The following is a 52,976-nucleotide window of genomic DNA, read 5'->3' on the forward strand; positions in this document are numbered from 1 at the left end:
GAAGAAGACAGGGATTGATCAATCGAACTATGATTTTTCATGGACTCGCCCTCGCTGTCGTTGGCTGTTTAGACTGCCACCGTGGCGCATTGACGCCTCGGCTTGGGCGAGTCCATCCAATTACAGGGGACTGTGTGTCTTCAGGAGATGCTGCGTGGCAGCCAGAAAAACATCGTCACGCAGAAGAGTGTCAGGCCGATGCAGAACCACATGAATCGGCGCAGCCGACGTTGCGCCGCGTGTGCAGCCAACGCCGGCAGGAGCATGCCGCATTGGCGGCACTCGGTTTCGTGTGGGGGATTGGCGTGTTGGCAATACAAACAGACGGGCATGGCACTCACTCGAACTGTTCCAGACGCAGACGATCGAGAATGGCGATCTGGCGGCCGTCCTGGGTGATGATTTTCTCGTCGATCAGGCGACGGATAATCCGCGAAAAGGTTTCCGGCTGGATCGACAGATGCCCGGCAATCAATTGCTTGGCCATCGGCAGTTCGAACTGGCTGTCAACGGTCTGCTGGCGCACCAGTTGCGTCAGCAGATAGCGCACGACCCGGTGGGTGGCGTTTTTCAGGGACAGGGTTTCAATTTCGTTGACCCGTTGGTGCAGGCGAACGCAGAGTTTGCCGAGCAGCGCAAAGGTCAGGCGGCTATTGCTCTGCAGCAGGCGCATGTAGGTGTTGTTGGATAACCGATAGAGCTGAGTCGGGCAGATCGCTTCGGCCGAGGCCACATAGTTCGGGGTGTCCATCAGCATCATCGCCTCGGCGAAAGTTTGCCGATCGCTGATCACCTCAAACACTTTCTCCTGACCATCCGGCGTCAGTCGGTAGATTTTCACCGCCCCGGCAATCACGAAATAAAACGAGTCTGCCGGCTCGCCCTGGCGGAACAACGGTTCGCCTTTGTCGATGCTCAACAAGTGGCTGGTACTCATCAATTCATCCAGCTGTTCTTCGTTCAACGGCTCGAACAAGTGATGACTGCGCAGAATCTGGTGATGGACGCGATGAAGCACCATAAGAATTCATCCTGAGGATTGAGGAGGGGATGGCGATCAAGTCAAACGAGGCCCAGTGAGACGCCGCTGGCCAACGCCAGAACCGAGGTCAACACCACAAACCAGGCCAGTGGCTGGATGACTTTTTTCATGACGACTCCTGGGGATCGAGAGGGATCAAGGTTTCCTTAATTCCTGAACCATTGAGCAAGACGCGGGCCATGCCTGGAGGCCTTTGTTTATTGGGGTTGTCAGATAAGAGGGTAAAAACGACCACGAGGTTTAGGGTTCAAATAACCCTTTAATAGTCATTTGTACCCTGAATGGATTTCATCGGCGGCACGCGGGGCTTGGCTCCGGCACAGATCAGCATCGGGGCACGCCCCTTGCACACTTGATCTGCGACAAAGGCAATTGATCGCCAATACCCGATCATTGCCCCCGGACTTACCTCGACGCGTGCGTTTTGCGTCAGGTCAGCAGCAAGGTAAAGGAGTGGTTTTATGCAAGTGCTTGACCGCCGTAAAGCGATGGCCATCGCACCGCTGTTACGTTTGGCCTTTCGGCCATTTTTCCTCGGCGGCTGCCTGCTGGCGGTGCTGGTCATTCCGCTCTGGCTGGCCGCCTTCAGTGGTGCGCTTTCCGGCTGGCAGCCGGCGGGTGGCTGGCTGGGCTGGCATCGACACGAATTGTTGTTCGGGTTCGGCTTGGCGATCATCGCGGGTTTTCTGCTGACGGCGGTGCAGACCTGGACCGGTCGTCCCGGCATCAGCGGGCGACCCCTGGCCGCGCTGGCATTGCTGTGGTTGTTGGCGCGCGTGGCCTGGCTGGTCAATGCTCCGTGGCCGGTGCTTGCGGTACTGGAATTGGCGTTCCCGCTGGCGGTGGCCGCGCTCATGGGTTTCACCCTGTGGAAGGTGCGGCAGACACGTAACTACCCGATTGCGGTGGTGCTGCTGTTGTTAGCGGCGGCCGACGGGTTGTCCCTGTACGGCCTGGTCGAAGGTCATGAAGGCTGGCAGCGTCAAGGCGTGCTGACCGGCCTCTGGCTGGTGGCGGCGATGATGGGCTTGATCGGCGGGCGGGTCATTCCGTTCTTCATCCAGCGCGGCCTCGGCAAGGTCGAGGGCGTTACCCCTTGGCCCTGGCTCGATTGGCTGCTGCTGATTGGCTCACCGCTGGTGGCGTTGTTATATGCCGCCGGACCTGCGCTTGACCCCAATTTCGGGGTGGGCCTGTTGTTCGCCGTGCTGGCCGCCGGGCATCTGGTGCGTCTGGTTCGCTGGCATGATCGCGCCCTCTGGCGCGTGCCGCTGCTGTGGTCGTTGTACCTGGCTTATGCCTGGTTAGCGGTGGCCTGTCTCGCAATGGCGCTGTGGCATTTCGGCGTGCCGATTAACCCGAGTCTGGCGGTGCATTGCCTGACGATCGGCGCCATGGGCGGCCTGGTGTTGGCGATGATCGCGCGGGTCAGCCTGGGGCATACCGGCCGCTCGCTGGAACCGCCGTCGGGCATGACTTTGGCGTTCATTTTGCTCAACCTGGCGTGCTTGAGCCGGGTCGTGTTGATCCTGTTCTTTCCCCTGCCTGCGTTGTGGCTGGCCGGTCTGTGTTGGGCGCTGGCGTTTGCGCTGTACGCCTGGCGCTATGGGCCGATGCTGCTGCGAGCCCGGGTGGACGGCCATCCAGGCTAAGCAAGTGAATTGATGGAGGCTGCCGGTGTTATATCCCTTTTTACTGGTCACCCACTTGCTGGCGGCGATTGCCTTCATCGGCACGCTGTTTTTCGAGGTGGTGATCTGGCACCGCGCCCGCCAGCAGTTGGCGGATGCCGCGCAATCGACCGCAGATCAAGCGATTGCAGTGCGTTCGCGCAAGGTGCTGCATGGCGTGGTGTTGCTGTTGTATGGCGCCGGCATCAGCCTGGCGTGGCAGCACCGTGGCGTATTGAGTCAGCCGCTGGCCAGCAGTTTTGGCACGTTACTGAGCCTGAAGATCGTCCTGGCCCTGAGCATCATCGGCCATTACTTCCTGCTGGCGTACTGGCTGAAAAGCGCACGACTGACTGCGCCCCGTGCCAGCTGGATTCGCCGCAGCATCCTCGTGCACATGGTGTTGATCGTGATCCTGGCCAAGGCGATGTTCTATTGGCACGGTTGATCGCCAGCCGTCCCTGACAGACAAAACCCGCGTCAACCGGTGGGCTGGCGCGGGTAGGGTGTGAGCGGCAATCGATCAATGACGACGGTTCAAGGCGTTAACAAACAACACGTTGTTTTCCAGATGGATGTGTTGCATCAGGTCGTCACGAAACTCCAGCAGCCCACGATAAAGGGCACGCCAGGTGTTACAGGCATCGGGCGGCGGGGTGATGTTGTTGGTCAGTGCGAGCAGCTTTTCGAGGGCTTCGCCATGTTGATCATGTTCAAAGCGCAGCACCTGGATCGGCGGGGCGGCCTGAGTGCCGATGCCCTGTTGCAGCATCGGGAAGAGCACTTGTTCTTCCTTGAGCATGTGGCCTTCGAGTTCTTGTTGCATGTCGGTCAGCAGATCCGCCAGGCCGTTGGGGCAGCTGCTGCGCGCACCATGGACCTGCTCGACGCGACGGGCCAGGCGGATCAGTTCCGGCAGTTGCTCGCGGTGGCGGGCGTGGTAGCGCGCCAGAAGGTGGGCGATCAGCAGCTCTGACGGTTCGTTGCGCCAGTCGTGTTGGGTTTCGCCGGTGTCTTGCAGCCGGTGCAGCGCATCGGCGATCAGGATCGGATCGAGGTCTTTGCCCGCAGCCGCTTCGCGCAGGCTTTTATGCCCGCCACAACAGAAGTCCAGTTTGAAGGTGTGGAAAATCCGCGTGGCGCCGGGAATGTCGCAGGCCAGTTGGCCGAGGCTTTGTTCCAGTAGGGTCAGGCTCATCAGGGGTTCCTTGTTTGGATTTCAACGGTTCCCCAGGCTCATTGCACCTGGCATGCCATATTTAACGTATTGAAAAATATGGCTTAATTATTAGTTGTGGTGATAGGCACCCGGACGCTTTAGGGTGAATCCAACCATAGAGGGTAATAACTACCATGCTGCGTGAAAGCCTGGCGGCCGACCTGATTGTCGAGTTGCCCAATGCTGTGCGGTTGCAACGACTGGTCCAGACCCTGCGCGAGTACTTCAACAGTGGCGCCGTGGGATTGCTGCGTCTGGATGACGACAGCCTCAGGCCGGTCGCGACGGTGGGGCTGGTGCATGAAGCGTTGGGGCGCCGGTTTGTCATCGCCCAGCATCCGCGGCTGGCGGCGATCATGGCGTCGCGCGAACCCACCTGGTTCGAGCCCGACAGTCGCCTGCCGGATCCCTATGACGGCTTGCTTGACGAACACGCCGGCGAACCGATGCCAGTGCACGACTGCATGGGCGTAAGCCTGTATGTGGAGGGGCGGATCTGGGGCGCTATCACCCTTGATGCGCTGCACGCCGGGACCTTCGACAGCCGTGCGCGGGAAGAACTCAAGCGCTGCACCTTGCAGATCGAAGCCGCCGTGCGAGTCACCCGGCTTGAGCAGGAAAACCGCAGCCTGCGCTTGTCCCGCAGCGATATTCAAGACGTGCGGCGGCCGGCGGATGAAGGCGAAATCCTCGGACAGAGTGAGGTGCTGCATCAGTTGCTCAATGAACTGGACGTACTGGCCGATTCCGAGCTGCCGGTGTTGCTGCTGGGCGAGACCGGCGTCGGCAAAGAGCTGTTCGCAAGGCGCTTGCATCGTCTGTCGCGCCGCAGTCATAAGCCTCTGGTGCAGGTCAACTGTGCTGCGTTGCCGGAGTCTCTGGCAGAGAGTGAATTGTTCGGCCATGTCAAAGGCGCGTTTTCCGGCGCCACCAGTGACCGGGCCGGACGATTCGACGCGGCCAACGGTGGCACGCTGTTTCTCGACGAAGTCGGTGAATTGCCATTGGCCGTGCAAGCGAAGTTGCTGCGCACCCTGCAGAACGGCGAGATTCAGCGCCTCGGCGCCGACAAACCGCTGCATGTCGATGTGCGCATCATCGCCGCGACCAACCGGCACTTGCCGGACAGCATCCGCGACGGCCTGTTTCGGGCCGATCTGTATCACCGGCTCTCGGTGTACCCGGTACCGATTCCGCCGCTGCGCGAGCGGGGTAACGATGTGTTGATGCTGGCCGGGCATTTTCTAGAGCTCAATCGGGCGCGGCTCGGTCTGCGCGGCTTGCGTCTGTCGCCGGCGGCCGAGCGGGCGCTGCTGACTTACAGTTGGCCGGGCAACGTGCGCGAGCTGGAACATGTGATCAGCCGAGCCGCGTTGAAGCAGCTCAGCCGCGGCACCAGTCGCACGCTGATCATGACCCTGGAACCCGAGATTCTGGACCTCGACAGTGCCATGGGCGGGCAGGGCGCGGTCGCGGAAAGTCCCCTGGACGTTACGGCTGATGAGCCGTTCCAGCCTTTGAGTGAAGCGGTCGACGATTACCAGCGCAAGAAAATTCTCCAGGCCTTGAGCCTGTCCGGGGAAAACTGGGCCAGCGCCGCGCGGATTCTGGAAGTCGATCCCAGCAACCTGCACAAACTGGCTCGACGTCTGCGCCTCAAATAAGGTTGATGGTGGTCAAGGTGGTCTTGCGCAGTACATCGCACACTGGGCAGAACATTTTTGGAGATCACCGTCATGCCCCTTTCCCTGGCACAGATGCGCCGCAACTACACCCTTTTTGGCCTGCAAGACGAGTCGGCGCTGGACGACCCGATGGCGATGTTCCGGCAATGGCTGCAACTGGCCCGCGACACCGAGCGCGCGCCTGTCGAAGCCAACAGCATGGTGCTGGCGACGGTCGACAGTGAAGGTCGCCCGCACTGCCGGGTCCTGCTGCTCAAGGGTTTGAGCGATGAAGGCTTCACTTTTTTCGGCAACTACCAGAGTGACAAAGGCCAGCAACTGGCCGTTAACCCGCATGCCGCCATGACTTTTTTCTGGCCGGGGCTGGAGCGTCAGGTGCGCATCGAAGGCCAGGTCTCCAGGCTCGACCCAACACTGTCGGATACCTACTACGATTCCCGCTCACAGGACAGTCGCCTGGGCGCTTGGGCTTCACCGCAAAGCCGGCCGTTGGCCAATCGGGCCGAGCTTGAATCGCTGTTGATACAAACCACCCAACGTTTTGCCGGCAAGACCGTGCCGCGGCCTGAGCATTGGGGCGGCTACTGCTTGCACCCTGAGCGTCTGGAATTCTGGCAAGGCCGTGCCGACCGCTTGCATGACCGTCTCGATTACCGTATGCGCGATGGTGTATGGCAGCGAAACCGCTTGGCGCCTTGAGATCCACTGCGCAGGTCATGTAGCGACGCAGGTCAATGTGGGAGCCCACAGGTATCGTGTGGCCTACACGTTCTTCATATGTCCCTGTGGAGGTACCTCCTTGGAGGAATAGGCTCACTCGGGATTCCGGTTCAGGCTTTGTCCCATACCCTCATTTACGGGAAGGCTTGGATATGGCCCATCTGGCGCAACGCACGTTTGAACCCCTGAACATTGCCGTGCTGACCATCAGCGATACGCGCACCTTTGACACCGACACGTCGGGGCAGACCCTGACGGATTTACTACAAACGGCCGGGCATGTGTTGATCGATCGTGGTCTGGTCAAGGACGACATTTATCAGATCCGCGCCAAGGTCTCTCACTGGATCGCAGACCCTCAGGTTCAAGTGATACTGATGACCGGCGGCACCGGTTTCACCGCGCGCGACAACACACCGCAAGCGGTCTTGCCATTGCTGGACAAACACGTGGAAGGCTTCGGTGAACTGTTCCGTCAGGTGTCCCTGGCGGAGATCGGCATGTCCAGTCTGCAGTCACGGGCGTTGGCCGGGATGAGCAATGGCGTGCTGGTGTGCTGCGTTCCGGGTTCGCCCGGCGCGTGTCGAACCGCGTGGAACCAGATCCTACTCGAACAATTGGACAGCCGCACCGGCCCGTGCAATTTCGCCCCGCATTTGAAGCCGCAAGGGCAACGGGTCATCGACGCCTGCGAGACACGCTCATGACTGGCCGGGTGTGTGACCTCGGCCACCTGATGCCGGTGGACGAGGCCATCAGCCGCTTACTGAATCAGGCACCGCCGCCGCCCCTGGCGCAAAAGATCGGTCTGGATCAAGCCTTGGGGCGGGTGCTGGCGGCGGACATTCATTCTCCTGTCAATCTGCCGGCCTGGGACAACAGTGCCATGGACGGTTATGCCCTCAGGGCCGCAGACCTGCCACCGGACGGAGGCTGTTTGTCGATTGGCGGGCGAATTGCGGCGGGTGATCCGGCGTGCTCGCCCTTGCTCGCGCAGCAGGCGGTTCAGATCTTTACCGGCGCGCCATTGCCGCCGGGTGCCGACACGGTGGTGCCGCAGGAGCGCTGCCGGATCGATGGCGAGCGAGTCTGGTTTCCGCCCGTAAGCGCTGGCGATCACGTGCGCAAGGAAGGCGAGGAGGTTCGCCGGGGAGACCTGTTGCTCCAGGCCGGCAAACGCCTGCGTGCGCAAGAAGTGGGGTTGCTGGCCGGCGCTGGCATCGCACGGGTCGAGGTCTATCGACCGTTGCAGGTGTGCTTGCTCAGCAGCGGTAATGAGCTGCGTGAGCCGGGCGATCCATTGGCGCCGGGGCAGATTTACAACAGCAATCGCTACTGCCTCGCCGCGTTGTTGAGTGGCTGGGGCGTCGAGGTGCATGACTACGGTGTCATGGCCGATGAGTTGGCGGCCAGCCGGCATGCCTTGAACCTGGCCTCTTCGGAGTGCGACCTGTTGTTGAGCTCCGGTGGCGTCTCGGTGGGTGAGGAAGATCACCTCAAACAGGCCATCGAGGAACTCGGCAGCCTGGATTTCTGGCGGCTGGCCATTCAGCCGGGTAAACCGCTGGCCTTCGGAGAAGTGGCCGGCAAACCCTGGATCGGCATGCCGGGCAATCCTTCGGCAGCGCTGATTACCGCGTTGGTGGTGGTGCGTCCGTTCCTGCTCAGGGCCCAGGGCGTGAAAGACGTGTTGCCGGTGCCATTGGCCGTGCCCGCCGGGTTCGACTGGTTGCAACGCAACAAGCGTCGGCAGTACCTGCGGGCACGGTTGACGCCCGGTGCTGACGGCCAGTTGAGCGTGGAGCTGCACCCTCAGCAAAGCTCGGCGATGTTGACTGCCGCGTGTTGGGCCGATGGGCTGGCGGTGATCGAGTGCGAGCAGCAAGTGCTCAAGCACGACAACGTGATGTTCCTGTCCTTCGCTGACCTGATGCATTGATGGCAATTGATTGCCGTCAAGGTCGTGCCTGCCGGTCTCGCTAGACTGGCAGCGCGTTTTTCCATGAGGATTACCCATGCAACTGGTCTGCCCGGCAGGGAACCTGCCTGCGCTGAAAGCGGCGGTGCGCGAAGGCGCCGATGCCGTCTATGTCGGTTTTCGCGATGACACCAATGCCCGGCATTTCGCGGGGCTGAACATGGACGACAAACAGTTCGACGCGGCGGTCGCCCACATCCGCCAGCATCAACGCAAACTCTACGTCGCGGTCAACACCTACCCGCAACCCAAGGGCTGGGAACGCTGGCAGCGGGCGGTCGATCGTGCCGCCGATTACGGCGTGGATGCGTTGATCGCCGCCGACCCCGGGGTGCTCAACTACGCCAGCCAGCGCCATCCGCAATTGGCGTTGCATCTGTCGGTCCAGGGTTCGGCAACCCACGCTGCGGCCCTGGAGTTTTATGCGCAGCGCTACGGGATTCGTCGCGCTGTGTTGCCGCGGGTGTTGTCGTTGGCGCAAGTGCGTCAGGTCGCCGCGAGCAGCCCGGTGCCCATCGAAGTCTTTGGCTTCGGCAGCTTGTGCATCATGGCCGAAGGGCGTTGCCATCTGTCGTCCTACATCACCGGCGAGTCGCCGAACCTGTGCGGCGTCTGTTCGCCAGCCAAAGCAGTGCGCTGGAGCGACGACGCCGACGGCTTGAGCGCACGGCTCAGTGAAGTGCTGATCGACCGCTACACCCCTGATGAACCCGCCGGTTACCCGACCCTGTGCAAAGGCCGTTTCCTGGTCGGCGGCAAGCGTTTTCATGCATTGGAGGAACCCACCAGCCTCGACACCCTGGACTTGCTGCCGGAATTGACGGCCATTGGCGTCGAGGCGGTCAAAATCGAGGGCCGGCAACGCAGCCCGGCCTATGTCGAACAAGTCACCCGCGTCTGGCGCGCGGCACTGGATGCCCATCGTGGCTCGCCGGGCAGTTTTCGGGTCAAGGAGGAATGGCGCCGGGTGCTGGCCGGTTTGTCCGAAGGCAGCCAGACCACCCTGGGTGCTTACCATCGATCATGGCAATGAGGGAGGCGACATGAAGCTCAGCCTGGGACCGGTCCTGTTTTATTGGGACAAAGAGCAACTCAGCAACTTTTACGCCGAGATGTCGGCCTTGCCCCTGGATGTGATTTATCTGGGGGAAACCGTGTGCTCGAAACGCCGGGCCTTTTCACTGGATCAATGGCTGGGTCTGGGGCGCGAGTTGCAGGAGTGCAGCCAGGCACAGTTGGTGATCTCCAGCCTGACGCTGATCGAAGCGGCGTCCGAGCTCTCCAGTCTGCGGCGGCTCTGCGACAACGGCCAATTGCTGGTGGAGGCCAACGACATGGGCGCGGTGCAGCTTTTGGCCGAGCGCAAGTTGCCGTTCGTGGGTGGCCCGGCGCTGAATGTGTACAACGGTCATACGCTCGCGCAACTGCTGGATTGCGGGATGACCCGTTGGGTGCCGCCGGTGGAATGCTCGGCGGCGCTGATTGGCGATGTGCTCGATCAAGTGCGCGAACTGGGCCGTGAGGTGCCGGAAGTCGAGATCTTTGCCTATGGGCATTTGCCCTTGGCTTATTCCGCACGCTGCTTCACCGCTCGGGCGGAAAACCTGCCCAAGGACGACTGTCGGTTTTGCTGCCTCAACTACCCCGACGGCCTGCCGCTGACCAGTCAGGAAGGGCAGGCGCTGTTCACCATTAACGGTATTCAAACGATGTCGGCCGAAGTAACCAATCTGCTGGCGGATTACACCGGCCTGGTGGCCTGCGGTGCCGATGTGTTGCGTCTGAGCCCTCGCGCTCAAGGCATGGCCGAGGTCATTGACGCCTATCAACGGGTTCGTCTGGGCGAGACACCTCCGTTGTTCGTCGACGGTTGCAACGGTTACTGGCATGGCCAGGCCGGGATGTTGCGCGTCGAGGAGGTCGGCCTGTGTTGAATCGTAAAAAGTGGTTGTTGAAAGGAGCCGACCGGTTACTGCCGCTGGTACGCCGGGTGCCCTTTGCAGTACAGCGCCTGGCGTTGCAGCAGGCGCTCAATCGCTGCCTCGCCGAGCCGTTGCGCGATGGCGAGTTTGAAGTGCTGCGAGGGCGTTGGTTGTGCCTGCGGATCCGGGACCTGGGTTTGTCCTGGTTCCTGACGCTGACCCGTGAAGGGTTGCGAATTGCTGAACGCGCCAACGCGCACGTGACCATCAGCGGTAACTGGCGCGAGTTTTTATTGCTGGCCAGCCGTCAGGAAGATCCGGATACGCTGTTCTTTCGCCGGCGTCTGGTGATCGAGGGTGATACGGAGTTGGGGCTGGCGTTGAAGAACCTGATCGACAGTCTTGATCCTGATGTGTTGCCGGTGTGGCTGTGGCGCAATCTGGAGCGGGCAGGGAAGGGATTGGCGGCCGGTTAGCCGAGCTGTATTTTTGGTCGGGGTACATATCCGTTGCTGCGGTAACGGCCACTTAGGGTTCCGCCCTTACGGCGGGTCACTTGGAAAAGCGCCAAGTAACCAAACGCTTTTGCCCCTGACGTGCGGTGCCTCGCCTAGGCTCGGCATGCCCTCGCTCCGGTCCTGCTCCGTGGGCCCGCCGCCATCGGCCATCCATGGCCGGGGGCGGCTACCGCGGCATCCTTGCCGCGGTGCCCACTGCGCAGAACCTGCGCTCGGCCTTCCGACGGGGCAGATCAAGATCAAGATCAAAATCAAAAGCGAGGCGGCCCACCGGTCGGCCCTAAATCATCGGCGGCGTACACCAAACCCGCACCTGGCAAAAATCCAAATGTGGGAGCGGGCTCGCTCGCGAAGACGGACTGGCATCCACCATTGATGTCGATTGACACGGCCCCTTCGCGAGCAAGCCCGCTCCCACAGGGGGAATGCGTGCGCTTAAAGAGACAGGCCGGCCGGTAGGCCGCCTCGCTTTTGCAGTACACGCCCCCTCGAGAGGCCGAGTGGAGGTTCTGCGTAGTGGGCAACCCGGCATGGATGCCGGGTTAGCCGCCCGCGGCCATGGATGGCCGATGGCGGCGGGCCCACGGAGTAGGACCGGAGCGAGGGAATGACGAGCCTAGGCGAGCCACCGAACGAAAGGGGCAAAAGCGCTTTGGTTACTTTGGCGCTTTTCCAAAGTGACTCGCTGTAAAAGCGAAACCAATAGAAGCCGTTACCGCAGGAATGGATATGTACCCCGACCAAAATTATAGGTCAGCGGTTTTGTTGTTCTTCAGGCCATCGCTTCCGGCCGGCTTTCATGCTGCCGAGCATCACTGGCAATCAACTGCCTGATCTCTCCAAACAACTCATCCCCCTGCGCCTGCGTGCAGTCCTCGCCATTGCGTTTGCGCAACCCGTAATGGCTAAGAATCAAATGCACATCCGCGCGCAGCCCATGCTGCTTCAAGCAGTTTTCAACACACTGCAACGGACAACCATCCAACGCAAAAATCCGCCGTCCCGAGCGTGCCTTGTTGACCAGCGCCGCCACATGCCCGCCAACCCCGACGATGCAGGACATTTCCGCCAGGCCGCTTCGATCAAGCCGCACGGCCAGGGTGTTGGCCAGTTGGGCGACGTTGGAGCAGCCTGAGCAAGAGTAAATCAGAGGCAAGGTTGAACGGGGCATGAGCGCTCTCCATGGATGGACTTCTTCAGTGTGCAAGGCCGGTGGCATCGCGCATTGACTGCGGTCAATTCCGTCTATTGGAAGGCCGCGAGATCCTCTTCGGCGAGGATGCTGATATTGCGGCGTTCCATGGCGATCAGGCCGCTGTCCACCAGTCGGTGCAAGATCCGCGAAAAGGTTTCCGGCTGGATGCCCAGCTTCGAGGCGACCAGGCGTTTGGACACCTGCAAGACAATCAAGCCGCTGACCGGGTTGCGCTCCTGGAACAGAAAGTTGATCACCCGACGGCTCGCACTGGCCATGGTCAAGGTGTCGATGTCGCGCAGACGCAAGTGCAGGTGCACGCTCATGCTCGCCAGGATCGCCAGGCAGACTTTCGGCTGGTCTTCCAGGGCGTTGCGGTAATGGTTGCCCTCGATACTCACCAACACGCTGTCCTTCAGCGCCGTGGCGCTCACCGGGTAGAGACGGGCCTGGCTGAATAGCAGGGCTTCGGCAAAGGTCTGGCCGGGCTGAATGATCTCCACCAGGTTTTCCTGACCTTCGCCGGTAAGCCGGTACAACTTGATCTGCCCGCTGACCAGCAGGAAAAAGCGCTTGGCCGGATCCCCTTGGTGCATGAGTGTGCTGTGACAACTCAGGCGCTTGAGCATCGCCAGGCCGCAGACTTCCTCGAAGATTTTCTCCGGCAGTTGGCTGAACAGATGGTGACGACGCAACGTTAAAACGATGGAAGGGTGGGTCAGCATGGCGTACCTCCGCTGACGCTCATAGTAGAGAGCGCCGGACGGATGACCTATGCCTCTGCCGGCCTACCTCCAAAGAGGCATGCGCCTCAGCCCGCATTGCGCAAGTGCTCCATGGCCCACACCGCCGCCTCGACCCGCGAGCGCAAACCGAGTTTGTGCAGCAGGTTTTTCACGTGAACCTTGACCGTGCCTTCGGTGATGCCCAGCTTGTGCCCGATGACCTTGTTGCTGAAGCCGCTGGCGATGGTTTTCAGCACCTGGCGTTCACGCTCGGTCAGTTCCACCACGGTCTGGCGCTGCGGTGAGCGCAGGGCCTGGGCCATGACTTGCGTCAGCCCCGGGCTGATCACCAATTCGCCGTTCAAGGCATTGCGGATGTACTGAATCAACAGTTCGGGCTCCATGTCCTTGAGCAGGTAGCCGTCGGCATCCAGACGCAATGCGTCGCGAATATCGTCTTCGGCGTCCGACACGGTGAATAGCAGCACCTTGCCGGTGTAATGCATCGCCCGTAATTGACGCAGGGTTTCAATGCCATTCATCAGCGGCATGTTGTTGTCGAGCAACACCAGATCCGGTTGCAGCGGCTCGATCAGACAGAGTGCTTCTTCACCGTTGCTGGCTTCACCGACGATCAGGAAATCATCTTCGAGTTCGAGCATCTGGCGGATGCCGTGACGCATCATCGGGTGGTCGTCGACCAGCAGGATGGAGTGTTGCAGGGACGGGTTCATGTGACGCTACCTTCTGTTTGCTGCCCGAGAAACTCCGGTCGGAATTCCAGTTGGACGCGGGTGCCTTGTGGCTCCCTGGACACTATTTTGAGTTGACCGCGCAAGCTGCGGGCCCGCTCATCCATGATTTTCAGGCCATGGTGTTCGCGTTGGTCGACGTTGCCGCTGAAGCCACGCCCGTCGTCTTCGACGATGAGCCTGACGGTTTCACCGTCCTGACGCAGTTGCAGCCAAGAGTTTCGCGCGTGGGCGTGGCGCAGGCAGTTGGAGAGCGCCTCGCGGGTGATCTGCAAGATGTGGATTTGCTCGCTGGCCGATAACTGAAAGGCCAGCGCGTCGACGTGCAGGTGCACCTGGAATTCCCCGCGCCGGGAAAACTCCTCGGCGGTGTCCTTGAGTTCCTGCACCAGCCCCGCATCGTGAATCTGCAAGCGAAAGGTGGTCAGCAACTCGCGTAACTGACGGTAGGCATTGTTCAGCCCTTCGCGCAGTTCGGCGGTGACGTTTTCCAGGGTCTCGACCGGTTCGCCACGGCGCATCAGGGTTTGCAGACGGCTGACTTGCAGTTTCATGTAGGACAGGGCCTGGGCCAGTGAGTCGTGCAGCTCGCGGGCGATGATCGTGCGTTCGTCGAGCAGCAGCAGGCGATGATCCTGTTCCCGTTGACGCTTGAGCGAGAGCGAGGTGCCAATCAGATTGGCCAAGGCCTGGATCAGTTGGGTTTCCCAGGCTTGGGTCGGGTGCCCGTCGACAAAATGCGCCTTCAGTTCCCCCAGTTCACTGCCCTGATTGCTGATGCTGAACGTTTGCGGGCTGGCTTTATGGTGCTTCTGGCACGTTGCGCAGTCGCTGCTGGCACAGACTTCCCGGATGTTCGCGCCATGCAGGGCGAGCAACTGTTGGGCCGGTGCCTGCATTTGTCCTTGCAGGCACAGCGACAGACGCAAGCCAGGCAAACGTTGCTGGAAGCGCCGGATCAACTCGTCCAGGCCTTCGGCATTGGCCAAGCGTGTGGCCAGGCTTCGACTGCTTTGGTACAGCAACTCGAGGGCGGCATTGGCTTGTTGCAGGTTCAGGGTTTTTTGCTGGACTTGACTCTCGAGGGTGCGATGCGAGTCTTCGATCGTCTCGGCCATGGCGTTGAAACTCATGGCCAACTGGCCCAGCTCGTCCTGGGACTGATGGTTGACCCGCACCTTGAAATCGCCGCGACGAAAGCGCTGGGTCGCGTCCACCAACTCTTTCAAGGGCATGACGACCCCGTACTGCAATTCGTAGAGCCCAATCAGCAGGACGAACAGGGTGGTGAACAAGGCCAGGCCCTGGATCACCTGTTGCCAGCCTTGCTTTTGTTCGCTTTGGCGCTGCAACAGGTTGACGAACTGGTTCAGTTGTTCAACGAAAGGCAAGGCCTGGACCTGAAAGTAGGCTGCATCGCCGCGCTCCAGTGCCGGGCGCAAATCCTCGTTCCAGTGTTGCTGGATTTGCCCGTAGCTGATTTGCAGGGCGGCGCTCGGGCCATCTTCCAGCACCGCCTTGAGTGACTGGCTGTTGAGGCGGGTTTGCAGGCTGTCGGTGATGGCGTTGATTTCTTCGCTGGTTGCCCCCGCGGCCAGTTTCCAGCTCAGGTGGTAAGTCTCCATGCGCACCGAGCCTGCGGTGTTGATGGCGGCCGCATCGCCTTGGCTGAACCAGGCGATCAGTCCGGCGCTCAACGAACTGGCGAGGGCGAGTACGGCGATCAGGATCACCGCCAGCCCGGCGCGAGCGGGCAGGGAGCTGCGTAACCAGCGGATCATCGGCGCAGGTCTCGGAGAAAGTCAGGAAAACAGAGCATGTGCAGCTCCAGGGTGGGGTTTTGCCGCCGATCCCGGGCGCGCTACCTCTAAAGAGTTGTCGACTGATCCTTGTCAGCAAAAACCTTGGCAGGAAACCTTAAGACGCTGATAAACCGCCGGTTTTAGGGTTTTCCTGTACTACCTCCTTAGAGGTAGACCGCACAAGCATAGGCCTATGCCCCCTGGGGCTTCGTTGACATGGATCAAGTTTTTGCGGGGATCGCCTCTCTAGTCTGCCGCCATGGCTAATTGATTGGAGAGCATTTGTGAACCCACCGCGTGTACGACAAGGCTTGGTGCTGGGCATGAGCACACTGGCCTTCACTGTCTGCTTCATGGTCTGGATGATGTTTGCCGTGCTCGGGGTGCCGATCAAGGACCTTCTCCAGCTCAACGAAACCCAGTTCGGCCTGCTGGCCGCGACCCCGGTTCTGACCGGCTCGCTGGTGCGGTTGCCGCTGGGCCTGCTGACCGACCGTTTTGGCGGGCGCATCGTGTTCTTCCTGCTGATGCTGGCCTGCGTGACGCCGCTGTACCTGATCAGTCACGCCACTGCCTACTGGCAGTTCCTGGTGCTGGGCTTGTTTGTCGGCCTGGCCGGCGGCTCGTTCTCGGTCGGGATTGCCTACGTCGCCAAATGGTTCGACAAGGAAAATCAGGGCTTCGCGATGGGCATCTTCGGTGCCGGTAACGCCGGGGCTGCGTTGACCAAGTTTCTCGCCCCGGCACTGATCGCTGCCGGCAGTTGGCAGCTGGTGCCAAAAGTCTTCAGCGCGATCCTGTTTATTACTGCGCTGTTGTTCTGGTTCCTCAGTGCCGAAAACAAGGGCCACCGCAGTGCCACCGGCGCCAGTTTGCGTGAGCAATTGAGCTCGCTGAAGGACCCGGCGGTGTGGCGCTACTGCCAGTACTACTCGATCGTCTTCGGTGGTTATGTCGCCCTCGCGCTGTGGATGACCAAGTACTACGTGCAGGAATACGGTTTCAGCCTGCAAAGCGCGGCGCTGCTGGCAGCCTGTTTTTCCCTGCCCGGTGGCGTGCTGCGTGCGGTCGGCGGCTGGATGTCGGATCGCTGGGGTGCGCAAAGCGTGACCTGGTGGGTGTTGTGGGTCAGCTGGATCTGCCTGTTCCTGCTCTCATATCCCCAGACCCAACTGCAAGTGCAAACGATCAACGGCCCGGTGGATTTCCACATCGGCCTCAATCCCGCGCTGTTCACCGCGCTGCTGTTCGTCATGGGCATCGCCTTCGCGTTCGGCAAGGCTTCGGTCTTCAAATACATCGCCAATGACTACCCGAAAAACATGGGCGCGGTGTCCGGCATCGTCGGCCTCGCCGGTGGCTTGGGCGGCTTCGTGTTGCCGATCCTGTTTGGCGCCCTGGTGGACCTCACCGGCGTGCGCTCTTCCTGCTTCATGTTGATGTACGGCGTGGTCTGGGTCTCCCTCACCTGGATGTACTTCAGCGAAATACGCAAAAGCCCGGTGCTGGGTAAAGCGCCGCTGCTGACCCCGTCCCCGATTTCCAGCATTGCCCTAGGAGAAGAACATGTCCGTTCTGCAAAAGCCTGACAAAGGCCCGGTCATTCATGACTGGCGCCCCGAGGACCCAGCATTCTGGGGACGTAGCGGCAAACAGACCGCCACGCGCAACTTGTGGATTTCCATTCCTGCGCTGCTGCTGGCCTTTGCGGTGTGGATGGTCTGGAGCACGGTGATCGTGCGTTTGAACGCCATCGGTTTCACCTTCACCACCGACCAGCTGTTCTGGCTGGCGGCGTTGCCGGGGCTGTCCGGGGCGACCTTGCGCGTTTTCTATTCCTTTATGGTGCCGATCTTCGGTGGCCGTCGCTGGACCGCCCTGAGCACCGCGTCGCTGTTGTTGCCCTCGATCTGGATGGGCTTCGCCGTGCAGGACCCGAGCACCTCCTACAGCGTGTTCGTATTGATTGCCTTGCTCTGCGGTTTCGGTGGCGGCAACTTTGCCTCGAGCATGTCCAACATCAGCTTCTTCTATCCCAAGTCACAGCAGGGCACAGCTCTTGGCCTCAACGCCGGGCTGGGTAACCTGGGTGTCTCGGTGATGCAGTTCTGTGTGCCGCTGGTGATTACCTTCGGTGTATTCGGTTTCATGGGCGGCTCGCCGCAAGCATTACCGGATGGCGGTCAGTTGTGGTTGCAGAACGCCGGCTTCATCTGGGTGCCGTTTATTGTCCTGGTGACGGTGCTGGCCTGGTTCGGCATGAATGACCTGTCCAGTGCCCGCGCTTCTTTCAGCGAGCAGGCCGTCATTTTCAAACGCAAACACAACTGGCTGATGTGCTGGTTGTACCTGGCGACCTTCGGTTCGTTCATCGGTTTCTCCGCCGCGTTTCCGTTGCTGATCAAAACCTCGTTCCCTGATGTCATCGCTTTGAAATTCGCGTTTCTCGGGCCGTTGGTTGGCGCTTTGGTCCGTCCTTTGGGCGGCTGGCTGGCGGACAAGCTCGGCGGCGCGAAGGTGACCTTGTGGAACTTCGTGGCGATGATCGTGATGGTCTTTGGCGTCATGCACTTCCTGCCGCAGAACGGTGAGCCTGGCAACTTCTACGGCTACCTCGGCATGTTCATGCTGCTGTTCATTACCACCGGCATCGGCAACGGCTCCACCTTCCGCATGATCCCGGTGATCTTCCGCACCCAGCATGAAAAAGCCTCGGCCGGCAAACCACCTGCCGTGCGCGAACAAGCGCTGAAGAATGCCGGCAAAGAGTCAGCCGCCGTCCTGGGCTTCAGTTCGGCCATGGGCGCCTTCGGTGCGTTCTTCATTCCCAAATCCTTCGGCACTTCGATGGCCCAGACCGGCGGCCCGGAGATGGCCTTCTACATGTTCGTCGGCTTTTACCTGAGCTGCATCGTGGTGACCTGGTGGTGGTACGCGCGAAAAGGCGCCGCGACACCCTGCTGAATCGAGCCGAATCCAACCATTGCGTGGGCGGGGCACAGACTCCGCGACAAAGCCTGAGAGGACTACACCGTGAGTCATTTACTGGATCAATTGCGGTTTTTCAATCGCAAGCAAAACGAGTTTTCCGACGGTCATGGCGAGACCCGCAAAGAGTCTCGCGACTGGGAGAACGTCTACCGTTCACGCTGGCAGTACGACAAGATCGTGCGTTCCACCCACGGGGTGAACTGCACCGGCTCGTGCTCGTGGAAAATCTACGTCAAGAACGGCCTGATCACTTGGGAAACCCAGCAGACCGACTACCCGCGTACCCGTAACGATCTGCCGAACCATGAGCCCCGTGGCTGTCCGCGTGGTGCCAGTTACAGCTGGTACATCTACAGCGCCAACCGGCTCAAGTACCCGAAAATCCGCAAGCCGTTGCTCAAGCTCTGGCGCGATGCGCGGCAAACCATGGCGCCGGTGGAAGCCTGGGCCAGCATTGTCGAGGACAAGGTCAAGGCCGACTCCTATAAAAGCAAACGCGGCATGGGTGGCTTCATTCGCTCCAACTGGGAGGAAGTCAACGAGATCATCGCTGCGGCCAACGTCTATACGATCAAGCAATACGGCCCTGACCGGATCGTCGGTTTCTCGCCGATTCCGGCCATGTCGATGGTCAGCTACGCCGCAGGTTCGCGTTACCTGTCGCTGATCGGCGGTGCCTGCCTGAGCTTCTACGACTGGTACTGCGACTTGCCACCGGCCTCGCCGATGGTCTGGGGCGAGCAGACCGACGTGCCGGAATCGGCCGACTGGTACAACTCCAACTACATCATTGCCTGGGGCTCCAACGTCCCGCAGACCCGTACTCCCGACGCGCACTTCTTTACCGAAGTCCGTTACAAGGGCACCAAGACGGTCGCGATCACTCCGGACTACTCGGAAGTCGCCAAGCTCACTGACCTGTGGCTGAACCCTAAACAAGGCACCGATGCGGCGCTGGCCCAGGCGTTCAATCATGTGATCTTCAAAGAATTCCACCTGGACAAACCGAGCGCCTATTTCACCGATTACGCCAAGCGCTTCACCGATTTGCCGGTGCTGGTGCTGCTCAAGCAAATGGTCGACAAGGCACCGGGCGCAGGTTACCAGCCGGACCGCTTCCTGCGCGCCAGTGACCTGACCGACAACCTCGGCCAGGAAAACAACCCGGAATGGAAAACCATCGCCCTGGATGTCAGCGGCGAACTGGTGTCCCCTCAGGGTTCCATCGGTTATCGCTGGGGCGAGAAGGGCAAGTGGAACATCCTTCCCCGTGAAGGCGGCGAAGGCCGTGAGATCGATCTGAAGCTGAGCCTGATCGGCGATGACGTTGCCGAAGTGGCGTTCCCGTATTTTGCCGGCGAGTCCCACGAGCACTTCCAGCACGTGGCCGGCGATGCTGTGCAATACCGCCGCGTGCCGGTGCATAACGTGGTGCTGGCGGACGGCAGCGTGGCCAAAGTCGCCACCGTGTTCGACCTGTCGGCCGCCAACCTGGCCATCGATCGTGGCCTTGGCGGCGAAAATGTGGCCAAGGATTACGACGACGCCTCGGTGCCCGGCACCCCGGCGTGGCAGGAGCAGATCACCGGCGTCAGCCGCGAGAAAGCTATCCAGATTGCCCGTGAGTTCGCCGACAACGCCGACAAGACCAAGGGTCGCTCGATGATCATCGTCGGCGCGGCGATGAACCACTGGTACCACATGGACATGAACTACCGCGGGCTGATCAACATGCTCATGCTCTGCGGGTGTGTCGGTCAGACCGGTGGCGGTTGGGCGCATTACGTCGGTCAGGAAAAACTCCGTCCGCAATGCGGCTGGCTGCCCTTGGCGTTCGGCCTGGACTGGAACCGTCCGCCTCGCCAAATGAACGGCACCAGCTTCTTCTACGCCCACAGTTCGCAGTGGCGCCACGAGAAGATGAGCATGCACGACGTGCTCTCGCCGCTGGCGGATAAATCAAAATTCCCCGAGCATGCCCTGGACTACAACATCCGCGCCGAACGCGCCGGCTGGTTGCCCAGCGCACCGCAACTCAACACTAACCCTTTGCACATTTGCCGCGACGCGGCTGCGGCCGGCATGGACCCGAAAGATTACGTGGTCAAGTCGCTGCAGGACGGTTCGCTGCGCTTCTCCTGCGAACAGCCGGACAGCCCGGTGAACTTCCCGCGCAACATGTTCATTTGGCGTTCCAACCTGCTGGGCTCCTCGGGCAAGGGCCACGAGTACATGCTCAAGTACCTGCTCGGCACCAAAAATGGTGTGATGAACGAAGACATCGGCCAGGTCGGCGACTGCAAACCCGAAGAAGCCGAATGGGTGGACGAGGGCGCCATCGGCAAGCTTGATCTGGTCACCACGCTGGACTTCCGCATGTCCTCGACCTGCGTCTATTCCGACATCGTCTTGCCGACCGCAACCTGGTACGAAAAAGACGACATGAACACCTCGGACATGCACCCGTTCATTCACCCGTTGTCGGCTGCTATCGACCCGGCGTGGGAATCGCGTTCCGACTGGGAAATCTACAAAGGCATCGCCAAGGCGTTTTCCAGCATGTCCGAAGGGCACCTGGGCGTTGAGAAGGACCTGGTGACCATCCCGCTAATGCACGACAGCGTCGGCGAACTGGCCCAACCCTTTGGCGGCACCGACTGGAAAAGCGCCGGCGTGGCGCCGGTGCCGGGCAAGAACGCACCGAACCTGCACGTGGTCGAGCGTGACTACCCGAACATCTACAAACAGTTCTCCTCGCTGGGGCCATTGCTGGAGAAACACGGCAACGGCGGCAAAGGCATCAACTGGAACACCGAAGACGAAGTGAAATTCCTCGGTGAACTCAATCACAAAGAAGGCGATGCCGGTATCAGTCACGGCCGTCCGAAAATCGACACGGCCATCGACGCCGCTGAAGTGATTCTGTCCCTGGCACCGGAAACCAACGGCCAGGTTGCCGTGAAGGCCTGGGCTGCATTGTCGGAATTCACCGGCATCGATCACAGCCACCTGGCGCTGTCCAAGGCCCACGAGGCCATCCGGTTCCGCGACATTCAGGCACAGCCGCGCAAGATCATTTCCAGCCCGACCTGGTCGGGGCTCGAAGACGATCACGTCAGCTACAACGCCGGCTACACCAACGTTCACGAAGGGATTCCATGGCGCACCATCACCGGTCGCCAGCAGTTTTACCAGGATCACCCGTGGATGCAGGCGTTCGGTGAGCAACTGATGAGTTACCGGCCGCCGGTCAACACCCGCACCATCGAAGGGGTGAAAGGCAAGCGCAGCAACGGCGAGATCGAAATCGTCCTGAACTGGATCACCCCGCACCAGAAATGGGGCATCCACAGCACCTACAGCGACAACCTGCTGATGCTGACCCTCAGCCGTGGCGGGCCGATTGTCTGGCTCTCGGAGAACGATGCGAAACGCGCCGGTATCGAGGACAACGACTGGATCGAGTGCTTCAACATCAACGGTGCACTGACCGCCCGTGCGGTGGTCAGCCAACGGGTCAAGGACGGCATGGTGATGATGTACCACGCTCAGGAACGGATCGTTAACGTGCCCGGTTCTGAAACCACCAAGACCCGTGGCGGCCACCACAACTCGGTCACCCGCGTCGTGCTTAAACCGACCCACATGATCGGCGGCTATGCGCAGCAGGCCTACGGTTTCAACTATTACGGCACCGTCGGTTGCAACCGCGACGAATTCGTCGTGGTGCGCAAAATGTCCAAAGTCGACTGGCTCGATGGTTCATCCGGCGATGACCTGCCGCGTCCCCTGCCGACCGATATCGAGGAGAACTGAGATGAAGATTCGCTCACAAATCGGCATGGTTCTGAACCTGGACAAGTGCATCGGTTGCCACACCTGTTCGATCACCTGCAAAAACGTCTGGACCAGCCGCGAAGGCATGGAATACGCCTGGTTCAACAACGTCGAATCGAAACCCGGGATCGGCTATCCGAAAGAATGGGAAAACCAGGACAAGTGGAAGGGCGGCTGGATCCGCAATGCCAACGGCACGATCAACCCGCGCATCGGCGGTAAATTCCGCGTGTTGGCGAACATTTTCGCCAACCCGGATCTGCCGAGCCTCGACGACTACTACGAACCGTTCGACTTCGATTACCAGCACCTGCACACCGCGCCGCTGGGCGAGCACCAGCCAACCGCGCGTCCGCGTTCGCTGATCTCCGGCAAGCGAATGGAGAAAATCGAGTGGGGCCCGAACTGGGAGGAAATCCTCGGCACCGAATTCGCCAAACGTCGCAAGGACAAGAACTTCGACAAGATCCAGGCGGACATTTACGGCGAGTACGAAAACACCTTCATGATGTATTTGCCGCGCCTGTGCGAGCACTGCCTCAACCCGACGTGCGCAGCCGCTTGCCCGAGCGGGGCAATCTACAAGCGTGAAGAAGACGGCATCGTCCTGATCGACCAGGAGAAATGCCGTGGCTGGCGGATGTGCATCAGCGGCTGCCCTTACAAGAAGATCTATTTCAACTGGAAGAGCGGCAAGTCCGAGAAATGCATCTTCTGCTACCCGCGTATCGAAGCCGGGATGCCGACCGTTTGCGCGGAAACCTGTGTTGGACGCATCCGCTACCTCGGCGTGCTGCTGTATGACGCCGACCGCATCAGCGAAGTGGCGAGCACCGCCAATGAGCAGGATCTGTACGAAAAACAACTGGAGATCTTCCTCGATCCGAACGACCCGGCGGTGATCCGTCAGGCCCTGGAAGACGGTGTGCCGCAGTCGGTGATCGATTCAGCCCAACGTTCGCCGGTCTACAAAATGGCCGTGGACTGGAAACTCGCACTGCCGCTGCACCCGGAATACCGCACCTTGCCGATGGTTTGGTACGTACCGCCACTGTCGCCGATCCAGAACGCCGCCACTGCCGGCACCGTCGGTATGAACGGAGTCATCCCGGATGTCGACAGCCTGCGTATTCCACTGAAGTACCTGGCCAACCTGCTGACGGCGGGCGATGAAAAACCGGTCAAGCGTGCGCTTAAACGCTTGCTGGCCATGCGCGCCTACAAACGTTCCGAGCAAGTCGACGGCGTTCAGGATCTGCAAGTGCTGGCGGATGTCGGCCTGAGCGTGGCCCAGGTCGAGGAGATGTATCGCTACCTGGCGATTGCCAATTATGAAGACCGCTTTGTTGTACCGAGTGCGCACCGTGAAGACGCCATGAGCGATGCCTTCGCCGAGCGTTCCGGGTGTGGTTTCAGTTTCGGCAGCGGCTGTAGCGGCAGCTCCGACACCAACATGTTCGGTGCCAAGAAAGCCAACCGCCGCGACATTCTGAAAACCGTCCAGTTGTGGGAGGAATGAGCATGCAAATTCTCAAAGTGATTTCGCTGCTGCTCGATTACCCGACCGAAACACTGATGGGCGGTCGCGACGAACTGGAGCAAGCGATCATCCAGTCACGGGAAATCAGCCCGACGCAGCGCGGTGCATTGTTCGAATTGCTCGAGCTGATCTGCGCCAATGACCTGATGGACGGGCAGGAGCACTACGGTGCGCTGTTCGGTCGGGGGCGCTCGCTGTCGCTGCTGTTGTTCGAGCATGTGCACGGTGAATCCCGCGACCGTGGCCAGGCCATGGTCGACATGATGGCGCAATACGAAGAAGCCGGTTTTGCCATCGGCGTCAAAGAGCTGCCCGATTACATTCCGCTGTATCTGGAGTTCCTGTCCACCCGCGAAGACATCGAGGCCCGCGAGGGCCTGGCGGATGTTTCGCACTTGCTGGCCTTGCTCGCGGCACGTCTGGAAGAGCGCGAAAGCGCCTATGCCAGTTGCTTCCGGGCGCTGCTGCAAATTGCCGGGGCCGAGCCGCATCAGGCGGTCGCCGACCTGCGGGCACAGGTCGCGGCGGAACCTCGCGACGACTCCCTCGAAGCCCTCGACAAGATCTGGGAAGAGGAGGCCGTGGACTTCCTCCAGGCCGAACAGCAGGACCGTTGCAGTGGACTGCCGAGCGCACCAGGCAAGGCCCGTGAGGAAAGCGCGGTGCCGTTGCACTGGGTGGATTTTCAGCATGAAGGGCTGGCCGCTGTGCCAGCCAAGGAGGTAGGCAATGTCTAAATGGAATCTGTTGGTGTTCGGGGTCTATCCCTACGTCGCCCTGGCGATTTGCCTGATTGGCAGTTGGGCGCGCTTCGATCTGTCGCAGTACACCTGGAAGGCGGGCTCCAGCCAGATGCTCAATCAGCGCGGCATGCGCGTGGCGAGCAATTTCTTCCACATCGGTGTGTTGTTCGTGCTGGCCGGACATTTCGTCGGCCTGCTGACCCCAGCGTCGATTTACCACCACGTGATCAGCACTGAGAACAAGCAGTTGCTGGCAATGGTCTCGGGCGGGTTCTTCGGCCTGCTGTGCCTGATCGGCCTGCTGATGCTGGTCAAACGGCGCCTCACCGATCCACGAGTACGCGCCACCTCAAGCCCTTCGGACATCCTGATTCTGCTGGTGCTGCTCGCGCAATTGCTGCTCGGTCTGCTGACCATCGTCGCGTCTACCGGGCACATGGATGGCTCGGTGATGGTGATGCTCGCCGATTGGGCGCAGAACACCGTGCTGTTGCGTCCGGTGGAAGCAGCGGCGTCCATCGAGCCGGTCGGGCTGACCTACAAGTTGCATGTGTTTCTCGGTTTGACCCTGTTTGTGCTGTTCCCCTTCACCCGTCTCGTACACATGATCAGCGCACCGATCTGGTACCTGGGGCGTCGTTATCAAATCGTTCGTCAGAAGTACTGAGGAGACAATCATGTCAGGTGGATGTGGATGTGGTGGTGGTAACGGGGGCAGCGGTGGCTGCGGTTCTTCAAAAAAAGCGGAGGTTGTTCTCGACATCGCGCCGGTCGCCGAGGCGCAGTTTGAAGAGCTGCCAGTTGAGCCCGCGGCTGTCGAAGACGCCCCGGCCCAGTTGATCGCCAGCAGTGAACAGGAGTGGCCGATCATCAGCGTCAACGAGGTGTCGATCACCCCGGAGGCGATGGCTCAGGAGCTGCAATATCACCCGGCCGAAAGCCGCGAAGAGGCGGTCTATCTGGCCGCCAGGGCGCTGGTGATCCGCGAGTTGTTGCAGCAGCGCATCACCGAACTCGGTGTGTCGCTGGAGATCGGCGCCGGTGAAAACGAAGAAGAAGCGGCCACGCGCTTGCTGCTCGAACGTGAGGTGAAAGTGCCGCAGTGCGACGAGGAGTCCAGCCTTCGCTACTACGAAAACAATCGCGGACGCTTCCACAGCGCGCCGTTGCTGGCGGTGCGGCACATCCTGCTCGAATGTGCACCAGACGATGTCGAGGCCCGCGAGCTTGCGCAGGGTCAAGCCGAAGTCCTGCTGCAGCAACTGGATGAGTTTCCCGGCAGTTTCGCTGAGCTGGCCGTGAAATATTCGGCCTGCCCGTCGAAAGCTCAGGGTGGTTCTCTGGGACAGATCAGCAAGGGCCAGACTGTGCCCGAACTGGAGCGTCAGCTGTTCACCCTGGCACCGGGCCTGGCCAGCAAACCGCTGGAAAGTCGTTACGGCTGGCATGTGGTCAGTGTCGATCAGCGAATCGAAGGCATGCCGTTGCCCTATGAAGTGGTGTCGACGGCGATCCGCACGCAGTTGCAGCAAGGCGTCTGGCAGAAAGCGCTGGTGCAATACCTGCAAACCCTGATCGGTGCGGCCGACATTCGTGGCATCCACTTGCAGGGCGCCGACTCACCGCTGGTGCAGTGAGCCTTGGGCAGACCGGGAGAAGTAATGAACGCTGTGATGCAGGATGGTTTTGGGCGGCAGATCGATTATCTGCGGATGTCGGTGACGGACCGCTGTGATTTTCGCTGTGTGTATTGTATGGCGAAAAACATGACGTTCCTGCCGCGGCAGCAGGTGCTCACGCTGGAGGAATTGCAGCGCTTGGCAACGCTGTTCGTTGGCCTGGGTGTGCGCAAAATCCGGCTGACCGGCGGAGAGCCGCTGATCCGCCCCGGCATTGTCGGGCTGTGCCGCAACATCGCCGCTTTGCCCGGTTTGCGCGAACTGGTGATGACCAGTAACGGCTCGCAACTGGGCCGTCTGGCCCGGCCGTTGGTCGACGCCGGGATCAAACGGATGAACATCAGCCTCGATAGCCTGGACGGGCAGAAGTTTCGGGCGATCACCCGTAACGGCGACCTCGATCAGGTGCTCAACGGCATTGAAGCGGCGCGGGACGCAGGGTTCGAGCGGGTCAAACTCAACTGCGTGGTGATGAAGGGACGCAACTTCGATGAAGTCCCGGCGTTGGTGCAGTACGCCATCGACCAGCGCATCGATATCAGTTTTATCGAAGAAATGCCCTTGGGCGACGTCGGTCGTTCCCGGGGCGAGTCGTTTTGTTCCAGCGACGAAGTGCGCACGCTGATCGCCAGCCAGCATCGGTTGCTCGACAGCACCGAAAGCAGCGGCGGACCGGCGCGCTATGTGCGTCTGGAACGCCATCCCGAGACCCGGATCGGTTTCATTTCGCCCAATAGCCATAACTTTTGTGGCAGCTGTAATCGGGTGCGGATGACTGTTGAAGGGAAGTTGTTGCTGTGTCTGGGGCAGGACGATGCCCTGGATTTGCGTGGATTGCTGCGGCGTTATCCGTTGAATGATCAACCGGTGATCAATGCGGTGCAGAAGGCCTTGCGCGGTAAGCCGTTACGCCACGATTTCAGCCCCGACGGGGAGGTACAGATTGTACGGTTCATGAACATGAGTGGTGGTTGAACTGTCCTTCACGGTTCATAAGAACACACATGATCAAATGTGGGAGCGGGCTTGCTCGCGAAAGCGGTCTATCAGTCAACAATGATGTTGAATGTGATGGCCTCTTCGCGAGCAAGCCCGCTCCCACATTAGATCCTCACTTGCCACAGGATCTCTGCCGCCTTAGGGCGGTTTTTTTTCACCGACAAATCTTGATATCGATCAATTGCAGATCAGCACTTTGTCCGTAGCCTTCACTGCATGTTGTGGTTTTAAGTTTTATTAAGTCTATATGTAGTGTTTGGAGGACGAATGCAGAGCACACTGATCGCAGTAGGATGTAACCGCTTGCACAAACGCGATGGCAGTCAGGTCGCCTTCGATGCCGACAAAATCCGTCAGGCATTGATCGCCGCCGGCAAGGCGACGGGGGAGTACGGCGAGGTTGAGGTTGAAGGCTTGCTTCAGGCGGTATTGGCCAGGCTGGAAGGGTTGCCGAGGTTGCATGTCGAGCAAATCCAGGACCGTGTTGAACGGGTGTTGATGGACGCCGGTTTTTTCCTCGCCATGCGGGCCTACATCGTCTACCGCGAACAGCATGGGCGCTTGCGCCGCGACCGGCGGACCATGGTCGAAGTGGCGACCTCGATGAACGAATACCTCGACCGTGAAGACTGGCGGGTCCAGGCCAACGCCAATCAGGGGTATTCCCTGGGCGGACTGGTGTTGAACGTGTCGGGCAAGGTCACCGCCAACTATTGGCTGGACGAGGTGTACAGCGAGGCTATCGGCCAGGCCCACCGCGAAGCGGATTTGCATGTGCACGACCTCGACATGCTCGCCGGTTACTGCGCCGGCTGGTCGCTGCGCACCCTGTTGCACGAAGGGCTCAACGGTGTGCCCGAGCGAGTCGAAGCCGGTCCGCCCAAGCACTTGAGCAGTGCCCTGGGGCAAATGGTGAATTTCCTCGGCACCCTGCAAAACGAATGGGCCGGCGCCCAGGCATTCAGCTCGTTCGACACCTACCTGGCGCCCTATGTGCGCAAGGACCAGCTGAGTTTTCATGAGGTGCGCCAGGCGATCCAGGAGTTCATTTATAACCTCAACGTCCCCTCGCGCTGGGGCACCCAGACGCCTTTCACCAACCTGACCTTCGACTGGGTGTGCCCGCAGGATTTGCGTGAGCAAATACCCGTCATCGGCGGTGAGGAAATGCCGTTTGCCTATGGCGACCTGCAAGTTGAAATGGACCTGCTGAACCGCGCCTATATCGAGGTGATGCAGGCCGGCGATGCGAAAGGGCGGGTGTTCACCTTTCCGATCCCGACCTACAACATCACCCACGACTTTCCGTGGGACAGTGAAAACGCCGACCGCCTGTTCGAGATGACCGCGCGGTACGGCCTGCCGTATTTCCAGAACTTCCTCAATTCGGACCTGCAACCCAATCAGGTGCGCTCGATGTGCTGCCGTTTGCAGCTGGATGTCCGCGAGTTGCTCAAGCGTGGCGGCGGCTTGTTCGGCTCGGCGGAGCAGACCGGATCGCTCGGCGTCGTCACCATCAACTGCGCGCGGCTGGGCTATGTGTTCAAGGGGGACACCAGCGGTTTACTGCAGCGCCTGGACACACTGATGGAACTGGCGATGGAAAGCCTGGAGGTCAAGCGCAAAGTCATTCAGCACCATATGGATGCCGGTTTGTACCCGTACACCAAGCGCTACCTCGGAACCCTGCGTAACCACTTCTCGACCATCGGCCTCAACGGTATGCATGAAATGCTGCGCAATTTCACAGGCGATGAGGAGGGCATGCACACCGAGCAGGGCCGTAGGTTCGCCCTGGATATGCTCGACCATGTGCGCGCGACTTTGCTGCGTTTCCAGGAAGAAACCGGCCACCTGTACAACCTGGAAGCGACGCCGGCCGAGGGCACGACCTACCGCTTCGCCAAGGAAGACCTCAAGCGCTACCCCGACATCCTCCAGGCTGGCAGCGTGCAAGCACCGTATTACACCAACTCCTCGCAACTGCCCGTGGGTTATACCGAAGACCCCTTCGAGGCCCTGGAACTTCAAGACGAGCTGCAATGCAAATACACCGGCGGCACGGTCTTGCACCTGTACATGGCCGAGCGGATTTCTTCGACCGAGGCCTGCAAACAACTGGTGCGCAAAGCCCTTGGCCGCTTCCGCCTGCCATACCTGACCGTGACCCCGACGTTCTCCATCTGCCCGGTGCACGGCTATCTCGATGGCGAGCATGAATTCTGCCCCAAATGCGACGAGGTCCTGCTGCTGAAAGAACAGAAGCTCGGCACCGTTCATTGATTTCGATCCACTCAACTGCAAGGAGCTTCACCATGACTGCATCGCAAACATTGCCCCAGGCTCAACGTCAACGCTGCGAAGTCTGGACCCGGGTAATGGGCTATCACCGCCCTGTGTCGGCGTTCAATCCGGGTAAACAGTCGGAGCACCGCGAGCGGGTGCACTTCACTGAAAGCGCGGCGCTGGCCGGACGCCAATGAGTCGAACGCTTCGGGTCGGGGGCATGGTGCCCCTGACCACTATCGACTATCCGGGACAGCTCGCCTGCGTGCTGTTTTGCCAGGGTTGCGCCTGGCGTTGTCGTTACTGCCATAACCCGCAGTTGATCCCGCCTCGTGGCACAGACGAAGTGGATTGGCGGCGGGTGTTGGCGTTTCTGCAACGGCGTCAGGACCTGCTCGATGCGGTGGTGTTCAGTGGCGGCGAGCCCACCTTGCAAGACGGTTTGCTCGGCGCAATGGATGAGGTGCGGGCGATGGGATTTCGCATCGGTTTGCACAGCGCCGGGATCAAACCCGCAGCGTTCGCCAAGGCACTGACCGGTGCCGATTGGGTAGGTTTCGATGTCAAGGCGTTGCCCGAGGATTCCCAGGCGATCACTCGGGTTGAAGGCAGCGGAACGGCCAATTGGCGCAGCCTTGAGCACCTGCTGGCCAGCGGTGTCGACTACGAATGTCGCACCACGGTGCATTGGCATCTGTTCGAGCCGGCGCGTCTGCTGATTCTCGCCAAGCGCTTGAGCGAACTCGGCGTCAAGCGCTTCGCCGTGCAGTTGGTTCGCACCGAGCGGATGTTCGATCCGCTGCTGCCAAACGTTTCGGCACAAGCCTTGCTACCTGAGCTGTGGGAGGCCATGCGCGAGTTGTTTCCAGCCTTCGTGTTACGGGGGTAACCGAGGCTGAGGTTTAACGTTTAGCGGTGAGATCCACCATTAGGTTTTCAAATGCGCTGCCAATCGGCAGGTATCAAACGGGGAGCATTTGATATGGCCAAATTAAGTACGGCACAACGTATCGTCATCGGTTTTGCAATCGCGCCGCTGGCATTGATGGGGATGGCGTTTTACGCGTTGCACGATCTGGCAACGCTCAAGGATCAGGCGGTGGTCATCGTCAAACAGGACTGGCCGAAGATCGATCCGATCATGGTCATCGCCACCGGCGTGCGCGATAACGCCAGGAACACCCGGGATTTACTGATCGATAAAGACAATCAGCAGGTGCAGCAGTCAATCGACGCCACCAAGAAACGGATCACCCAGGCACTCGAAACGCTCGAGCCGTTGTTCTATTTGCCCGAGGGCAAAACCGCTTATGCCGCGCTGAAGAAGAATCGCGAAGCCTACGTTGCGGCGTTCACTCAAGTGCAGGTGTTGATCCGGCAAGGTGCCTTCGATGACGCCATGGCACAGCTGAAACAAAAGGTCGTGCCGGCCGAGCGCGAGGTGTATGGCAGCCTTGATCAGTTGATGGCGTTGCAAGGCAAAGTATTCGCCGACCGGGAACAGTCGGCGCAGGCACTGTACAGCGACGCCCGGCGCAATATGCTCGGGTTGTTTTTGTTCTGCGTGGCGCTGGTCATCGCCGCGGCGGTGATCGTCACGCGCAGTGTGACCCGTCCATTGGGTGGCGAGCCGGATGATGCTGCACGGTTTTTGAGTCAGATCGCTCAGGGCGACCTGACAATTGAAGTGCCGGTGAACTCAAGTGTCGGCGGCAGCGTGATGATGAACATGCATCAGATGCAGCAAAGTCTGAATGCCATGGTCAGGCACATCGCGACCTCGGTTGACCAAGTGGCCAGTTCCTCCGAAGAGCTGAGTGCGGTCAGCAGCCAGACCAGCAGCAACCTGCAATTGCAGGGGCTGGAGATCGAGCAGGCGGCCACCGCAGTGAACCAGATGACCGCTGCGGTCGATGAAGTGGCGCGCAATGCGGTGAGCACCTCCGAGGCCTCGCGGCAGTCCGAGCAAACCGCGCAACGCGGACGTGAGCAGGTTCAGGAAACCGTGGTTTCAATCGGCGCACTGGCCGATGGCGTCACCGACACCTCACAACGCATCGAGCAACTGGCGGGCCGGGTGCAGGACATCAGCAAGGTGCTGGACGTGATTCGCAGCATCGCCGAACAGACCAATTTGCTGGCCCTCAACGCGGCCATTGAAGCAGCGCGTGCCGGGGATGCCGGACGCGGTTTTGCCGTGGTCGCCGATGAAGTGCGCGCCCTGGCCCATCGCACTCAAGAGTCCACCCAGGAGATCGAGCAGATGATCGGCAACATTCGCCTCGATACCGGCCATGCGGTGACTGCCATGCAAAGCAGCAGCAACCTGGTCCGGGCCACCCTTGAAGTGGCGCAACGCTCGGGCGATGCACTGGATGAGATCACCCGGTCAATCTCACAGATCAACGAGCGCAACATGATGATTGCCAGTGCCACGGAAGAGCAGGCATTGGTGGCGCGGGAGGTGGATCGCAATCTGATGGGGATTCGCAACTTGTCGGAGCAGGTGTTGCTGGGGGCCCAACATACTCACACCGCAGGTCACGATTTGGCGCAGATGGCCGGGGCACTGCACCAGACAGTGGCGCGTTTTAAAGTCTAGGTAATCCTGGATGGTGGTTGTGGATGAGGTCGCTCAGGACCAGCCCCAGAACTGCAACCACCAGCCGAACCCTACCACGCCGATGGCGAGCAACAGGCAAGTGCTGCCAGCGCAGCGACGAACCTGGGAAATGCCTTCGCGGTTAAGCCGTTTCCATCCCAGCAGCAGGCTCCAGCCCATCGCGGCCAATAACAGACACGCCCTGGCCGGTTGTACCCACTCCAGCAGCAGACCTTCATAGCGCAGCAATTTCACCGTTGTGGCCGACAGCCCGAGAAACAATCCCGCACCACCCAAGGGCGTGAGTGTCAGCGCCAGGGGCCAATACAGTGCAGGATCTTGCGCCAGTCGCGCCGTCAGGCGCAGAAGGATCATCAACGCCGCGCCCAACACCATCGAACTCAAACTCAAGTAAGCGACGATGCTGAAACCGTCGAGCCAGCTGAAGCTGTCGTTGAGCTGCGGGTAATGGGTGAGCAGCCACCAGGGCGCGTTGTCTTGCAGCGCCCAGAGTTGGTCGTGCTCGACCAGCCTTTCGGCGAGGGTTTGTTTGAGGACGACGAACCATGGGCTGACTGTCCACTGAAAGGCGCCCATCGCCAAACCGATCACACCGAACAGCAATAGGCGCGCGTCCCACGGTGACAGCGTCTGCGCTGTCGCGTGAAGAATCTCCTGATTGCTGGAGCGGGCAATCAACTGAACGGCGCCGCATTGTCCGCTGCAACGTCCGCAGGCATGGCAGTCACTGGCGCCTTGCATACGACGGATATCGAGCAAGGGTGCGCAGTTGGGCGGCGGCAGGCGTGGCGCGATATTTTCCATCCAGCGTTGTTCGTCGACTTGAAAATGCAAGGGAGCCAGACGGGCGAGCAGGGCGAAGACGCCACTGACCGGGCACAGGTAACGGCACCAGACGCGCTTGCCCCGGGCGAACAGCAACCCGACGACGACCGCGGCGACGGTCGAGCCGCCCAGAATCAACAGCGCCGCCTGGGCATAGTCATAGACGCTGATCAACTGGCCGTAGAGGGTCGTCAGGCAGAACGCCAGGGTTGGCCAGCCGCCCCAGCGCAACCAGCGCGGCACGCCCAAACCTTTGCCGTAATGGCTGGCCCATTCGTTGAGTGAACCTTCCGGGCACAAAACGCCACACCAGAGCCGGCCAAACAGCACCATCGACAGCAGCACGAATGGCCACCAAATGCCCCAGAACAAAAACTGCGCGAACAGGGTCAGGTTATCGAGCATTCGTGCCTGGCTGTCCGGCAGCGGCAACACCGCCGGGATCACCAACAGCAACGCGTAGAACAGTACAACGGTCCACTGCATGGCACGAATGACGGGCGCGTGACGCCGCATGCCGTCGCCCAGGCGCTGCAGCCATTGATTGAGGCGACTCAGCCCAGGCATGGGACTTTTTCCGCAGCCCGTTGACGCAGCCAAACGCCGACGGTCAGCCAATAACCGGCCAGCACCAGTAACATCATGCCGCTAGGTGTCGCGCGATAACCGGCAAAACCCGCGAGAAAACCACCCAGTCCATGGCTGTCGCTGAGCAAGGCACTGCTGTCCCAAAGCGCATCACCCACGAGGCTGTACATCGCCTCCGGTAAATCCAGGGCGAGTAATTGGCCGCCGATTCGCTCGGTGCCGCTGACCAGCAATGCCGCGCCGAGTACCAGCAAAACAGCTTCGCTGATGGCAAAGAATCGTTGCCACGAAATGAACCGGCGACTGCTGTGCAGCAGGGCAATGGTCAGCGCCGACAGCACCAGTCCCATTGCGCCACCGATGGCAAACAAACCGAGCTGCGGACCTCGCAACTGAGCACCGGCGCCATAGAGAAACACCACCGTTTCACTGCCTTCGCGGCTGACGGCGAGCATGGCCAGCAGTAACAGACCTGCGCCACCTTGCCGGGCCAGGTGGCTATCGGCGTGTCGTTGCAAATCGTGCTTGAGCGTGCGCCCGTGGCGGTGCATCCAGCCGACCATTTGCACAATGAGCAGGCTGGCCAACAGCGCGAGCGCGGCCTGGAACCATTCACTGGCTGAGCCGCTCATGGCCTCACCGGCAAACAGAATCAACACCGCCAGCAGGCCCGAGAGCAGCAACCCCAGTACGACGCCTGCCCACAAGTACTTCGCCAGTCGATCCCCCTGATGCTGCTGGCTGACCCAGGCCTGGAGAATGCCGATCACCAGCAGCGCCTCGACGCTTTCGCGCCAGACAATAAACATTGATTGATTCATGAAAACTCCGTGCATGAGCGGGTTATTTCGCGAGGATGCCGCCCTCGGGCAGTTGCGGATTGAACTCGTCGAAGAAAGGGTAGTGGCCGGGCCTGAGGGGGTGAATGACCACGAAGGTCGTCACACCCGGCGCCAGTACTTTTTCAACCCGCAACGGTGTGCTCTCGAACTCGGCCGGCCCTTGGCCAATATTTTTCAGGACGATTTTGAAGCGCTGTCCGGCCGGAACCTCCAGCAAAGCGGGGGAGAAGTGGCCATCGTGCAGGCTCAGCTCGTAGCTGGGTAGCTCGGCATAAGCTGTCAATGGCACCACTGCTGCGGCGAGCATCAGCCAGGCCATGCGCAGGCGCTTCATTCAATAGCCGCCTTTTTTACCAATGCCGGCGTAGATGAACTCGTAGTGCAATTCGCAGTGTTCAAACCAGGGAGCCACGCCGGTTTCCTTATCGGTATGGCGGCCAAGGGACCCATGACCGCCGGGTGGCAGGACGGTGAAGGTCAGCTGATATTTGCCTGGACCGAGCAGTTTTACATTGTCGCCATAGTGCGGGCCGTCATTGGCGACCATTGCGTGGAAATCGCCTTTGAGTTCGTTCTCGTTGCCCTGTTTTTTCAGGTTGAACGAGACATTGAGGTAAGGCACGAAACTGCCTTCCTGAAAGCCCTGTCGATTGTCCGCCGTGGCGCGAATGTCGGCTTCCAGATGCACATCGGAATCCGCGGTGGCGCGCATCATGCCGGCAGGCGCCATCTCGATCGGCTGCAAATACACCGCCCCGACTTCCAGCCCCGGGCACAACTGCGGTTCCCCGATCGGGTATTCCTTGGCCTGAGCCAACGGTGTGAGCAAGAGCAGGGCGAGTGACAGCGAAAAGGGCGTACGCATGATGTCTTCCTGGGCACTAACGAGTAGGAACCCGAGTGTAGGAAGCTTTCCTGCGAATAATAATGATTGTTATCAAGTTTTGAGTGATTAGGACATTCGATTTCAGTCCTTGATCCGTATCAAGGGCGTTCTTGCGCGGGCGATGTAGGTTGGAGGCACATCCTAGAGGCAAGCCGGGGATCGACATGGCCAAGAACTTTCCCATCAGCCCCAAACATCCCGAACGTATTTGCTGGGGCTGCGATAGATACTGTCCAGCCAATTCCCTGGCGTGCGGCAATGGCTCCGACCGGACAATGCATCCAGCCGAAATGATCGGAGACGATTGGTATCTGCATGGCGACTGGGGTATTGAACCGTTGATCACGGTAGAAGACGTGACGGATGATCCCGGCCTGAAGGGCTGAGCAACCCCTTTAAACATGGAAACCACCTGACGGAATTTTTTTTGAAATCAAGGGGTTGCCAGCCTCGGGAAATCAGTACATAATTCACGCCATCGAAAGCACTGACGGCTGAAAAAGCTCAATGTTTTCAAGGAGTTAGATCACGAATCTTACTCCAAGTTTGTACGCGTTTGATGTTGTGCTACATGACATCAGATGTTTGAGGCCGAGTAGCAAAATGGTTATGCAGTGGATTGCAAATCCACCTACGCCGGTTCGATTCCGACCTCGGCCTCCACTTTAAACGAGCTCCGTAGATCTATGATTTACGGAGCTTTTTTATTTGCGCTGTCCTGCAATATTTAGTCTTGAAAAGGGCAGTCGCGAACTTGCTTCACCGAGGCGGGATGTATATATTTCCCCCTCTGCTGCACAGGCGTCAGAACTGCCAGATCGTTATTTGAGTTTTCAGACTGCTTCACCGCGCTACCGCCCGAATGGCGAAACTGGTAGACGCATGGGACTTAAAATCCCCCGCTCGTAAGGGCGTGCCGGTTCGATTCCGGCTTCGGGCACCATCTAAAATCAAGGGTTTGCGGGCGAAAGCTGATGCAAACCCTTGTTTGTTTCTGGTCCGCTATTTTAGAGTTGGTCCGCAATTCACTTAGTTGGTGAGACTTTCTTGCCCTTGCGGTTGCGGATGTACTGCTCCGTCATAACAACAGTGGTATGCCCGAGTTGATCCTTGGCTTGCATGATGTCGCCACTGGATTCTGCTTTGTCCGTACCGGCTTTTGCGCGCAAATCACGCAATTGGAACTCCGGCTTGGATACTCCTGCGGCCTCCCTGGCTATGTCAAAACGCCTGCGCAACATCGCAACCGTCATTGGTGCGCCATCTTCTGACACGATCAGCCGCGTCGAGCGGACCTTGTGCCCCGACTTTCGGGACATGATTCGATCAATCAAAACCTTGAGTTCGCCGGTAACCTCGATTCGCCGCTTGGCCTTTGTTTTTCCCTGAAGCACCCAAATTTGGCCGTCGCGGACATCCTGTTCGTCCATCAGTCGAGTGTCGGTCACTCGCTGGCCGGTCAAATAGGCAAGGTCCATGGCGTCTTGAAGGCCGGTATCGGCTTTATCGTGAACGCGCTTGAACAGTTCATCCTCAACGTACGTGTCCCGGCCCGTCTCTTTATTGCCCTTGATGCCAGCGCATGGGTTGGCTAGAGACGTGTACCCTTTGTCCCGCGCGTAGTTCCAGATAGCGCTGAGCAGCGCCTTTTCACGATTCGCACGGACCGGCGCGGCCTTGCGCCAAGTGAGGTACTGCCGGACATGTAGAGGTTCGATCGTTTCCAGAGGCGCAGGTGGATCATCGAAAAACGCGATCAGGTTCTTCATTTCGCGCTTGTTGTCTGCCTGGGTGGCTTTGCCTTTGGTGGGGACGATGTCGACCATGTATTTTTCGGCGACGTAGCGGAAAGTAATCACCTTGGCGACCAAGTCGGTCGCGGTGCGATCTCGCTCGAGCTTGGCGTACTCCATGATCGCCAGGCCGTAGTCGCTGCCCAGCGGAATCTCTTTGCGGTCCTTTCCACCGGTGTCGTAGTAATAGAACACCCGGCCGCTGGCTTTCTTGCGCTCTCGCAGCCGGGCTATAGAGCCGGGTTTACTTGGTCGTCTTCCCATTTCAGCTTGCCTTGCGTGATTTCCATGCGGGTTTTTCTGGCTCGAACATGCCGACGGCGGTAACGGCCATCACGGTTACGCTTGGCCAACCATTCATCTTGATGGTGTGCCTGATGCCGTTTTTCTTGAGGTTCAGGATTTGTCCAGCCTTGGTCCGCGCGCCGGTCAGCTCGCAAACCTCCTGGTGCGATAAAAATTGAATGCTCATGAGCTGCTCCATGCCGCGCGTGGCGGCAGAAGATGGGTAAGGAGGGGGCTATAAGCTGGGGGTTATGCTGATCGGCGTCCGCGCTCTTTCTGGCGCTCTACGTCGATCTGCTCATAGAGGGAGTCGACCTTTTTGCTTTTTCTGTCGAGAGCCTGTGTTCGCTTAATGTGTTCTGACATGGCCTTGTCGTAAGGCTCGATCTGTTTAAGAAGCCGTAACTTCTCTTCAGGGTCTTTCGAATCATTGAACTTGCCAGCCAGGCGGTCGCGCTCCTTGAAGTCCACTCCATCGAGCGCGCGATTTTCCCTTTGCATTTCCTCCAGCACTTCACCTGACTGTCTTTCCCAGCGGATATACAAAACATCGCTTTGCTTGGGTCGCATGAAGTGTTGGTTCCTGATCCAGGACACCAGATCATCCTTTGTCATTTCATCGAGAACATCTTTCACGGCTGGCTTGCTCATGCGTGCAGACCTCGCCCGCCGTACACCGGCAGGCTCTTGTGTGGGGTAGGGGTTAGGCTTAGATCGAAGCGATACAGGCGAAAGCGCCAAAAGTTCAAAAATATTTATCTTTTTGTTCGACGGGAGCTTGGAATAGCGAGTACAAGTGCACTTCGATTCACATCCCGGATGTAGATAAGGTGTACTTAAAGCAGAGGAAGCGCGTCTTCTGGGAGTGGTCTGACTCTTCGTTGCACTGCAGGTGTCATGACGGTCTTCTAAATGATGGCGGGCAGATGGACGTGCAAGTGCGTACTTCCGCAACGGGGGCGGTTCAGCTGTTTGTTGGTGCGTACTTCGGATCTGGAGAAATGATGTTTGAGGAGTACTACAAAAGTCGCCCGGGCGAGACGATGACGCAGGCACTTGAATGGGGAGTCAATCGAGCGATGATCCTCACCTCGACGAAGCTCATCCCCCTGCCGTCGACAGCGAGGCTAGGCGTCTACCGCAGAGCTTAGGACTGTCACCGGTAGCAGTACACGTAGGCGAACCAGGCGAGGGCGATCATGGGGTTACCTCGTCCCGGTGCTCCAAATCTTCGTGAGCGATCTTGAATTTCTCGATGTCCTTAACGCGGTAGAAGCTGCAATCGCAGTTCTTCCGGGCCCAGGCATCAAGCAAGCCTTCCAGCTCGGCCTTCGCCTCAGCACTCACGTCCGGGAAGTCATCAGCCCATTCGCCGAGGTCGCTTGAGTGTGCGTTCTCGGCCATGGAGTCGATCACGGTGTCCGCATCCACGAATTCGGCGGGGTCTCCGTAAACCATCACGCCTCGCTGACATTCATCACCCACTTCCAGTTCGTCGTTCTGATCGAGGAACGAGCACCAGTCAGACACCCAGTCTTCGCCATTGGCGGAGTAGGCGTATTCAGGTTCGGCCGATGCGACCGGCAAAACAGTTTCTTCAGGCATAGCGAACTCCATCCCGCCGCATAGGGCAGGCTTGATAGGGGGGAAGTTTCTAAGTTTTTTTGAGAATGGTCTTACAGACATCGGCTTGGTAATAAGTGAGTATTGGAGCTCGCCCGGCACTGAGGGGAAATACACACATCGCAGGACGCGATTCGGTGCTGGGCGACCTAGCTTTTATCCGGCGTTTTCCGCTTTCAGGATTTCGTTTTCTGGGGGCATGACTTCGTCCTCTCCGCTATAGCGGCTGACTTTGAAAGGGAGGGAGTTACTTGAGGGAAGAGGCAGAGATTTTTGAGTAGGTATCAATATCAGTTGTGGCAAGAAGGCAGCGCCCATCCTTGAATTTTGCGTAGAAGGTTATTTCCCTTTCTTTATCACATAGCAACCAGCCCGCAACTAGCCCAATCGGCCCCAAAAACAATGCTCCAGCCAGACTCCATCGAATAACGCTTCCTTTCTTGTTTACGACTTCTTCGGTTGCTGTTTCCAAGGCTTCTAGTTTTGAAATGGATATCGTTAATTCGCGAGAAGGTTTTAATGCGGATTTTAGAGTGAACAGTCCGGATTGAAATTCAGCATCACCTGCCAGAAAGTCACCGGATATCACTGTTATTTTCGACATGGTGTTTCTCTTCTGATCAGGTTTGGCCGGCTGATTACTGGGCTCCAAAGGCCCCTGTCAGTCAATCGACTTGCGACAAAAGGTGAGGCCGATGGTCACTCCATCGATACCAGATCATGGGCATTCACAGCTGGTGGCGGGATGTCATGGCCGGGGCAACCGTTGCTGGCGAAGTCGAAGCCTTCGCACGGCGGACCGAATGGCATCACCTCTTTGCCCTGGGCCAGGCACTCGAGCAGGTGATCCTTGGCTTCGTCGGCAGTGCACGGACGACCGCCCTCAAAGTTGAACATGCCTTTGAGCTGGCGCTTGCTGAAGTCGCGAATTGCCCCGCGCACGCTCATATGAATGTGGAAGGTGCGACCGTTCGGGCCGAATGGATCGGCCGGTTTGTTTTCTGTGGGCATGGGGCGTCCTATGCCGGGTCATGCCCCGGCTGGCGTGATTTGAGTTTGTGGGCTATTGCTTGATGGCCCGGCATGGAGCCGGATCAAGGAGCGGATATGTCGAACAAATATTGGCAGTCGGAGCTTTGGGGCGAAGATCCTTCGGATGTATGCCAGAAGCACCATGCTGAGCGTGGCTTTGTCATCACGGTTAGGGTCAGACGTCAGAGCAGGCATGAAGGCATAATGTTGACCCAGCTGTTTCATCCCAGCGGAACGAAACACTCGGAGCATGTTTTCGATATCTCGGACGATTCTGACTATCAGGCGATCCAGCAAGGTATCGGTCATGGTGAATGGCTAGCTCGCGGAACCCAGCCGAAATAAGCATCAAGCTCAGCGCAATAGGTGAGGGTGAGTCAGGCGGCTTGCTCTTGCTGCTCCAGAGGCTTCGGCGGCCACTCACTGAAGCCAACCTTCGGCGCTTTTGTCTTCGGGTTGATGATCGGCTTGTTCTTCGCATCGACCAAGACGGCTTTTGCTCTGATCCTCAGATCACGACAGCGCAAGGTCTTGCGGGCCAGCTCTATAAACTGCTCGGCGTACTGCGGCGCATCGAACATCGGCGAGAGCTGACGCACTGTAGCCCCCCCCATGATCTTCTCGGTGCGCTTGCGGACCAGCTCCAGCCACTCCGCTTCCGGGATTGGCTCGACGCCGCCTAGAACCTTGAGGTTCTTGCGGGTACCGCTCGTCTTCTTGCGCGCCTCGGCGGTGGCTACATCGATGGTCATGCCAAACACTGCGAATGTGCTCATGGTGTTCTCCAATGCAGGCGCCGCACTCCGTGATCGGATGCGACGGATGGTAAGGGCGGTTTTTTCCGACGAGCTAAGCTTTCGGGTTCGACTCAATAAAAATGGATTTTTGCCATGAGCGCCTATCGAAGCTCTCGTAACAAAATCATTGCCGACGCTATTGGAATCTCTCCCGACGAGGTCTCTCTGTACGTGGTGGAGATCGAAAAGCAGTCGAGTGGTGAGGGTTTCAATCTGTACTTCGCTGTCCAGACGCCTGAGCCTGTGCGCTTGAAGGCCAAGGGGCTGGATGCGAGATTGATATTGGAAACCGGTCCCTTAGATATCGACGGGCTCTAGGCTTTTGCGCGCTTGAGCTGCTCGGTCAGCTGCGTAGGCAGGCCGCGCAGAATCAGCGTGCCGCCGGCTTCGTCGAACTCGATCTTCGAGCCGAGCAGGTGCTGCTCGAAGCTGATCGACAGGCCCTCGGCCCGGCCAGTGAAGCGCCGGAATTTGTTCAGGGTCTTCTTGTCCGGCGGCAGGGTGTCAGAGAGACCGTAGTCGGCAGCCTTGATGAAGTCGGCGAACGCCTTGGGCTGGCCTTCGTCGATCAGCTCTGACAGTTCGTCGAGGGTGATCGGCTCACCCAGCTTGGCCTGGGCCATCGAGTAACTGACAAGGATGTGGGTCTTCTCGCGGGCAGACTCTTCGCCCAGATCCTCGCTTTCAACAAAGTCGCTGAATGCCTTGAGCAGCGTGCGGGTCTCGCCCGGGCCGGCGATCCCTTCCTGGCAGCCGACGAAGTCGCGGAAGTACTCGTTGATTTTGCGACCCTGCTTCCCCTTGATGTACGAGATGTATTGGCGCGACTTTGGATTGCCCTTCCACTCGCTCAGGTTGATGCGTGCCGCCAGACGGATGTGATCCAGATCCAAGCGTTTGACGGTCATCAGGCTGAGCTCTTCGGTCATGGTCACCGCTTCCGTTTCCTGTACCAGGGCAATGACCAGGTAATCGGTCATGCCTTGAAGGTAAGGACTTGCTGCCATGCTTCAGCGGGTTCTGCTTCAAGCCTGGTGACAGTGATGGCCTGGACCTTTTGGATGCCAGGCGCAGTTATCAGACGCTGAATGCGCCGACCAACAGACTCATACGAGTCTCTAGCTTGCGATACAAGTGACGCGGTTTTGGGCATGAGAAGCTCCTTGCTTGTACTGGATGTATATACAGTATTGGTCCTGTCATATTTTGGCAAGAGGGCATTGGCCTACTTGGAGTAAGAGCAAGGCGCTGACTTTTTCGCAGGCACAAAAAAGCCCGCAGTTGGCGGGCTCATCTATTCGGGCCAGTATCAATCCTCCGGATCAATCTCTTCCTCCGGCTTCCATCTGGCTATCAGGTCAGCCATCAACTCGGCAATGGCGTCACTGTTGTCTGCCAGTACCTCTAGTTGCTCACTGACTCGGCCGTACGTATCCGCAGAGCCACGCTGATCAATCCAGATGCTGATCTCTTCTATGGCGCAGCCAAGGGCCATGATGTTCTGGTTTAGCCGGTAAAGCAGGGCAGGGGTCGGATCGTCGGGGAGTGTGGGCATGGTGTTTCCTCCATAGTGAAGGAAAGCGTAGCGGACAACAAAAAGCCCGCTCGGTGGCGGGCTCTCTGTAGTCGGGGTCAAATCCCTTTGGCTGATCGCAGTATGCTTGTTTCATATGACGACGACGTGACAGGCGGAAGCTAGATCCAAGTCCGGACAACACAGCTACTCAATCGTGGTTATGTTTTTTGTGCCCATGCTTGTACCCATGCTTCTTACCATGTGATTGATGATTGTCATTGCCACCATCATCGGCCAGGTTATTTCCGAGCGCTCCGCCAGCTGCACCACCAAGACCTGCGCCAATAGTTGACCCGGTAGAACCGCCTACGCTGTTGCCAATGACTGAGCCGCCAGCCGCGCCAAGCCCTCCACCAAGTGCCGCTTCATTTCTTTTGCCTTTTTCAGCCGTTATAGCCCCACCAGCAGCGCCGCCAACACCGGCGCCAATCGCTGCCCCAGTGCTTCCACCCATTTGCTGACCAATAACATTTCCCAGCGCTCCGCCAATGCCGCCACCAACTGCGGCAGTGCCATCTCCAGCAGCCATAGCACCTTGAGCAGCCAAAAACCCCAAAAGCAAAACGGGTAGTGTGAATCGCATATTTTAAACCCCGAAAAATGATGCAATGCCCTGAAGCACCGCATATTACAGAAAACCAGAAACTCGGTTTGGCCGAGCTGTTTTTATGAGCAGGTTCCACCCTTGGGGTGGGAGCCTGTGCCGCCCGTCGGATGCGTACCCTTTGGGCATGCTAAGGCAGAGATTGAAACGATTGAGAGAAGCGCGATGAGCCCAGCGATTGCTATCTTTTTCATATTGCCTCCATGCACCGCGAGTTGCAGGCAGTAAAAGGCTATCGGCGTAGATCGCTCGTTCTTAAACAAAAAGCCCGGCGCTGGGCCGGGCTAATGGTAAAGATGACAAGGATGGTCAGGCGGTGTCAGAAATGTACATTTTCGCGATCAGGCCATTCCGTAGCAGGGCTTTGGCTTTCACATTGAGCTTAGTGGATTTGTACCAAGCTTCCATATAGACGTTAGGCTCAATCAGGGCTGCGGGGTCGGTGATGTCTGCGTTAATTCGCCGAGGAGTGCCATCTTCTTCTGTGCCCTCTTCGGTGTCTGGGCCTACAAGGTGGACCTTGCAGGTGCGCTTTATCCTATCCATCTCGCTTATCTCGACGACATAGACTTTCTCGCCGAGGACTTGGCTGTCACTATCATCCACGAGTGAGTCTTTCAAAGACTGATCCATCGTTTGATGCTTTTTCCCTTCCGCATAAAGGTCAATGCGTGAGCATGTATCGCCAACAGGGGAGACTGCCTTTTTAACAGACGGCCTCAAGCCGTCAGAGAGACGATCGATGGTATCCATCATCCTCTCAGTGACCTGCTTGCTAAACCCCAGCTGCTGCTCGAGCAGATCTTTAAGGTGCTTCATCTCTTCCTTGTTTCCGCTGCTGCGATGAATGACGTACGCCACTATAGCCGTTAAAGCAGCGCCCATCACACCCTGAAATAGGCCTGCCGATGAAGCGAAGTCCAGCACCGCACTTATGTTAAAGCACTTCGCTTCGGACTCCTGCGCATAGGCCTTTACGTTCAGTGCCTGCATTTGCTTGGCATATTGACCGGTAGATATGAAGTGACCAACTACCGCATAAATCCTGCTGAATCCATCTAGCGATTCAGCGAGAGCGGCCATGTCTATTCGGTGATCATCGGCATCCATGCCCTCGTATCGAATCTCGAACGGAAGATTTAAGTCCTGCCCAATAAATGCGTCGGCCTGCATGTGAATCCTTTTTCAGTTAACTTTCCGTTCGGGCCCTAATGCCTAAAAAACCGCCAGCCCGCCTACTCAGCCTTGCCCCGCACAATCCTTCCCGCCTTCACCTCGTCAGCGTGGCGGCGAATCTTCTCTTGCTGAGTCTTCAGCAGAGCGGAGATCTTTATAAGCGCAACGGCTTGAGCAGGAGATTTGCCGTGGGCAGCCATGCTGGTCAATTCGGCCACTGACCAGCCGATGACTGCGGTCGTATCCTCAAGGTCGGAAAACAGTTCCTGCTGGGCTGTTCTGGGGCCATCGAGCCCTTGTATTAGATCTGCCATCTATTTGACCATCCTGGTTGTTGCGCCGGCTTTAATCTCGTCGGCATAACTCGCCAGCCGCGCTTCTCGATAATCAGAGCGGACGTGGCGAGACTGGCGGGCTTGACCAGCGCCCCATATCTCGCGCGTCCATCTCCGCCTGAGTGCACCCCAAACGCTTGGCCCTTTCTAGGGTCGACCAGATTTCGCCTCCCGAATCTAGTGGCCTACCCTGTAGTTTGAGAACGAACTTTTGGCCTTCGACTACGTCAGTCGTCCCCGCGCACTCCCAAACACGCTGGCTTTCAGATGTAGGCATAGGAGCATCCAGGCTGGCCTGAGCAAACGGGGACAGCTGTGGAGGCGTGTTGGCGCAACCTGCCAAGGCAAGCGCTAATAGGATTGGGGTGAAGCGCATTTAAACTCCCTGTATTTATTCGTTTCGCGTGCATTCGCAGCATTTTTTGTAGGCCATCTGGTCTCTGAGACAGGCGTCTTGTTGCCAAGTCTCAGCCTGGTCAACGGCATCTATTAATCATCAGGGGTCATTGTTCATTTGGCAGATTGAGACCTGAGCCGCTTCATCGACCATCGCACTACATCCCTGCCAGCATCGTTACCAGAAGCCCAAACCGAGGCGTCAATGAACTCCATGACCAGCTCGTCGCCGTTAAAGCGCCCGTTAAAGGTCTGAGTGGTCGTGGCTTGAAGAATGCCCTCACTGCTTCTATCGACAATGCGCCGCTCGCCCTTTAATTGGTCCCCCTGGCGCGTGTAAATGGTCGGATTGTCTACCCCAGGATGATCGTGGGTGTAGTACGCCCATCGCTTCATGACAACGTCCTGAGTTTCCTTGGTCCGCCACCAGATGAAGTGACTCTCATCCTTAAAGTAAACATAAACGTGATATCGATAGTGATCAGGATCTTCTTTTTCAGCGTACCAAAGCCCATCGGGCACCTGGTAGCTTGGGGTGGTGGCGCAACCTGAAAGAAGCAAGCCCATAAAGAACGAGAGAAGCAGCTTTTTCATATATTCCATTTCAATTTATGTATCGACGGTCGGGTAGCTAGAAATCAGCCGCGCGCGCCATAGAACTGGTTCAGCGCTATCAGCTCAAAAACAGCCACCAGCACGCAGAATGCAACAAAACCGCGCGTGAAGACCCTGCGAGGCTTTTCGTAAGGCTGAATATTGCCGAGGAGGCCGAAAAGGTCGGACAAAAATTCTATCAAGCCCATCTGGTTCATCCTTGTCCTATTCACATGCTTCTGATCGCGGCTGAGGGAGCCGCAGCTGGACCAATAGTGCCCAAAACTATTTCTACTCACTGTAGAGGTAGTAATCTTTCTGGCCTTCAGCAATCCATGCGTTCAACGCCCGATTCACCAATGCAATGGACGTGCTCGGTCGGTAGCTGTGTTTGGCATCATAAAAAAACACGGTGGTATCCCAAATGTCCCCCTCGTGAGTTAGCGGCAACAGCAGGTTGAGAACCCCGTAGCCGTCTTTCTTGTCTGCCCCCAAAGCTTTGCTGACCAGCGCTCGGAGCTCCGGTGCGCGAGTGCGCATGCATCCGATAACTACTACTCCACAAGACTTTAGAGCATGAACAATTTCGGGAATATCTTCCTCGCCATCCAGAAATGTAACTGATGTCATCTCAACTCCCTATGAGGCAATTAGAAATCCGCTCTCGAGATCAATGGAGGGTCACAACCCTGCGGCTTTCGCCAATTCTGATTCGGTCCAGCGCCCGGTTTAGAGAATCCAAGGCATCAAGGAGGGCTTTCGCCTCGGTCTCTCGACCATCTCCCCAAAGGCGTTCCGCCATTTTGTTCAATGCTTGGATGGATCTTTCGATATCCGCAGCGGTTGCTGCCGTGCTTTCTGCCGGCCGCTTCTTCGGCATTGTCAGAACTTCTGCAGTGCCCGCACGACGACGCCGACGATCCGGCAATGCTCGTCAAACGGTTCAATCGGGTACCCAGGGTTCAGCGGCTTCAGAAACAGCTTGCCGCCATCATTTACGAGTTTCTTGAACGTGGCTTCGTTGCTGTCTGGCAATTTGGCGATCACCAGCTTTCCAGGTGCGGTCTCGGCTTCAGTGTCAACCAAGATCAGCGTGCCTTCGGTAATGCTCTGCCCGGCAGGCGAGGTCATCGAGTCGCCTTTGACCTCAAGCCAGAAAGCCGGACCTTTTGAGTTGTATTCAGAGAATTCGTAGCGATCCGAGAAGCCGGCAGGGTAGGGCTCAACCGCCTCTGCCCAGGCGCCGGCAGCGACCCAGCTGATTACCGGGTAACGGTAGGACTCAACAGGCTGGCGAGATTCGCCCACGTTCGACTCGGCCGCCGCCGTGTTGATCATCTGACCAATATTTTCAGATAGCCAGATGGCGCTCACGCCGCACGCATGCGCAATTTTCGGCAGGTGCGCACTTTGTAGGTTCTTTCCAGTTTCCAGCTGCGAGATCACCGGCTGCTCAACCCCCGCCTTAAGAGCGAGAGCCTTCTGCGTCAGCTTGGCGTGAATTCGTGCGGATTTGATTCTTTCGGCGAGTGTGCTCATCCGCTGGAATTTATAAGTTCCCTTATCGGCTTGCAAATAAGTGTCCTTCTACTTAGGATATAAGCAGGCTTATCAGGAGGGATCTCAAATGACCCCCATCGAAAGGCTCGTCGATCACTTCGGCGGGCAAACCAAAACAGCTCTGGCTCTCGGCGTATCTCAGGCTGCGGTTTCGTACTGGGTGTCTGGCATTTACTTGATGAGCGCAGAGAAGGCATTCAAGGCGGAGGAGCTTACAGGCGGTGAAATCACCGCTCGCGAACTCTGTTCTCGCCATCAGCCAGCTCGCAAATCAGCCGCCTAACCCAGCCCTGTCACGCCGAAAGCGGAAGTGAACCCATGGCCTACGGAAACAAGACGCATCGCAACACCCACCAGTTGAAGTCGCGCCTCAATGATGACGCCTACGCCGCTCTTGAGGTGGAGGCACTGAAGCGTGAGATTCAGCCGGGCGCCTTGGTTCGTGAGCTCACCTTGGCGGCTCTGCGGTTCAAGGAGGATTACGGGTACTTCCCGCTGATCGATGACGGTGTGTCGGACGAGCTGGACGGCTTTCCAGCGCTGGGCGAACTGGCCCGCGAGCTAAAAATTCAGCCTGGTGCGCTAGTTCGCGACCTCATACGTGCGGCTCTGAAAGCCAGGCGAGAGCAGGACACGATTTCCCAGGTTGACGACAAGAAACTTAGCGCCTGACCAGGCCATGGAGGAGGCACCAATGTCTGCAATACCCGAAGTAGGGCAGTACACGCAGGACGAGAAGGACGAGCTTGAGCGCTGGGCAGATGAGGTTGGTATCGGCATGGATCAACTCGCTGACCGGATTTTGCAAATGACAGAGCGGGCGGTCGAGCGACGCAGCGCTGCACGTCTCGCAACGGATAAAACAACCTTGCGAAGACGCCTCGCTGATCACTGCGCACAAGAGGCGCAGGCAGAGAACGTGGTTTCAATATTCCCGTCCAGGTAACGGTCCGGCCCCTTATTAGGTGCCGCGACAGGGACTGGACCAGGCGGGGCAGGCACCTAATTCGGGGCCAAGAAGAAAGGGTCATGGGTTCATCCGTGATTTCGATTTGAGGCAAGCGAAGCGGTTGCGCGTTCAAAACCGCGCAGCTCTTCGCGACCAAGCCGACCCCTTAACGGACCGGCAACCCGCTCAAACGCAGGCCACAGCGTGAGTTGAGACGACAAGGGAAGGGTGGAAGCCAAGGCGACCACCAGGCAGCAAAGGGCGGTTACCTCGCCTTGTAGTTCGGAAGAGTCGGTCATGGATGCGTCCTTGATCAGTTGATGAGTAAAGGATCGCTGACCTGATGGCATCCAGCCACGTAACAATTTTCGAGGTGTGACATGCAGGAATTGATGAAGGCGATTTACGAAGTGGTCGATGACCACGGCACCCGAAAAATCGCCGAGGGCGCTGACTTTAAGTCCAGAACTCTGCTTTCGCAGAAAGCCAACCCTGACTACGACACCCACCGCATGAACGTGGAAGAGCTACACCGGATCATGAAGTTCACCCAGGACTTCCGGCCGTTGAAGGCTTGGGCTGAGTCTTTCGGTTTCGACCTGGTGCCGAAGGAAAAGCCGGAAGGTATCAATTTGAACACCGCGCTGCTTCGCCTACACGCCGATCTGGCAGACGTGACCCGTCTTGCATTCGACGCCCAGGCCGATGGCCGCGTCTGTTCTCGTGAGAAGTCGGTCCTGCTCAAAGAGGCTGAGGAGGTGATCGTCAGCCTTGAAGTATTCAAGCAGTCGGTGAAGGCCGCCTGAATTTCAGACACAAAAAAGCCGACGTACGAGGTCGGCTTTTTCTACAGCAGTAAAGCAAGTGGAGAAGATTATGCACGCACAGATACAGCAGGACAATACCGGACAGGTCGCCACACGTTTTAATAATTACGAAAACGTGTCGCGTACCACGATGTCTTCGCGGGACATGGCCGAACTGGTCGGTCTTCGCCACGACAATGTGAAGCGGACGATTGATAGTCTGGCCCTGAAGGGCGTTATCGGTTCTCCTCAAATTGAGGAATACCTTGATTCGCTGCGCCGCCCGGCAAAACAGTACCTCGTCGGCAAGCGCGACAGCTTTATTGTCGTCGCCCAGCTCTGCCCGGAGTTCACCGCCCGCCTGGTGGATCGCTGGCAGGAACTGGAAGATCAGACCGCCAAGCCTTCCTTCGACTACGTCGCCGCCCTCAACGACCCGCGCACCTTGCTGGCCTTGCTCACCGACAACGTGAAGAAGGTCGTCGCCCTGGAAGCGGACAACACCGAGCTTTCCCACGAAAACCTGATGCTCGAGCAGAAGGTCGCCGCCGACGCGCCGAAGACAGCTTTCTTCGACGCCGTCACCGTCACACATGAAACCTACTCGGTAGCAGAAGCCGCAAAGCTGATCGGCACCGGCCAGAACCGCCTGATGGCATTCCTGCGCCAGCGCCGCTGGGTCACCCTCCGCAAAAATGAACCGATGCAGGGCCCGATTGAATCCGGCTACCTGACAGCAAAGCTCAGCACCTTTGAACATCCAGAGAACGGTAAGACCACCGTGTCCACGCCACGCGTCACCGGTAAAGGCCTGACGAAGCTCCAGGCTCTGTGGGCTCGCCGTGACGCCGATCTGCTCAACAAGGAGGGCAAGTAATGGCCCGAGCACGCAACCTCAAACCCGCCCTGTTCAAAAATGAACTGCTCGGCGTGGCAGACCCAATGCTAACCCTGCTGTTTGAAGGTCTGTGGCTTCTCGCTGATCGGGAAGGGCGCCTGGAAGATCGTCCGCTTCGCATCAAGGGCGAACTGTTCCCGTACCGCGACGGCCTCGACATGGACGACATGCTCAACTGGCTTGCCGAAACCGGCTTCATCTTTCGCTACACTGTGGGTGAAAAGCGCTACATCGAAATCGACAACTTCGTGAAGCATCAGAACCCGCACCGTAACGAACCCGAGTCGTTTATTCCTTCGGTATCAAATGGATGTATCACTTCGGATTTTGGCAGAAGTCCTACCGATAAAATCGGAAGCGCTCCGGCTGACTCCCTCTCTACTGACTCCCTTAACCTGACTGCTGATCCCCTCACACCGCCGACGCCTGCAGCATCGGCGGAGGAACTGTTCCCGAAGTTCTGGAAGCTTTACCCGAACAAGAAGGGCAAAGCGAACGCCGAGAAAGCCTGGAAGAAACTCAAGGTCACTGACGAGCTGTTCAACCTGATCGCCAGCGGCCTGGCCAAGCAAGTCGTCTGTGCTGAGTGGACCAAGGACGGTGGCAAGTACATCCCGCACCCCACGACCTGGCTCAATGGCAAGCGCTGGGAAGACGAGGTCAAGGTCGCCAACAACGTGCACCAGTTCCCACAGTCTCGCCACACCGGCTTCGCTGACCGCGACTATACCGCCGGGCTGACTCAGCGAGAGGATGGCAGCTATGCGATCTGAAAAAGTAATCGCCATGCCGAGCGGGGCACCTACTCCGCAAAAGACCACCGGAGTCTGCGAAGACCACGGCCAGTTCCCGCAAACCGTGAACGTCATTTTCGGCAAAGTGTTCAAGACCGGCTGCCCTGAGTGCGTGCGAATCGAGAAAGCAGAAGAGGTTGAGCGGTCCAAGATTCACGAACGTTACGAGCTCTCCGTAAAGCTTGGCTCTGCACTGATCCCGAAGCGCTTCGCCGGCAAGACGCTCGCCGGGTACGTAGCCACCACTCCGGAACAGCTCAAAGCCCTGGGCACTTGCCGCCGGTACGTAGCCGAGTTTCCGCAGATCTCCGAATCTGGCCGCTGCCTGCTGATGCTCGGGAAGCCTGGCACCGGTAAGACGCACCTGGGCACCGCCATCGCCAACGAACTGATGCGCAGAACCTCCGCCACCGCCGTGTACCGCACGATCGGCTCAATCTTGCATGACATCAAATCAACGTATGGCGGCGGCACTGAGCGAAATGAGGGAATGATCCTGGCCGGCCTTATCGCTCCGTCTCTGCTCGTCCTGGATGAAATTGGCGTGAGCAAAGAAACCCCGAGCGACTTCGAACTGACCACGCTGTTCTCAATCATCAACGGCCGGTACGAGCAGATGCGCCCTACGGTGATCATCTCAAACCTTGACGGCAAATCGCTGCCGTCTGCCATGGGCGAGCGCTGCGTGGATCGTCTACGGGAGGGCGGCGTGATCGTCATTCCATTTGAGTGGGAATCGCAGCGCGGGAAGGAGGGGTTCTGATGATTCCTAAATCAGCAATGACACTGGCCTGCACCTTTGCCGGCTTTGCCATCGGTATTTTCTGCGTCCTGATCACAATGGCGGTGACGGCATGACCGACAAGATCAGCGTCAACTGCCAGGCCAAGCTCACAGAGGCAATCACCTGCCTCAACACGATGTTCCGCGAGAAGAAGTTCGTCGTGGTTTCCCTGCGCCCGGGCAAGGACCGCACGCTCGACCAGAACTCCCTGTGGTTCGGGATGTACAAGCGCATCGCCGAGATGACTCAGATCGGCGACGCGGCCGATGCTCGGCGCTACTGCAAGCTGCACTTCGGCGTGCAGATCTTGCTCAACGAGGATTCGGGGTTCCAAGCAGCATGGTACCGGGTCATGCGCCATCTGCCCTACGAGGAGAAGCTGGCCATGATGGGCGAGTGCAAGTTGTTCGGTCCTGACGGCTTCCCCGTTACCAGCCTGTTCAATCGCGCCCAAGGCGTGGCGTACACCGACCGCATCGCCGCGTTCTTCACGGGCCAGGGCGTAGTGTTCACCGATTTGCTCAGCAAGGAGGCTGCATGACCACTCTCGAGGAAATCAGCGCATGTCCGGCGGCGAACCGCCAGTTCTGGAGTGATCGAGCGCGCTTCATTCTCGCTTGCTACCGGTACAACGGAGCAGGCCCTGCTGATCGCCGCCTGGAGCGCGCCGCGTTCCGCAAGAACATGGCGCATCGCCGAGCGATGACCTATCTCGATGCTCCGCGTGGGCAACTGGATATGCTTGGGGTGGCTGCATGAGTATCGATCGCAAACCACCACGACCAAAAAAGTGCCGCAATACCGAGTGCGCGGCCCAGTTCGTTCCTCAGCGTCTAGGTCAGGCCGTGTGCAGCCCTAAGTGCGGACTGGCCATCAAGGACGTGAATCAGGAGAAGGCGCGCAAGTCGCTGGCCGAGATTGGCCGTAAGGAAATCCGCGCAGCCAAGGAGCGGATCAAGCCCAAGGGTCAGTACATGAAAGAGGCTCAGACCGCTTTTAACGCCTGGGTCCGTGAGCGTGACGCGGCGCTGCCGTGCATCAGCTGCGGTCGTCATCACCAGGGCAAGTATGACGCAGGGCACTACCGGACGGTCGGGAGCAATCCGGCGCTTCGCTTTGAACCGCTCAACTGCCACAAGCAATGCGTCCCGTGTAATCAACACAAGTCAGGCGACATCGTGAATTACCGCATCAGCTTGGTGAAGCGCATCGGCACCGAAAAGGTGGCCTGGCTGGAAGGGGCACGTGAACCACAGCGCTACACCATCGAAGAACTGAAAACCATCAAGGCCGAATACCGGGCATTGACCAGAGACTTGAAGAGGGCATCAGCATGAAGCTAATTGGCGCACGTCAGGCATGGACTGACTCTCAACATGAATCGAACGCTTCGATCACTGCGGTAGCCATCGACTCGGCGCAGTCGGCGGCAGTGGTGAAAAAGGCACGGGCTCGCCAGCACGAAGTGGTGTTCGCCGCCCTGGGCGACGACAAAGCCGAGCGGATCATGGCCACCCGACAGCGGATCAGTATCAGCGAGACGCGCCGGACGCCCATCGGGCGATCTACCGCTCGCGCCGCGCACCTGGCAACCATCGGCAAGATCCTGCGCGCCATCGACACACTGCCGTTCCAGGTGCAGCAGTTCGGGCACTTCCTGTATCACCCGATGATGACCATGCAGCACGTCATGAATGCGGTGCTGCTGGTTGCGTCGAAAGCAGAGTTGCCCGACCTGACATCGGCCAAGCGCGTGAAGGCGCACTACCTGGTCACTCTGGCACTGCAGTCATACAAGGCTCAGGTGAGCGGGGCGGCTGAATGGGGGCCGGCCCGGGTCGCTGCCGAGATGAAGGACTTCTTCGGCGTGACAATCGATCCGAAGAACTGGACTCGTGACTGGCTGG

Annotated in this window: 64 protein-coding genes, 2 tRNA genes and 2 pseudogenes (1 of these 68 running past the window's edge); 39 read left to right on the plus strand and 29 right to left on the minus strand. The window is 58.8% G+C overall.

Going from position 1 to position 52,976, the window contains the following annotated elements; translation table 11 throughout:
• Window positions 1-140 precede the first annotated feature (140 nt).
• Entirely contained in the window at window positions 141-341 is a 201-nt protein-coding gene (locus FQ187_RS12485) for a protein DnrP (RefSeq protein WP_149629715.1), read from the minus strand.
• Complete coding sequence (locus tag FQ187_RS12490; RefSeq protein ID WP_149629716.1) at window positions 338-1,021, minus strand: Crp/Fnr family transcriptional regulator; 684 nt, start codon at window positions 1,019-1,021, stop codon at window positions 338-340. Before FQ187_RS12490 ends, FQ187_RS12485 begins: the two co-directional genes overlap by 4 nt.
• 482 nt (window positions 1,022-1,503) lie before the next feature.
• On the opposite strand from FQ187_RS12490, the gene FQ187_RS12495 reads away from it, so the two are divergent.
• A complete protein-coding gene (locus FQ187_RS12495; protein ID WP_149629717.1) occupies window positions 1,504-2,694 on the plus strand; it encodes an NnrS family protein in 1,191 nt (396 codons plus the stop codon).
• 25 nt (window positions 2,695-2,719) lie between these two features.
• Window positions 2,720-3,160 (plus strand): CopD family copper resistance protein, encoded by a 441-nt coding sequence (locus FQ187_RS12500; RefSeq protein ID WP_149629718.1) that lies wholly within the window; start codon window positions 2,720-2,722, stop codon window positions 3,158-3,160.
• A gap of 75 nt (window positions 3,161-3,235) precedes the next feature.
• On the opposite strand, the gene ytfE is transcribed toward FQ187_RS12500, so the two are convergent.
• Window positions 3,236-3,910 (minus strand): iron-sulfur cluster repair protein YtfE, encoded by a 675-nt coding sequence (ytfE, locus tag FQ187_RS12505; RefSeq protein WP_149629719.1) that lies wholly within the window; start codon window positions 3,908-3,910, stop codon window positions 3,236-3,238.
• 155 nt (window positions 3,911-4,065) lie between these two features.
• Here ytfE and norR point away from each other — a divergent pair, with 155 nt between their 5' ends.
• From norR to FQ187_RS12540, 7 genes are all read left to right on the plus strand, one after another.
• Complete coding sequence (norR, locus tag FQ187_RS12510; RefSeq protein ID WP_149629720.1) at window positions 4,066-5,595, plus strand: nitric oxide reductase transcriptional regulator NorR; 1,530 nt, start codon at window positions 4,066-4,068, stop codon at window positions 5,593-5,595.
• Between the two features lie 72 nt (window positions 5,596-5,667).
• On the plus strand, window positions 5,668-6,315 hold the full coding sequence (gene pdxH, locus FQ187_RS12515; RefSeq protein WP_149629721.1) for a pyridoxamine 5'-phosphate oxidase: 648 nt from the start codon (window positions 5,668-5,670) through the stop codon (window positions 6,313-6,315).
• Between the two features lie 173 nt (window positions 6,316-6,488).
• On the plus strand, window positions 6,489-7,043 hold the full coding sequence (gene moaB / locus FQ187_RS12520; RefSeq protein ID WP_149629722.1) for a molybdenum cofactor biosynthesis protein B: 555 nt from the start codon (window positions 6,489-6,491) through the stop codon (window positions 7,041-7,043).
• Window positions 7,040-8,275 (plus strand): gephyrin-like molybdotransferase Glp, encoded by a 1,236-nt coding sequence (glp, locus tag FQ187_RS12525; RefSeq protein WP_149629723.1) that lies wholly within the window; start codon window positions 7,040-7,042, stop codon window positions 8,273-8,275. The genes moaB and glp overlap by 4 nt, the downstream gene beginning before the upstream one ends.
• A 76-nt stretch (window positions 8,276-8,351) precedes the next feature.
• Window positions 8,352-9,347 carry a peptidase U32 family protein gene (locus FQ187_RS12530; protein WP_149629724.1) on the plus strand — a complete coding sequence of 332 codons (996 nt, stop codon included), beginning with the start codon at window positions 8,352-8,354 and terminating at the stop codon, window positions 9,345-9,347.
• A gap of 10 nt (window positions 9,348-9,357) precedes the next feature.
• On the plus strand, window positions 9,358-10,248 hold the full coding sequence (locus FQ187_RS12535) for a U32 family peptidase (protein ID WP_149629725.1): 891 nt from the start codon (window positions 9,358-9,360) through the stop codon (window positions 10,246-10,248).
• Complete coding sequence (locus tag FQ187_RS12540) at window positions 10,242-10,712, plus strand: SCP2 domain-containing protein (protein WP_149629726.1); 471 nt, start codon at window positions 10,242-10,244, stop codon at window positions 10,710-10,712. Before FQ187_RS12535 ends, FQ187_RS12540 begins: the two co-directional genes overlap by 7 nt.
• An 814-nt stretch (window positions 10,713-11,526) precedes the next feature.
• Here FQ187_RS12540 and FQ187_RS12550 read toward each other — a convergent pair.
• The 4 genes from FQ187_RS12550 to FQ187_RS12565 form a co-directional block, all read right to left on the minus strand.
• A complete protein-coding gene (locus FQ187_RS12550; protein ID WP_149629727.1) occupies window positions 11,527-11,925 on the minus strand; it encodes a putative zinc-binding protein in 399 nt (132 codons plus the stop codon).
• Between the two features lie 74 nt (window positions 11,926-11,999).
• Window positions 12,000-12,674 (minus strand): Crp/Fnr family transcriptional regulator, encoded by a 675-nt coding sequence (locus FQ187_RS12555; protein WP_017338877.1) that lies wholly within the window; start codon window positions 12,672-12,674, stop codon window positions 12,000-12,002.
• Window positions 12,675-12,760: 86 nt separating this feature from the next.
• Complete coding sequence (gene narL, locus FQ187_RS12560; protein WP_149629728.1) at window positions 12,761-13,408, minus strand: two-component system response regulator NarL; 648 nt, start codon at window positions 13,406-13,408, stop codon at window positions 12,761-12,763.
• The gene (locus FQ187_RS12565) at window positions 13,405-15,207 is read right to left on the minus strand and encodes a HAMP domain-containing protein (protein WP_149629729.1); all 1,803 of its coding nucleotides are present in this window, start codon (window positions 15,205-15,207) and stop codon (window positions 13,405-13,407) included. Before FQ187_RS12565 ends, narL begins: the two co-directional genes overlap by 4 nt.
• A 305-nt stretch (window positions 15,208-15,512) precedes the next feature.
• Here FQ187_RS12565 and FQ187_RS12570 point away from each other — a divergent pair, with 305 nt between their 5' ends.
• The 13 genes and pseudogenes from FQ187_RS12570 (at window position 15,513) to FQ187_RS30895 (ending at window position 31,905) form a co-directional block, all read left to right on the plus strand.
• A complete protein-coding gene (locus FQ187_RS12570; protein ID WP_149629730.1) occupies window positions 15,513-16,817 on the plus strand; it encodes a nitrate/nitrite transporter in 1,305 nt (434 codons plus the stop codon).
• Window positions 16,795-18,192, plus strand: a complete 1,398-nt coding sequence (locus tag FQ187_RS12575; protein ID WP_134420234.1) for a NarK family nitrate/nitrite MFS transporter — start codon at window positions 16,795-16,797, stop codon at window positions 18,190-18,192. The genes FQ187_RS12570 and FQ187_RS12575 overlap by 23 nt, the downstream gene beginning before the upstream one ends.
• Before the next feature lie 69 nt (window positions 18,193-18,261).
• Window positions 18,262-22,035, plus strand: a complete 3,774-nt coding sequence (locus tag FQ187_RS12580; RefSeq protein ID WP_149629731.1) for a nitrate reductase subunit alpha — start codon at window positions 18,262-18,264, stop codon at window positions 22,033-22,035.
• 1 nt (window position 22,036) lies between these two features.
• Window positions 22,037-23,575 carry a nitrate reductase subunit beta gene (narH, locus tag FQ187_RS12585; RefSeq protein WP_123366640.1) on the plus strand — a complete coding sequence of 513 codons (1,539 nt, stop codon included), beginning with the start codon at window positions 22,037-22,039 and terminating at the stop codon, window positions 23,573-23,575.
• 2 nt (window positions 23,576-23,577) lie between these two features.
• A complete protein-coding gene (narJ, locus tag FQ187_RS12590; RefSeq protein ID WP_149629732.1) occupies window positions 23,578-24,333 on the plus strand; it encodes a nitrate reductase molybdenum cofactor assembly chaperone in 756 nt (251 codons plus the stop codon).
• Complete coding sequence (gene narI / locus FQ187_RS12595; protein ID WP_149629733.1) at window positions 24,326-25,006, plus strand: respiratory nitrate reductase subunit gamma; 681 nt, start codon at window positions 24,326-24,328, stop codon at window positions 25,004-25,006. Before narJ ends, narI begins: the two co-directional genes overlap by 8 nt.
• 10 nt (window positions 25,007-25,016) lie before the next feature.
• Complete coding sequence (locus FQ187_RS12600) at window positions 25,017-25,976, plus strand: peptidylprolyl isomerase (RefSeq protein ID WP_149629734.1); 960 nt, start codon at window positions 25,017-25,019, stop codon at window positions 25,974-25,976.
• Between the two features lie 24 nt (window positions 25,977-26,000).
• Window positions 26,001-26,993, plus strand: a complete 993-nt coding sequence (moaA, locus tag FQ187_RS12605; protein ID WP_149629735.1) for a GTP 3',8-cyclase MoaA — start codon at window positions 26,001-26,003, stop codon at window positions 26,991-26,993.
• Between the two features lie 291 nt (window positions 26,994-27,284).
• Entirely contained in the window at window positions 27,285-29,300 is a 2,016-nt protein-coding gene (locus FQ187_RS12610; RefSeq protein ID WP_149629736.1) for a ribonucleoside triphosphate reductase, read from the plus strand.
• A gap of 32 nt (window positions 29,301-29,332) precedes the next feature.
• A complete protein-coding gene (gene nrdD, locus FQ187_RS12615; protein ID WP_017338867.1) occupies window positions 29,333-29,500 on the plus strand; it encodes an anaerobic ribonucleoside-triphosphate reductase in 168 nt (55 codons plus the stop codon).
• A complete protein-coding gene (locus FQ187_RS12620; RefSeq protein WP_149629737.1) occupies window positions 29,497-30,192 on the plus strand; it encodes an anaerobic ribonucleoside-triphosphate reductase activating protein in 696 nt (231 codons plus the stop codon). The genes nrdD and FQ187_RS12620 overlap by 4 nt, the downstream gene beginning before the upstream one ends.
• Window positions 30,193-30,285: 93 nt before the next feature.
• Window positions 30,286-30,813, plus strand: a pseudogene (locus tag FQ187_RS30890) (MCP four helix bundle domain-containing protein); the annotation flags it as partial.
• Between the two features lie 387 nt (window positions 30,814-31,200).
• A complete protein-coding gene (locus FQ187_RS30895; protein ID WP_370655155.1) occupies window positions 31,201-31,905 on the plus strand; it encodes a methyl-accepting chemotaxis protein in 705 nt (234 codons plus the stop codon).
• Window positions 31,906-31,938: 33 nt separating this feature from the next.
• Here FQ187_RS30895 and FQ187_RS12630 read toward each other — a convergent pair whose 3' ends face one another.
• The 4 genes from FQ187_RS12630 to FQ187_RS12645 are packed head-to-tail and all read right to left on the minus strand — an operon-like array spanning window position 31,939 to window position 35,046.
• The gene (locus tag FQ187_RS12630) at window positions 31,939-33,318 is read right to left on the minus strand and encodes a 4Fe-4S binding protein (RefSeq protein ID WP_149629739.1); all 1,380 of its coding nucleotides are present in this window, start codon (window positions 33,316-33,318) and stop codon (window positions 31,939-31,941) included.
• Entirely contained in the window at window positions 33,306-34,160 is an 855-nt protein-coding gene (locus tag FQ187_RS12635) for an FTR1 family protein (protein WP_149629740.1), read from the minus strand. The genes FQ187_RS12630 and FQ187_RS12635 overlap by 13 nt, the downstream gene beginning before the upstream one ends.
• Before the next feature lie 22 nt (window positions 34,161-34,182).
• Window positions 34,183-34,515: a cupredoxin domain-containing protein gene (locus FQ187_RS12640; protein ID WP_149629741.1), complete on the minus strand. Its 333-nt coding sequence runs from the start codon at window positions 34,513-34,515 to the stop codon at window positions 34,183-34,185.
• Entirely contained in the window at window positions 34,516-35,046 is a 531-nt protein-coding gene (locus tag FQ187_RS12645; protein WP_149629742.1) for an iron transporter, read from the minus strand.
• A 185-nt stretch (window positions 35,047-35,231) separates the two neighbouring features.
• On the opposite strand from FQ187_RS12645, the gene FQ187_RS12650 reads away from it, so the two are divergent.
• The 3 genes from FQ187_RS12650 (at window position 35,232) to FQ187_RS12660 (ending at window position 36,010) form a co-directional block, all read left to right on the plus strand.
• On the plus strand, window positions 35,232-35,453 hold the full coding sequence (locus tag FQ187_RS12650; protein WP_149629743.1) for a DUF3079 domain-containing protein: 222 nt from the start codon (window positions 35,232-35,234) through the stop codon (window positions 35,451-35,453).
• A 203-nt stretch (window positions 35,454-35,656) separates the two neighbouring features.
• Window positions 35,657-35,730, plus strand: a tRNA-Cys gene (locus FQ187_RS12655).
• Between the two features lie 193 nt (window positions 35,731-35,923).
• A tRNA-Leu gene (locus FQ187_RS12660) sits at window positions 35,924-36,010 on the plus strand.
• Window positions 36,011-36,092: 82 nt separating this feature from the next.
• Here FQ187_RS12660 and FQ187_RS12665 read toward each other — a convergent pair.
• From FQ187_RS12665 to FQ187_RS12675, 3 genes are all read right to left on the minus strand, one after another.
• Window positions 36,093-37,124: a tyrosine-type recombinase/integrase gene (locus FQ187_RS12665; RefSeq protein ID WP_129444684.1), complete on the minus strand. Its 1,032-nt coding sequence runs from the start codon at window positions 37,122-37,124 to the stop codon at window positions 36,093-36,095.
• Window position 37,125: 1 nt separating this feature from the next.
• Window positions 37,126-37,332 carry a DUF4224 domain-containing protein gene (locus FQ187_RS12670; protein WP_129444683.1) on the minus strand — a complete coding sequence of 69 codons (207 nt, stop codon included), beginning with the start codon at window positions 37,330-37,332 and terminating at the stop codon, window positions 37,126-37,128.
• 62 nt (window positions 37,333-37,394) lie between these two features.
• Window positions 37,395-37,796 carry a hypothetical protein gene (locus FQ187_RS12675; RefSeq protein WP_129444682.1) on the minus strand — a complete coding sequence of 134 codons (402 nt, stop codon included), beginning with the start codon at window positions 37,794-37,796 and terminating at the stop codon, window positions 37,395-37,397.
• 179 nt (window positions 37,797-37,975) lie between these two features.
• Here FQ187_RS12675 and FQ187_RS30355 point away from each other — a divergent pair, with 179 nt between their 5' ends.
• Window positions 37,976-38,296 carry a hypothetical protein gene (locus FQ187_RS30355; protein WP_129444681.1) on the plus strand — a complete coding sequence of 107 codons (321 nt, stop codon included), beginning with the start codon at window positions 37,976-37,978 and terminating at the stop codon, window positions 38,294-38,296.
• 46 nt (window positions 38,297-38,342) lie between these two features.
• Here the strand turns inward: FQ187_RS30355 and FQ187_RS12685 are convergent, their stop codons facing one another.
• The 3 genes from FQ187_RS12685 to FQ187_RS12695 form a co-directional block, all read right to left on the minus strand.
• A complete protein-coding gene (locus tag FQ187_RS12685; protein WP_129444680.1) occupies window positions 38,343-38,750 on the minus strand; it encodes a hypothetical protein in 408 nt (135 codons plus the stop codon).
• A 265-nt stretch (window positions 38,751-39,015) separates the two neighbouring features.
• Window positions 39,016-39,372 carry a hypothetical protein gene (locus FQ187_RS12690; protein WP_149629744.1) on the minus strand — a complete coding sequence of 119 codons (357 nt, stop codon included), beginning with the start codon at window positions 39,370-39,372 and terminating at the stop codon, window positions 39,016-39,018.
• A gap of 95 nt (window positions 39,373-39,467) precedes the next feature.
• Window positions 39,468-39,779 carry a hypothetical protein gene (locus FQ187_RS12695; protein WP_149629745.1) on the minus strand — a complete coding sequence of 104 codons (312 nt, stop codon included), beginning with the start codon at window positions 39,777-39,779 and terminating at the stop codon, window positions 39,468-39,470.
• 96 nt (window positions 39,780-39,875) lie between these two features.
• Between FQ187_RS12695 and FQ187_RS12700 the strand changes: the two genes are divergently transcribed.
• A complete protein-coding gene (locus FQ187_RS12700) occupies window positions 39,876-40,145 on the plus strand; it encodes a hypothetical protein (protein ID WP_149629746.1) in 270 nt (89 codons plus the stop codon).
• 32 nt (window positions 40,146-40,177) lie between these two features.
• Here the strand turns inward: FQ187_RS12700 and FQ187_RS12705 are convergent, their stop codons facing one another.
• The gene (locus FQ187_RS12705; protein WP_149629747.1) at window positions 40,178-40,576 is read right to left on the minus strand and encodes a hypothetical protein; all 399 of its coding nucleotides are present in this window, start codon (window positions 40,574-40,576) and stop codon (window positions 40,178-40,180) included.
• 114 nt (window positions 40,577-40,690) lie between these two features.
• Here FQ187_RS12705 and FQ187_RS12710 point away from each other — a divergent pair, with 114 nt between their 5' ends.
• Window positions 40,691-40,915: a hypothetical protein gene (locus tag FQ187_RS12710; protein ID WP_149629748.1), complete on the plus strand. Its 225-nt coding sequence runs from the start codon at window positions 40,691-40,693 to the stop codon at window positions 40,913-40,915.
• Here the strand turns inward: FQ187_RS12710 and FQ187_RS12715 are convergent.
• The 11 genes and pseudogenes from FQ187_RS12715 to FQ187_RS12765 all read right to left on the minus strand — a co-directional run.
• Window positions 40,912-41,589 (minus strand): annotated as a pseudogene (locus tag FQ187_RS12715) (nucleoid-associated protein); the annotation flags it as partial. The gene FQ187_RS12710 and the pseudogene FQ187_RS12715 overlap by 4 nt on opposite strands.
• Window positions 41,574-41,750, minus strand: a complete 177-nt coding sequence (locus FQ187_RS30900; RefSeq protein ID WP_149629750.1) for a DUF1654 domain-containing protein — start codon at window positions 41,748-41,750, stop codon at window positions 41,574-41,576. The pseudogene FQ187_RS12715 and the gene FQ187_RS30900, both read right to left, overlap by 16 nt.
• Window positions 41,751-41,906: 156 nt before the next feature.
• Window positions 41,907-42,152, minus strand: coding sequence for a hypothetical protein (locus FQ187_RS12725; RefSeq protein ID WP_149629751.1), 246 nt, complete (start codon window positions 42,150-42,152; stop codon window positions 41,907-41,909).
• Window positions 42,153-42,321: 169 nt separating this feature from the next.
• Entirely contained in the window at window positions 42,322-42,756 is a 435-nt protein-coding gene (locus tag FQ187_RS12730; RefSeq protein ID WP_149629752.1) for a glycine zipper domain-containing protein, read from the minus strand.
• A gap of 330 nt (window positions 42,757-43,086) precedes the next feature.
• Window positions 43,087-43,950, minus strand: a complete 864-nt coding sequence (locus tag FQ187_RS12735) for a hypothetical protein (RefSeq protein WP_149629753.1) — start codon at window positions 43,948-43,950, stop codon at window positions 43,087-43,089.
• 62 nt (window positions 43,951-44,012) lie between these two features.
• The gene (locus tag FQ187_RS12740) at window positions 44,013-44,267 is read right to left on the minus strand and encodes a hypothetical protein (RefSeq protein WP_149629754.1); all 255 of its coding nucleotides are present in this window, start codon (window positions 44,265-44,267) and stop codon (window positions 44,013-44,015) included.
• Between the two features lie 531 nt (window positions 44,268-44,798).
• A complete protein-coding gene (locus FQ187_RS12750; RefSeq protein ID WP_149629756.1) occupies window positions 44,799-45,278 on the minus strand; it encodes a hypothetical protein in 480 nt (159 codons plus the stop codon).
• A gap of 44 nt (window positions 45,279-45,322) precedes the next feature.
• A complete protein-coding gene (locus tag FQ187_RS29960; RefSeq protein ID WP_178122715.1) occupies window positions 45,323-45,487 on the minus strand; it encodes a hypothetical protein in 165 nt (54 codons plus the stop codon).
• 82 nt (window positions 45,488-45,569) lie between these two features.
• The gene (locus FQ187_RS12755) at window positions 45,570-45,908 is read right to left on the minus strand and encodes a hypothetical protein (RefSeq protein WP_149629757.1); all 339 of its coding nucleotides are present in this window, start codon (window positions 45,906-45,908) and stop codon (window positions 45,570-45,572) included.
• A gap of 40 nt (window positions 45,909-45,948) precedes the next feature.
• Window positions 45,949-46,158 carry a hypothetical protein gene (locus tag FQ187_RS30360; protein WP_149629758.1) on the minus strand — a complete coding sequence of 70 codons (210 nt, stop codon included), beginning with the start codon at window positions 46,156-46,158 and terminating at the stop codon, window positions 45,949-45,951.
• A 2-nt stretch (window positions 46,159-46,160) separates the two neighbouring features.
• Complete coding sequence (locus FQ187_RS12765) at window positions 46,161-46,817, minus strand: XRE family transcriptional regulator (RefSeq protein ID WP_149629850.1); 657 nt, start codon at window positions 46,815-46,817, stop codon at window positions 46,161-46,163.
• A gap of 88 nt (window positions 46,818-46,905) precedes the next feature.
• On the opposite strand from FQ187_RS12765, the gene FQ187_RS12770 reads away from it, so the two are divergent.
• The 11 genes from FQ187_RS12770 to FQ187_RS12825 form a co-directional block, all read left to right on the plus strand.
• Complete coding sequence (locus FQ187_RS12770) at window positions 46,906-47,121, plus strand: Cro/CI family transcriptional regulator (RefSeq protein ID WP_149629759.1); 216 nt, start codon at window positions 46,906-46,908, stop codon at window positions 47,119-47,121.
• A 35-nt stretch (window positions 47,122-47,156) separates the two neighbouring features.
• On the plus strand, window positions 47,157-47,510 hold the full coding sequence (locus FQ187_RS12775) for a hypothetical protein (RefSeq protein ID WP_149629760.1): 354 nt from the start codon (window positions 47,157-47,159) through the stop codon (window positions 47,508-47,510).
• A 22-nt stretch (window positions 47,511-47,532) separates the two neighbouring features.
• On the plus strand, window positions 47,533-47,784 hold the full coding sequence (locus FQ187_RS12780) for a hypothetical protein (RefSeq protein ID WP_129444654.1): 252 nt from the start codon (window positions 47,533-47,535) through the stop codon (window positions 47,782-47,784).
• Window positions 47,785-48,167: 383 nt separating this feature from the next.
• The gene (locus FQ187_RS12790; protein ID WP_129444653.1) at window positions 48,168-48,593 is read left to right on the plus strand and encodes a phage regulatory CII family protein; all 426 of its coding nucleotides are present in this window, start codon (window positions 48,168-48,170) and stop codon (window positions 48,591-48,593) included.
• A gap of 70 nt (window positions 48,594-48,663) precedes the next feature.
• Window positions 48,664-49,470: a phage antirepressor KilAC domain-containing protein gene (locus tag FQ187_RS12795; protein ID WP_149629762.1), complete on the plus strand. Its 807-nt coding sequence runs from the start codon at window positions 48,664-48,666 to the stop codon at window positions 49,468-49,470.
• Window positions 49,470-50,264, plus strand: coding sequence for a phage replication protein (locus tag FQ187_RS12800; RefSeq protein ID WP_149629763.1), 795 nt, complete (start codon window positions 49,470-49,472; stop codon window positions 50,262-50,264). The genes FQ187_RS12795 and FQ187_RS12800 overlap by 1 nt, the downstream gene beginning before the upstream one ends.
• Window positions 50,254-51,048, plus strand: coding sequence for an ATP-binding protein (locus tag FQ187_RS12805; RefSeq protein ID WP_149629764.1), 795 nt, complete (start codon window positions 50,254-50,256; stop codon window positions 51,046-51,048). The genes FQ187_RS12800 and FQ187_RS12805 overlap by 11 nt, the downstream gene beginning before the upstream one ends.
• Before the next feature lie 91 nt (window positions 51,049-51,139).
• Window positions 51,140-51,610, plus strand: a complete 471-nt coding sequence (locus FQ187_RS12810; protein ID WP_149629765.1) for a hypothetical protein — start codon at window positions 51,140-51,142, stop codon at window positions 51,608-51,610.
• Entirely contained in the window at window positions 51,607-51,828 is a 222-nt protein-coding gene (locus tag FQ187_RS12815; RefSeq protein WP_149629766.1) for a hypothetical protein, read from the plus strand. The genes FQ187_RS12810 and FQ187_RS12815 overlap by 4 nt, the downstream gene beginning before the upstream one ends.
• Window positions 51,825-52,406, plus strand: a complete 582-nt coding sequence (locus FQ187_RS12820; RefSeq protein ID WP_178122716.1) for a recombination protein NinG — start codon at window positions 51,825-51,827, stop codon at window positions 52,404-52,406. The genes FQ187_RS12815 and FQ187_RS12820 overlap by 4 nt, the downstream gene beginning before the upstream one ends.
• Window positions 52,403-52,976, plus strand: partial view of a hypothetical protein gene (locus FQ187_RS12825; protein ID WP_149629767.1) — the 5' portion only. Its footprint extends 104 nt past the window's final position; 574 of the gene's 678 nt are visible here — the first part of the coding sequence; it begins with the start codon at window positions 52,403-52,405; the stop codon falls past the right edge of the window. Before FQ187_RS12820 ends, FQ187_RS12825 begins: the two co-directional genes overlap by 4 nt.

Origin of the sequence: Pseudomonas sp. ANT_J28 (assembly GCF_008370005.1) — a bacterium.
In the GTDB taxonomy this organism is placed as follows: domain Bacteria; phylum Pseudomonadota; class Gammaproteobacteria; order Pseudomonadales; family Pseudomonadaceae; genus Aquipseudomonas; species Aquipseudomonas frigoris.

Excerpts from the sequence above, each read along its gene's own strand:
- FQ187_RS12490 (WP_149629716.1), bottom strand. The coding sequence starts at position 1,021 with ATGGTGCTTCATCGCGTCCATCACCAGATTCTGCGCAGTCATCACTTG.
- FQ187_RS12495 (WP_149629717.1), top strand. The coding sequence starts at position 1,504 with ATGCAAGTGCTTGACCGCCGTAAAGCGATGGCCATCGCACCGCTGTTA.
- ytfE (WP_149629719.1), bottom strand. The coding sequence starts at position 3,910 with ATGAGCCTGACCCTACTGGAACAAAGCCTCGGCCAACTGGCCTGCGAC.
- norR (WP_149629720.1), top strand. The coding sequence starts at position 4,066 with ATGCTGCGTGAAAGCCTGGCGGCCGACCTGATTGTCGAGTTGCCCAAT.
- pdxH (WP_149629721.1), top strand. The coding sequence starts at position 5,668 with ATGCCCCTTTCCCTGGCACAGATGCGCCGCAACTACACCCTTTTTGGC.
- moaB (WP_149629722.1), top strand. The coding sequence starts at position 6,489 with ATGGCCCATCTGGCGCAACGCACGTTTGAACCCCTGAACATTGCCGTG.
- glp (WP_149629723.1), top strand. The coding sequence starts at position 7,040 with ATGACTGGCCGGGTGTGTGACCTCGGCCACCTGATGCCGGTGGACGAG.
- FQ187_RS12530 (WP_149629724.1), top strand. The coding sequence starts at position 8,352 with ATGCAACTGGTCTGCCCGGCAGGGAACCTGCCTGCGCTGAAAGCGGCG.
- FQ187_RS12535 (WP_149629725.1), top strand. The coding sequence starts at position 9,358 with ATGAAGCTCAGCCTGGGACCGGTCCTGTTTTATTGGGACAAAGAGCAA.
- FQ187_RS12550 (WP_149629727.1), bottom strand. The coding sequence starts at position 11,925 with ATGCCCCGTTCAACCTTGCCTCTGATTTACTCTTGCTCAGGCTGCTCC.
- FQ187_RS12555 (WP_017338877.1), bottom strand. The coding sequence starts at position 12,674 with ATGCTGACCCACCCTTCCATCGTTTTAACGTTGCGTCGTCACCATCTG.
- narL (WP_149629728.1), bottom strand. The coding sequence starts at position 13,408 with ATGAACCCGTCCCTGCAACACTCCATCCTGCTGGTCGACGACCACCCG.
- FQ187_RS12565 (WP_149629729.1), bottom strand. The coding sequence starts at position 15,207 with ATGATCCGCTGGTTACGCAGCTCCCTGCCCGCTCGCGCCGGGCTGGCG.
- FQ187_RS12575 (WP_134420234.1), top strand. The coding sequence starts at position 16,795 with ATGTCCGTTCTGCAAAAGCCTGACAAAGGCCCGGTCATTCATGACTGG.
- narH (WP_123366640.1), top strand. The coding sequence starts at position 22,037 with ATGAAGATTCGCTCACAAATCGGCATGGTTCTGAACCTGGACAAGTGC.
- narJ (WP_149629732.1), top strand. The coding sequence starts at position 23,578 with ATGCAAATTCTCAAAGTGATTTCGCTGCTGCTCGATTACCCGACCGAA.
- narI (WP_149629733.1), top strand. The coding sequence starts at position 24,326 with ATGTCTAAATGGAATCTGTTGGTGTTCGGGGTCTATCCCTACGTCGCC.
- FQ187_RS12600 (WP_149629734.1), top strand. The coding sequence starts at position 25,017 with ATGTCAGGTGGATGTGGATGTGGTGGTGGTAACGGGGGCAGCGGTGGC.
- moaA (WP_149629735.1), top strand. The coding sequence starts at position 26,001 with ATGAACGCTGTGATGCAGGATGGTTTTGGGCGGCAGATCGATTATCTG.
- FQ187_RS12610 (WP_149629736.1), top strand. The coding sequence starts at position 27,285 with ATGCAGAGCACACTGATCGCAGTAGGATGTAACCGCTTGCACAAACGC.
- nrdD (WP_017338867.1), top strand. The coding sequence starts at position 29,333 with ATGACTGCATCGCAAACATTGCCCCAGGCTCAACGTCAACGCTGCGAA.
- FQ187_RS12620 (WP_149629737.1), top strand. The coding sequence starts at position 29,497 with ATGAGTCGAACGCTTCGGGTCGGGGGCATGGTGCCCCTGACCACTATC.
- FQ187_RS30895 (WP_370655155.1), top strand. The coding sequence starts at position 31,201 with ATGACCGCTGCGGTCGATGAAGTGGCGCGCAATGCGGTGAGCACCTCC.
- FQ187_RS12630 (WP_149629739.1), bottom strand. The coding sequence starts at position 33,318 with ATGCCTGGGCTGAGTCGCCTCAATCAATGGCTGCAGCGCCTGGGCGAC.
- FQ187_RS12635 (WP_149629740.1), bottom strand. The coding sequence starts at position 34,160 with ATGAATCAATCAATGTTTATTGTCTGGCGCGAAAGCGTCGAGGCGCTG.
- FQ187_RS12640 (WP_149629741.1), bottom strand. The coding sequence starts at position 34,515 with ATGAAGCGCCTGCGCATGGCCTGGCTGATGCTCGCCGCAGCAGTGGTG.
- FQ187_RS12645 (WP_149629742.1), bottom strand. The coding sequence starts at position 35,046 with ATGCGTACGCCCTTTTCGCTGTCACTCGCCCTGCTCTTGCTCACACCG.
- FQ187_RS12650 (WP_149629743.1), top strand. The coding sequence starts at position 35,232 with ATGGCCAAGAACTTTCCCATCAGCCCCAAACATCCCGAACGTATTTGC.
- FQ187_RS12665 (WP_129444684.1), bottom strand. The coding sequence starts at position 37,124 with ATGGGAAGACGACCAAGTAAACCCGGCTCTATAGCCCGGCTGCGAGAG.
- FQ187_RS12670 (WP_129444683.1), bottom strand. The coding sequence starts at position 37,332 with ATGAGCATTCAATTTTTATCGCACCAGGAGGTTTGCGAGCTGACCGGC.
- FQ187_RS12675 (WP_129444682.1), bottom strand. The coding sequence starts at position 37,796 with ATGAGCAAGCCAGCCGTGAAAGATGTTCTCGATGAAATGACAAAGGAT.
- FQ187_RS12685 (WP_129444680.1), bottom strand. The coding sequence starts at position 38,750 with ATGCCTGAAGAAACTGTTTTGCCGGTCGCATCGGCCGAACCTGAATAC.
- FQ187_RS12690 (WP_149629744.1), bottom strand. The coding sequence starts at position 39,372 with ATGTCGAAAATAACAGTGATATCCGGTGACTTTCTGGCAGGTGATGCT.
- FQ187_RS12695 (WP_149629745.1), bottom strand. The coding sequence starts at position 39,779 with ATGCCCACAGAAAACAAACCGGCCGATCCATTCGGCCCGAACGGTCGC.
- FQ187_RS12700 (WP_149629746.1), top strand. The coding sequence starts at position 39,876 with ATGTCGAACAAATATTGGCAGTCGGAGCTTTGGGGCGAAGATCCTTCG.
- FQ187_RS12705 (WP_149629747.1), bottom strand. The coding sequence starts at position 40,576 with ATGAGCACATTCGCAGTGTTTGGCATGACCATCGATGTAGCCACCGCC.
- FQ187_RS12710 (WP_149629748.1), top strand. The coding sequence starts at position 40,691 with ATGAGCGCCTATCGAAGCTCTCGTAACAAAATCATTGCCGACGCTATT.
- FQ187_RS30900 (WP_149629750.1), bottom strand. The coding sequence starts at position 41,750 with ATGCCCAAAACCGCGTCACTTGTATCGCAAGCTAGAGACTCGTATGAG.
- FQ187_RS12725 (WP_149629751.1), bottom strand. The coding sequence starts at position 42,152 with ATGCCCACACTCCCCGACGATCCGACCCCTGCCCTGCTTTACCGGCTA.
- FQ187_RS12730 (WP_149629752.1), bottom strand. The coding sequence starts at position 42,756 with ATGCGATTCACACTACCCGTTTTGCTTTTGGGGTTTTTGGCTGCTCAA.
- FQ187_RS12735 (WP_149629753.1), bottom strand. The coding sequence starts at position 43,950 with ATGCAGGCCGACGCATTTATTGGGCAGGACTTAAATCTTCCGTTCGAG.
- FQ187_RS12740 (WP_149629754.1), bottom strand. The coding sequence starts at position 44,267 with ATGGCAGATCTAATACAAGGGCTCGATGGCCCCAGAACAGCCCAGCAG.
- FQ187_RS12750 (WP_149629756.1), bottom strand. The coding sequence starts at position 45,278 with ATGAAAAAGCTGCTTCTCTCGTTCTTTATGGGCTTGCTTCTTTCAGGT.
- FQ187_RS29960 (WP_178122715.1), bottom strand. The coding sequence starts at position 45,487 with ATGGGCTTGATAGAATTTTTGTCCGACCTTTTCGGCCTCCTCGGCAAT.
- FQ187_RS12755 (WP_149629757.1), bottom strand. The coding sequence starts at position 45,908 with ATGACATCAGTTACATTTCTGGATGGCGAGGAAGATATTCCCGAAATT.
- FQ187_RS30360 (WP_149629758.1), bottom strand. The coding sequence starts at position 46,158 with ATGCCGAAGAAGCGGCCGGCAGAAAGCACGGCAGCAACCGCTGCGGAT.
- FQ187_RS12765 (WP_149629850.1), bottom strand. The coding sequence starts at position 46,817 with ATGAGCACACTCGCCGAAAGAATCAAATCCGCACGAATTCACGCCAAG.
- FQ187_RS12770 (WP_149629759.1), top strand. The coding sequence starts at position 46,906 with ATGACCCCCATCGAAAGGCTCGTCGATCACTTCGGCGGGCAAACCAAA.
- FQ187_RS12775 (WP_149629760.1), top strand. The coding sequence starts at position 47,157 with ATGGCCTACGGAAACAAGACGCATCGCAACACCCACCAGTTGAAGTCG.
- FQ187_RS12780 (WP_129444654.1), top strand. The coding sequence starts at position 47,533 with ATGTCTGCAATACCCGAAGTAGGGCAGTACACGCAGGACGAGAAGGAC.
- FQ187_RS12790 (WP_129444653.1), top strand. The coding sequence starts at position 48,168 with ATGCAGGAATTGATGAAGGCGATTTACGAAGTGGTCGATGACCACGGC.
- FQ187_RS12795 (WP_149629762.1), top strand. The coding sequence starts at position 48,664 with ATGCACGCACAGATACAGCAGGACAATACCGGACAGGTCGCCACACGT.
- FQ187_RS12800 (WP_149629763.1), top strand. The coding sequence starts at position 49,470 with ATGGCCCGAGCACGCAACCTCAAACCCGCCCTGTTCAAAAATGAACTG.
- FQ187_RS12805 (WP_149629764.1), top strand. The coding sequence starts at position 50,254 with ATGCGATCTGAAAAAGTAATCGCCATGCCGAGCGGGGCACCTACTCCG.
- FQ187_RS12810 (WP_149629765.1), top strand. The coding sequence starts at position 51,140 with ATGACCGACAAGATCAGCGTCAACTGCCAGGCCAAGCTCACAGAGGCA.
- FQ187_RS12815 (WP_149629766.1), top strand. The coding sequence starts at position 51,607 with ATGACCACTCTCGAGGAAATCAGCGCATGTCCGGCGGCGAACCGCCAG.
- FQ187_RS12820 (WP_178122716.1), top strand. The coding sequence starts at position 51,825 with ATGAGTATCGATCGCAAACCACCACGACCAAAAAAGTGCCGCAATACC.